This is a genomic window from Aquipseudomonas alcaligenes, assembly GCF_003205495.1.
GTDB classification, from domain to species: Bacteria; Pseudomonadota; Gammaproteobacteria; order Pseudomonadales; family Pseudomonadaceae; genus Aquipseudomonas; species Aquipseudomonas alcaligenes_B.
Map to the genome: position 1 here is coordinate 1 of NZ_QJRX01000012.1, position 46,227 is coordinate 46,227.

Genomic DNA, 46,227 nt, shown 5'->3' on the forward strand with positions numbered 1-46,227 from the left:
CCCAAGCTGTTCCACTGGCAGATTCGAGGCTGCTGCCTCGACCTCTTCCTTGAAAGAGGCTCTCCACTTTTTGCATGGCGCGGATGTTGGGCACTACCTCCTTCTGCTGTGCGTTCGGGGAGCTATCACCCAGCACCGTGGTGATAAACGAAAGTGCTTCTTTGGGCTTGACCTTGCGATCAGCCAGGGCCCGCATGCGGTACATGAATTCGTCCCATTGCGAGACAGCGATACCGAGTTGTTTCTTTACGGCCTGTGGGTCGAAGCGGGTGCTGTGGGGCACCTTGATAGCACGCGTCGTTCCATCCAGGGCGATGGTCAGGGTGTTGTTACACACAACGCGCACTATGGTCGGGGTTGCGGTTGTGGCTAGGGTACCGTCGCAGGAGGTAGCCAGCAGCAGGTAACCGTTGACCTGGTCGTTGCCCTTTAGTGCAGTGCCTTGCCCTGTACGGGCCAGTGCCCAGAATTTGCGGCCACCTTTAAGTACGCCAGCGGTTTCCAGCTCATAGCCGGAGACCTCGGTCAGATCACGATAGAACTCCAGCACCTCGCGCGGCTGCACCGTGTGATAGCGTCTGGAGACCACCGATAGCGGTGCTTTGCTGTCAGACCGGAACAGCACCTTCTGCTCTGGGAAAGAATGGATCGTGCCGAGATGGCCGATCGCATCTGACTTGAAGTGCACTGGGCTTTCCAGGATCTGCCAGTCCATTCCAGCTTCACGCTGCCAGACCTCGATCGGTTGTTTCTGAGTGAGCTGGTTACCAAGACCATGCCAGGGCGCATCGCCGACATAGGCCATTTGTTCGATGAGATGGGCCATTACTGACTCCTTGCCAGAGAGGCTTGCCAATAGATCCACCTGCGCCCGAGATCTCTGGGCGAGTCAGGTGTAATCACTGCGGTGAGAAATGAAGAGGTGATGTGGTGCGGTGAGCAGCTACTGCTCCGGAACCGAGAAGGCGTGACCACAGGCTTGGCATTGGTAATTGTCCAGCACATGCAGGTCGATTTTCTCGCCTACCTGTGCGCCAGCCAGGCCTCCTACCGCACTGCCGGCCAGGCCGCCGAGAATGGCGCCGGCAAGACCGCCAAGTGCGGCACCGATGGGGCCAGCGACCATGCCTAGCGCTGCACCGCCCTGAGCACCAGCCATAGCGCTGGCAGCACCAGTTGCAGCGCCACCTACTGCGCCGACGGTACCGCCCAGCTTGCGGCCGATATTGCGTGTGATGATTTGAGAAGAGTTACATGCGGGGCAAAGGATCGACATCATTCAGACTCCTGTACAACGGGAAGGGGCTGAAGAGGGCGATACGAGCCCGTCTTCCCATTAGTAATACAGGTCTGAAATTTTTTTGTATCCAGAGAGGCTCGAAACCTTCCTGTCGGAGGCATGGAGCAACTGGCTTCTGCAGTTTTGACGCGATAACGTGAGGCCTAATAACACATCGGCTTTGTGTAAGAAGCTGCAAGGAAGATCTTGTGCACGATGCAGATAGACGCTGTCAGGAGTACTTTCAGGATCGGTATGTGCATCACCTAAGGGCTTGGTCACCTGGAAAGGCCCTTAATGAATGCTTGCACGATTTTCTGGATCAGCGACCCAGTGGCAAATACACCTCACGAAACCGTACAGTGGGGCTTATTTCTTCTGAGTTCTGGTGGGAGTTTTCGGTAGTTGCTGAGGCTGACTTAGTAAGTCAGGTGCTTGCGCGTGTACTGCATTTTGATGACGTGATCAGTACTAAGCTGTTGGATCACCTAGCAGTTCACCACCCTGGTCAGCTGCGCTGGGCCATTCGCTACTCCAAGCTTTTCACGCGCAGAGACTCGCCTCTGTGGGTGCATCTGCGGAGCCGCTGCACTGGCGATGAGTGGCAGACGTTCTTCGGAGTTTGCGAGCGCCTGCTGCTGCAGCTGGAACCCTTTGAGGCCATGATTACGAGTGCTGAGCGCCAACTGCAGTCTCTGACGCTTTTAGAACTGCTTTCCTATCTCAGCGTATTGGCCTATGTCCGTCTCGGGGAGGCTGGTGACGATCCTGCAGGCATGGATTGGGTTGCTTATGAGCGGATCATCCTGCGTAAGCTGAAGTTTTGTAGCGAGTCCGACTTTCGGCTCTCTACGGAGGTGTTTGGCCGTTCGTTGAGACAACATTTGTCGCCTATGTTGTTTCCGCAGCCCGGGGAAGGCGCGGGATGCGCTGTGAATCTAGAAGCGGTCGGCGTGATGATTGAGGCAACGCGCGAGCTCATTGACTATGAGGGCTCCATCGACTGGTTTTGCTTCGATGCAGAATGCGATTACCAGCTCGAGCCTGGGCAATCAGTCATTTTCAACAAAACAGACGAGGGTACCCGGCGCTGGCAGCGTACTGAGCGGAAAACCCAGCTGCTGTGGTGCTACTGGATGCGCCGCGCGGTCGATGTCTTTGCGGCTTCTGAGCTGGCTGGGAAGGTCATCGGTAGCGCTGAAAGCCATGAAGCCAACCAGCTTGCCTACATCAAAGCGATTCGTAGTCAGCTCTATCTGCAGGTGGTTTTTGGGTTGGGCGAAAGCATCAGGCTTAACAATGGAGCGGAGGTCTCGCTGCATCACGCCATGCTGGCCAGTGAGCTGACTAACGCCTTTTTCGAGCAGGCCTATCTGCGACCTTATAGGGGATACCTGGCTGACTCCGGTGATCCAATAGTGGCAATGGGGCGTTTGGCGTTTGAGGGGCTGCTGCAGGGCGAGAATCGCTTTCCCATGACCTGGTCGGAGTTGCCGGAGAAAGTGGCGCGGATCCGCGCGTGGACGGTCAGTGATGAGCATCCCGCGGGGGATCCAGAGGCCGCCAAAGCCATTCTGCAGTTTTGGACCAGTGATCTTCAGGCGCTGTCCGAGCAGATCAAGCAAGCGCCTAATCAACCGACGCCAAGGCTATACGAGCGGCCGTTCTACAAAATCGGCCGCTTCAGCTTTAAGTTTCCCTGGATAGCAGGAAGACAGAACAGCCTCACAGCCGCAGTAAACAATTTGCGTCGCGTAGATCCGCGCAGATCCGAGCTTCGTAACGAAACTGAACGTGTCGAACACGAACTGGCTGCGTCTCTTCGGCAGCGAGGTTTCCGGGTGGTGGTGGGCTACCAGCCGCCTCGCATGGATGAGGGGGATGCAGGAGAGATCGATGTACTGGCGTGCCTCGAAGGCGTGTTGCTATTGCTCGAGGTCAAGTCAGGATTTATCCGGTCCAACGGCCACGAAGTCTGGCTTCATCGCACGAATACGTTGCGTAAGGCTGCTAGGCAGCTGAAGCGTAAAAGCCCTGCGGTGCTCACAGCATTGCTGGCGGACTCTGACTTGCGTAACGCGCTGGGGCTGGCGATTTCCGATCCGTCGCCGGCCTTGCACACGTGGGTTGTAGACACCTCGATTGAGCTGGATGGGGAGGTTGTTGATGACGCTCTAGTGATATCTCGAGAAGTCCTGGAGGTCGCGCTACGTGATGAGCAGCATCACCTGAGGGCGTTCGATCAGGAAGAGGAGACGATATCTACACTTTATCCGGACGGATTCAGCGCTCAGGCATTTGTTCGAGTCATTGAGCGCAATGAGGTTTGGCGGGGCTTACTTTAAGCGGCGAGGTGATCGTCGCATTTGCTGTCGGCAAGCTCGAGCACGGGGCTGCTTACCAATTTGCTAAGGGCCGTTAGTGACCTCAGGTTCGGATGTGTCCGAAAGCTTTACGGGCGGAAAGTTTACGCGTCGCGACACGTGAGGAGCGAGGTTATGGTCATCTCGTCACTACCGAGGAGGCCTTTCATGATCATTCTGAGCTCACTGAGTGAATACCTCATGCTGCTGGGGTCGACGCTGCTGATGATTGGGTTGGCACGGCTCGCGTACGGCGGTTGTGTCATCTGATTGAGTTTGGCCGGGGCAGGTGATGGGGATGGTCAGATGCCGTCTATCTGCGTGATAACGGTCCGTCCACTCTCATGATGAGGATCCGTCCAAATTGATGGTGCGAGGCTGTTCTTGTCGGGGCAGTCACTCTGAAGGGGAAGCGCAGCTTCTAGCCAGCTTCTCCTCAGATGTGCTGCGTCTCTTTGCCAAATTGCTCAGCCCCAGAAGTTGTTGCAGATCCGCTGTACTGCCGCATTGGCTGCTCGCTGATCAAACAGCTCGGGATTGAAGCTGCCTCCTGCCCACACCAGGGCGCTGTGGCCTTCTTTGCTTTCTGATTGCTGGAGCGAAGCCAGAAAGTCCAGATAGCCCGGCACACCGCCAACATCCTCTGGTGGGCAGGCGCGGGCGCCGTCGAGTACTTCGCACCAGGTGCCGCTGACGTCACTAGGCTCTACGGTTTCGATCGCGATCACATGCTGCCAGCTGTCGCCGAAGTCGTAGAGGTAGCGCAGTCGATCAATGTCCTTCAGCAGGCGACGCAGTTTAGTTTTTCGGTCATCCAGCGCGTCATCGAACATGTGCATCAGTTCGGCGTCCAGAGGTAGGTAGCGATTCATACCGTCGCTGAACTCATGCATGTGGCTGCTGTGCCAGCCAAAGGCAGCTTGGATGAAGTGATGCAGCTTGCGTAATGTACAGTCGCCGCTCACGCGAATGCGTCGCCAGATCGGCGGATTGAAGTGCAGCGGCTCCAGCTGAATATGCAGGGTGTAGAGCAGGGGATACGTGGCCATTCAGGCTCCGTTGGTCAGTGGTACAGCCAAGGCTGCAGTTCATCCAGGTTGGCAACCACGATCTGCTGAGCTGTCGCCTTGGCATGTACCTTGGTCGGGTCGATCTGGTAGCGCTGCAACACGTACTGCACCAGAGCACCGCGGGTTTCGATCAGCAGTTGGCCGTCCTGCATGCCGTAGTCGGCCTCGATGATTGTGCGTTGCTCGGGCTTCAGGCGCGAGTCGGGCACAATCATGACTGCGAGCTCGGTATTCCATCCGCTATCCAAGTCCCGGGTGTGTTCTGACAAATCGTCCATTAGTCCGGGCTCGCCACGGAAGCGGCTTAGCACAAAGTCCCGGTAGTCCCGGTTCTTCTCGCAGTAAGCGCGTACATGCCAACGCATACCTGTGTAGATCAGGGTGTGTGGAGCAATCAACCTGGTCTCAACGTCCGGGGTGCTGAAAGACACATACTCGCATTCCAGTCGCAGCCCCTCTCGGCAGGCTTTGAGCAGGGGACGTAACACCTCTGGGCGAACAGATCGATCTGGTACGCCCAGTACTTCGGTGTGGGCATAGGCTAGGGCCAGCCCATCGATATGAGGCGCCCGCTCGTAGTTTTGATTGAGCAGATGCAGGTAAGCGCTGGCGCTGTCGTCAATGAACAGTGGCTTGAAGTGGCGGCTTGGCACATACCCCTTCAAATGTTTGTCGTATTCCAGATTCTTCGGCGCGTAGTCAGCGATGTAGGAGTTGATGTCCTTCGACGCCTGCTGGCGGCTGATGCCGAAGCTCTGCATCAGGTGGCCTGTAGTCAAACGGCCTTCCCACCAGGCGACTGTCTCGATCAGTCGGTAGCGCAGCGCCAGATCCCAGCGCACGGATTCGATTGCTTGCTTGCGTTTCATGGCCTCTCCATCTGCTCGAAAACTTTACCTGTACGAGTAAACACTGTGGATGCGTCGTCTTAAGCTACATATTCTGATGGCGTCATTCAAGTTGGCGCAGTGACCGCCACGAAAAGGAGAGGCATCGTGAACGGTATTGGAATGTCTTGGGGAGTAGCGGGTATCGCTCTGCTGTCGGTATGCGTGATGGCACTGGCATTGTTCTGGCAAATCATGCGCCGTCGAGAGGCTGTGGCCACTCTGCAGCATTACCAGCTACAGCTGGGGCAGTTGCAGCAGCAGAATCAGCAGCAAGAGACTGATCTGCGTGAGCAGACGGCTGCCGCACGAGCAGAAAAAGCTCATGCCGAACAGCTACAGCGACAGCTGGACTTTGCCCAAGAGGAGCTCGCTGGCCTGCGCGATGAGCAGAAACAACTGCTCGCCCAGTTGGCCGATGCGCAAAGCCAGGCCAGCGCGGCGCGTGCTCAGCACGGCCAATTGCTACAGCAACATGCTGAGCTCAAGCAGTCTCATGAGCGCCTGCAGAGCAGCCATGAGGTGATGCAGGATAAGTTCGCCAATCTGTCCAAGGAGCACGCCACCCTCAGTAGCAGCCTGGAGCAGAAGCAGCAGCACTTTGCCGAGCAACAAAAACTGCTCAAGGAAAGCCGCGATCAGCTCAAGCTGGAATTCGAGCAGCTTGCTGGGCAAATCTTCGAGGCCAAAGGCCAAGCCTTCTCGCAACATAGCCAGCAGTCTCTAGATGCGTTGCTCAAACCCTTCCGTGAACAGATCGAAGGCTTCCGTACCAAGGTCGAAGACATTCACCACAAGGATGTCCAGCAGCAGGCCGCGCTGACCCAGGAGTTGCTGCACCTCAAGGAGCTCAACCAGCAGATCACCCAGGAGGCGCACGACCTGGCCACCGCACTTAAGGGCCAGAAGAAAGCTCAGGGCAACTGGGGCGAGCTGGTGCTGGAGAACGTCCTGGAGCGCTCCGGCCTGGTCAACGGGCGCGACTTTAAACGTGAGGTCAGCATCAATGGCGAGGAGAATCGCCAGCGCCCGGACGTGATCGTCTACCTGCCGCAGGGCAAGCACTTGATCATCGATGCCAAGGTCTCGCTCAATGCCTACACCCGCTACATCAATGCCGAGGATGATGCTGAGCGGCGGCTGGCCCTCAACGAGCACGTTATGGCAATTGGGCAGCGCATCAAGGAGCTGGCCAACCGGCATTACTTCGATCTACCGGGGCTGAATGCGCCGGAGATGGTGTTCATGTTTGTGCCCATCGAATCGGCCTTCGTCGAGGCGCTCAAGGCGGACGAGACTCTGTTCCAGAAAGCCATCGAGCAGAACGTCCTGGTCGCCACCCCGACCACCTTGCTCACCAGCCTCAACATCGTGCGTCAGCTCTGGCGTTTCGAGGACCAGAACAAGCACACCGCTGAGCTGGCCGAGCGCGCTGGTAAGGTCTACGACAAGCTGCGCACCTTCCTCGGCAGCATGGATGCCATCGGTAACAGCCTGGACAAGGCCCAGGACGCCTACCGTAAGGCGCGTGATCAACTGGTCAGTGGTAAGGCTAATCTCGTTAAGCAGGTCAATGACTTCCGCCAACTGGGTGTGGCAGTTAAAGGTGAGCTGGACGAAACCTGGGTGGACCGAGCAGATCTTGAACTGGCCTTGGTTGAGCATGAGCCCAGCGAGTCGGCACAGTAAGCGCACTGGGGCATAGGAGGTGGTGTATGCAGGAGTCGTACGACTTTGCGTTCGAGAGTTTTCGGTTGGTGCAACTGTGCGACCAATTTCTAAAGGGAGCGGCTGTCGACGGGGAAATCGTGTTCCATAGCGTGGGCACTGAAAGTCGACTCGACGCAGCCTCCTTCTTTTTTTCGGATGCTGATCTTGAAGCATTGAAAACGTCGGGTTTTAAAAACTCTGTGCTCTCGCTCCTGGATGACCTGATCATCTATCGCGCGCGATGCCAGGAGCAGAATTGCCGCGACGGTATTTTGCGGTTGGAGCAGCCCAAGCCATCTGTTGTCTGGCTGGAGAGTGGGGGTGGCGACGTCATTATTCGGGCCCGTCGAGGTTGGTAGCCAGGGAGCAGTGTCAATGCAGTCGGTAGATTTAAAACAGCGTCTTTGGGATGCCTACCAAGCGGTGCTTAGCCAAGAGATGCTGGCCAAGTTTGATGGCTGTAGCGATGGGTTGACCGGAGTGTTCTTGCCCTCGGCAGCAGAAAAACCGATGAGGCTTATGATCGTTGGTATGGAGACTCGCGCCTGGAATGGCTCTTTCAAGCAGATCCATGACGGAGATCTGAGAGGCTACATTGAGGATTCCATGTGCAAGCACCAGGCGTATCTAGATATGCCGCCTGCTCGATCCTGCTTTGGTCGTTTTCACCAATACGCTGCGGCAAAGCTTGGCTGTTCTCGTAAGGAGGTCGGCTGGGGCAATTTATTTGCGGTGGCCTATAAGAAGGGCTCACCTAAGAAGGACTCCAAATCATTTGCTGCTGTGCAGGAGCTGTCTATGCAGTTGCTGCGTGAGCAGTTGAGGGTCATACAGCCTCAGTCGATCATATTTGTCACGGGCTGGCGTTATGACTCGGACCTAAAACGATCTTTGGATGGGCTGATCGACCGCAGCGAGGTACTGATAAAGAAGGCGCTGTGGGAGTTTTATCTTGGCGATACCTTGTGTTACCGCACAAGTCATCCTCGCCACGTCACTGCTGCACAGCACCGGGACTCTGCCCTCAGCAAAATCTCTGCGTATCTGAGCGCCAGCCAAGGGGACGTGGCCTGCTAAGTCGCGGACACTTGTTAATCCCCAACGACATTAGCCAAATATCGATGTGTCGGTGCCATCTGAAAGGAATCAACGATGTCTCAGTTACTCAAGATCGTTCTTATCGACTCCCTGTGCGCAGGGGCCAAAGCTGAGATAGCGATCTGCGGGAACACCAGTGTCAACGGCACAAATGGCATCGGTAAGTCGTCGTTTCTGAAGCTCATACCTGTTTTCTATGGGGCTGCTCCTGGACAGTTGGTCAAAGCGGGGAGTAACCGGGAAAGCTTCGCTAACTGGTACCTGCCCAACGCCTCCAGCTACATCGTCTTCGAGTACACCAACTCAATGAATGCGCCGCGGTGCGCGATCATGCACCGCAGTGGTGACAGCTACGCATACCGCCTGGTTGCTCACGCCTGGGAGCCAGATCTGCTTTACCGGGACTATGAGGCCGGCGAGCTGGTCAGGGCAGGGGAACTGATACGCCATCTGGCAGTGAAAGGTATCGACTGCAGTCCAGAGCTTCAGCCCATTCACTACCGGCACATCATCCAGTTCAACAGCGGCTACTCCCACATGGAGAAGCTGACGGATCCCCAGAAGCGAAAGCTGGTACTGGCCCTCCGTCCCTCGTTCTCGCTGGCGCCGAAGCGGACTGACTTCAACGGTATCGACAATGTGGCGCTCGCGCTCCTGGCCAGCGCCGGTACGTTCGACACCATGAAGACCACTATGGCCGAGATCCTCGAGCAGGATAACTCCGACCTAGGCCGCACCCTGGAAACCCTGAACGCTGCTCCTTTCAACAAGGTGCTGGAGAACCGGGCCGGTTATCTCCTCATGGACGAGTTGAGACCTAAGGTGGTGTCACTGTCCCAGCTACGGATTGACCACCAGGCAACCACGCGTCAGCTGGGTATCCAAAAGGCCCGTGCAAACAGCATCGTGACGCGGCTGGGCGAGCGCGAAGCTGCTCGGATGGTAGCCCTGGGTGGGCTCAATGCGCGCGAGGCGAGCATAAACGATGATGCCCACGCTCGGCGCCAGGAGCTGGCAGTAAAACGCGGCCACCTACAGGCAAACCTCACTGAGGCCACTGACTCGGTAAGCAAAATTGAGTCGGCCAAGGAGAAGCACGAGCAGGCGGGAATGGCAGACCTGTTGGCGAGAGCGGACAACATTGGCGAGGTGATTGCTCAGCGCGATCTGAAGCAGGATCACCTTACCAAGCTCAACGCTAAGGGCCTAGACATACGACAGGTCTACGACCTGCGGGCTCAGAAAGCCAAGGACTCTGCGTCAGCGCAGCGAGAGGAAGTTCACTCACGTCACAATCTTGCGCTGGAGGCTATCCAGGAACGCCAGGATGAGCTTGAGGACGATTTACGCCGTCGTAAGGAAGAGACCGAAAGGGAACAGCGCGCTGAACTCGAGGAGCATGAGCAGCAACGCAATTTGCTGGCCACTGCCGCTGCTCGCGCCTCAGCCGAGCTTGATCACCTGAAGAAAACGAAGGTTCTTCCTAGCTCCCAAGATGCCCTTGACGCAGCTCAGCACGCGATTGATGAGCAAGCTGCTCTGCTGGCCGCTTTCCAGGCCGAATTAGCAGTTGCCCGCGGAGAGGAAAAGGGCCTGCAGGATGAGCAATCCAGGCTGGTGTCTGCGTTCCAGGGGCTTGAAAAGCAGCGTAGCGAAACAGCGAAGCTGCGCGACGCGCTGAAGGAGCAACTGAACGCTGGTGCAGAGACGATGCTTGGGTACCTGCGAAAGAATCACCCAAGCTGGAAAGACAATATCGCTAGGCTGGTTCCGGTAGAGATCCTCCTGCGAACCGATCTGAACCCTGCAATGCTGGAGTCCCCCCAGCAATCTCTCTATGGACTTGAGCTGGCGCTTCAAGGGCTATCAGTCCCAACGTTCGCCAGCGATGAAGCGCTTGAGCAAGAAATTGCGTCGCTGACGCTCCGTCTTGAGGGTATCCAGGCCGAGTTCGAGAGCCTGGATAAGCAGAATCGTGTTCTAGAAGATCGTTCCCGTAAGCATGCTGCTCGGTTGAGCAAGTGCCAGAACGATGAGAGTCAGGCCGCTATTGAGCTGGCATCGCGACGTGAACAACGCAAGGCGCTGTATGAACGAGCACAGGATGAACATAGCTCCTACGTTGAAGAGCAGGGTGCACGCGCTGTTGAGGCGCAACGGGCCCTGGACGAAAAAGACGCAAGTATCGCGCAACTGAGGTCGGTTCACGGGCGGCACATCTTGGAGCTGACTACGAATGAAAAGATTGCACGTGACGACCTTGCTGAAGAGCGTGCGCGACTGACCGAGGGGCACAAGGCTGCATTGCAGCGAATCACCGAAGGGCTAAACGCAGAGCTTCAGACCATCGAGAACGACAAGTCGGTCAAGCTCCGCAGTGAGGACATTGATGACAGGGAAAATCGCCGGCTCGAGCGAGAGATAAACCAGCTTGACTCACAAATTAAGGAGATCACTGATCAGCGATCGATTATCGAGAGCTACCGCCACTGGGTGGAGAACGTGCTACCGCAGCTCCCGATACGAATCGCCGAGATGTCTGACCTGGAAGGTCAGGTAGCCAGGGTAGACAGGCAGATCGCTGACTACAACGAAGAGGTCAAAACCCGGCTGAGAGAGATTGTCGACCAGCGCAAGGCACTAACGCTGGAAGGGCAGCAGGATGAGGCCCATGCCAGGTTGCTCAACGGTGTACTCAACCGCCTTACTCAAGTCGACGCTGTTGATCCCGGTACCTTGTTAGACGGATTTTCAGCGCAGGACATCGACGAGGATGTGACCAGGTTGACGCGCCAGCGTGGAGTGCTCCAGAAGTCCGCCTCTGAAGCCTATCGCCAGATCCTGTCCCAGTTCAGGACACGGCAGCTCCTACACACGCCGCAAGGCGCTGCTATCGAACAGATCGCTAGCCAGGCCAGCAATGCGGCAGCAGAGCCTGACCTAGCCTGGCTGGAGGCGGCGTCAAGCCTGCAGGAATACATCGACGTCTCGCATCCTGACCAGAAGACGAAACTGATCATGCAGGCGAAGAACCTTTCTGATGAGCTGTGCGATCGCCGCACCAAGCTGCTGGAGTTGCATCGGAGTATCCAGCAGCTCGGCCGCGACGCGACGCAGAAGGCTCGGGAGGTGCTTGGCGCATTTGCCCAGATCAAACAGTTTGAGTTCAGGGTTACATCCCGCATCCAAGAAATGTCCTTTTGGTCTGATCTATCCATCTACGATCAGCACTATCGCCGCTGGCAAGCCATGGGCGATGGCGTCATGCCGACCGAGAATTTCGTCGAGGCCCTGGAGAACGTGACCAGGCAGATCAATGAGGGCAAGTTCACCTCTGACCTGGAGCAATGCTTTGACGTGAGTGTGTCGTGCAATGACCAGGGCCGGACGAAGATTGCTACCAACAACTCAGAGCTGATTGAGCTCAGCAGCACCGGCCTGACCAAGATCATCGTTGCAATGATCTACGTCTCCCTGTTCGAGCTGCTGCGTAAAGACGCTGATTTCCTAATGTCGATCCCCATTGATGAGGCCCTGGAGCTCTCGCCGGAGAACTACGTGGCCTTGGTCAACTACTTCAACCAGAGGGGAATCTCCATGCTGGCATGCTTCCCAGGTGGCGCGCCGGAGTTGCTTCGGCAGTTCACCAACCGCTACTTCCTGGAGAGACAGGCTGATACCGGCACGATCGTCGTCAAGGAGTACGGCCTGGACGTGCACGAGGAGCTGGATGAACTGAATGAGGCTTTGGCCGCAGAGGAGTACCTATCGTGAGCGAGATTCGCGATGTCCTCGAAGCCCTGCTCTCTGGTGGCTTCATCTGCCAATACGCCTATCCAGAGCTCCATCGTCAGCTTCGCGCACCTGGTGTTGAGGCAGAGGTCAGAGCGGCGCTGGCGCCTCTCGGCCGGGAGCTGGGTACCATCGGTGAAAAAACTGCCCCGGATACCTACTTTTCGCGGTACGCCGATCTGTCTGACCCCAAGGATAGAGCTGCAGCGGCTGTGCAACTGGTGCAGATGCGCGATCAGCTCAAGCCCTGCCTGGAGTTCATCCGCCTCTTCAATCGCTCTGGGCGCACCGATGCGTGCCTAGCGCCCGGCGACACGGTGTCCTTTTCGGATCTGCTCGAGGCCATCGAGAACAATCCCACCTACAGGGATCAGCTGCGAGACCTGAGTGGCCACGAGTTCTTCAGCAAGTCCAAGAGCGCCAAGGACAACAAAGAGCGATTGGCGCTGGTGCTGCGGCCCCTGGCCGACGCGGGTTACCTGGTGAAGCGCAGTAGTGAGTCCGCGAACTACGTGGCCACTGGCAAGATGGGGTACTTCTACATGATTCTGGCCTGGGTGGCTGAGTTCAGCAGCCTAAGCCTGGATCCGGAGCCGGATCCATCTTCGACTCAGTTGGAGCAAAGAGGCCTCGAACTGTGAAGGCAGAAGACTGGGTAAGGCTAGGCGAGCACCTGAAAGCGAACGCTGATCTGCTGGAAGCTATGGCCTTGGCCGATGAAACAGGCATCACGCCCCCGGAGCGTATGACCAAGGGCCTCTCGTGGCTCATGTCCAAAGGCCTGGTGGAGGAGGACAGCGACCTGTTGCATCTCAGTGGTCTACTGCTCGACGTGGGCGCACAAATTTCTATCCAAGGGTTTGATCGCGTAGCGCCTGACCTCAAGGAGATCCTAATCAGCATTGAGGAGGGGTGCGAGGCCTACCATGGCGCCAAGGCAGCTGGCGATCCGGCCGAGACCGAGCGCCACCTGCGGCGTGTCACCAACACCACCCGCCAGGTGGTGCAGCACCTGAGAAACGAGCAGAACGTCACCAGGGCATTCATTGAGGGAGGATATGGATTCTCCGTCCGGCTCACCGACAGGATCCGCGACATCAAAAATGCGATCGATCGGCTCAAGCGACTGCACGAGAAGTTGGGCCTGTTTACACACACGGGCCTATTGCAGCTGACAAGAAGCGACCGGGCGCTGCGGGGCAAACTTATCGACGGTCTGTTGGGTGCGGTGTCCCGCAACCGCTTCGCTCTCGACGAGATGATTGGTCGGCTTGATCGGCTCAGTCTGACAGTGCGTAAGCGCAACAAGATGCGCCAGGTGGCCCAGGCCGTCGACGCTCACCTGCAGGGCGGCGGCGTGATCGATCTTGAGCCACTTCTTGAACGACTTGATGCTGCGGTTTGGGCTGGTGCTGCTCCACTTTCACTGGGCGGCAATGCGTTCTGCGACGTCCATGCCGGCGAGAACCTTGAGCAACTGGAGTTGCTGATAGCCTCACTGCCGGCACCGAAGGTCAAAGCGGCGTCAGCGGCAGCCGCCCAGGAGCGTGAGTCGAAAATTGTCCCCTCAGGCGCCAATCAGGAAAAGGAGCTGGAAAAACCCTTCGTGCGTGCCCACTTGGAGGCCATGCTTCGGGAGCTGATTGCCACTGGTAAACCTCAATCGGCTACCGCTTACTGGCAAGACTGTGGTGATCCCGACATCCCTGACGGGATATGGCTCTACGCCCTGGATGGCTATGCCCAGTTGCAGGCGGCATTCGCCAAAGCCAAGGGTAAGAAACTGAACTACCGCCTTGTGCCGACGATGGCGCCACATAGTCGGTTTTCGGCGAACCGGCGTGTCCTGGAGTTGACCCTGGATAGGGTGTCGAGGCGATAACGCATGCTGACCAATAAGCGCCACCTGACGGCGATCATGAGCGCGGTGCGGCGCAACCAGGACAAAATCACGCTTACGGATACCTGGCGGCAGATCCACCAGCTTTACGGAGTAGGGACGAAGCTCGGTACATCGGCGTTGCTGCTGACTGCTGCGGATCACCAGACACTGCTTGCGCTGGTGAGAAAGGACATGTCTCTGGATCCGCTGAAGCACAGCACGGCAGCGCTCGAGGGGGACAGGCTGGCTCTGGCTGCGATCTCCAGAAACGAAAAGGTCAGTGGCCGGACGGTAGGCGAGGGTCTGGTGCTGGTCGCTCATCCATCGGGCAGGGTTCTACTGCCATCAGGTGACTACCAGCACCCCCGCGGCGGTACGCTGAACGTCCAGGGCATCGACCTGCATGGGCTAGAGAGAGTGCTGCTGGTAGAGAACCTGAGCGTTATGCTCGCGGCCCACCGCTACCAGCTGCCCACAGAACTCCAAGACGTACCTATGTTGTTTCGGGGCGATCGACAGTGGTCTCCGAGGGCTGTTTCTGCTGCTAGAGAGGGGATTGCCGATTTAATCAGCTTTCCAGACTACGACCCGCAGGGCCTAATGAATTCGCTGACTGCTGGCGCTTCGGCGGTTGTGGTGCCAGCGTCGGCGACGATCGCACGCATTCTTGAGGCACGCCTCAACAAACCCGCTGATTTCGATAGACAGTCTGCCGCGGTGGAGTGGTTAGAGAGGGGAGGGGCAGCCATCGCGGCTGATATGCTCTGCCGTCGTCTGGCGATCTCTCAGGAGTCGATGGCAGGCCAGGTCCTGGAACTCATTGCGTTGAGATGAGTGTGATCAGTTATGCCCATTCCGGCGACTATGCGGCCAAGATCTGAAGTTTTCAGCCCTTCTAAAACCGTCCTGGAAATGGGGGGTAGAACCCGACGGTTACGGGAATACGCTGGATTCGATGCTTGTGGGCCACAATATTCGGATTGTCATCCCTCGTAGATTGGCTCTCTGTATGGCTGCACAGTATCTCCCTGTATTGATAGACTTAAGCCGACTTTAAACGACTGTAGCTGCGTAAGCTGGAGCGTAGCCGTAATGAGCACAGAACCTTGGGTTACTGCTGAGCAGGTCTCCCTTCATCTGGGGGTGGCCAAAGACACTGTGTATCGCTGGCGCGAGCGTAAGGCTTTGCCTGCGCACAGAGTTGGTCGTCTATGGAAGTTTCAGTTGTCTGAGGTCGATGAGTGGGTGCGTGCGGGTGGCGCTGATGAGCACCAAGATCCAGGGCATGAGCAATGACTACGCTACGCCTCAATGAGGCGCAAACAAGAGCTCAGATCATTGACTCTCAGCTTGCCCATGCTGGCTGGTCTCAAAGTCGAAGGACTCTTGTAGAAGAGTTTTTACTCAAGACAGCAGAGTCCATCGGTGACTACGGTTGCGAGCAATTTGCTGACTACATCCTTCTTGGTTCAGATAGCAAACCGATTGCTGTAGTAGAGGCTAAGCGGTCATCTCGTGATGAGCTTGCTGGAAAGCGTCAGGCCGCAGATTACGCGGATGCGATCAAAGCCAAATTTGGCAGCGATCCGTTTATCTTCCTCACCAATGGTAAAGAAATTCAATTCTGGGATCGCACACGTTATGCCCCTCGCAAGATCTCCGGATTTTACACTCGAGATGATTTGGAACGGCTGCGACACCAGCATCAGTTCGCCGAGCCGCTTGGCAAGGTAACCATCAACGCCGACATAGCTGGCCGCGACTATCAAAACGAAGCCATTCGCCGCGTCACTGAAGGCGTAGATGCAGCCAAGCGCAAGTTTCTATTGGTGATGGCCACAGGCACGGGCAAGACGCGAACCACCATCGCCCTTGTTGACACTTTGCTGCGTTCCAAGCGCGTACAGCGAGTGCTGTTCCTGGCAGATCGACGTGAATTGGTGCGCCAGGCAATGTCGGAGTTCAAATCCCATCTACCCAACGAAAGCCTGGCCCGCATCGAATCTGGGGAAACCTCAGGGGCGCGTATCCAGTTTTCCACTTACCCCAGCATGATGCAGGTGTATTCGCGCTTGTCAGTCGGCTACTACGATCTGATCGTGGCCGATGAAAGCCATCGCTCCATCTATCAGCGCTACAAAGCCATTTTTGATCATTTTGATGCCATTCAGCTCGGACTGACCGCAACCCCAACTGACTACATCGACCACAACACGTTTGAACTATTCGACTGTGGCGACGGCGCCCCCAGTTATTACTACAGCTATGAGCAGGCCATCGCTGATCAGAACCTAGTGAATTACCGCGTGCTCGATGCACAAACCAACTTTCAGCTTCAAGGCATTCAGGGGGAAGCTTTGCCCGAACCTTTGAGGCAAATGGCGCGTGATCAAGGCGTAGATCTTGATGAGCTCAATTTTGATGGCAGTGACATCGAAAAAGGCATCATCAACCAAGGTACTAACGATGCCATGGTGCGAGAGTTCATGGACAAAAGTCGCAAAGATGTTCGCGGCCTGCCACACAAGTCCATCATCTTCGCCGTCAGTCATGCTCATGCTAAGCGACTCTACGAAAGCTTCAACCGCTTGTACCCGGAGCTACAGCGCCAAGGTATGGCCGAAATCATCGATAGCCACATGGAGCGTGCTGACACCACGCTGGATGATTTCAAATACCGCACTATGCCACGTGTGGCCATTTCCGTAGATATGCTCGATACCGGCGTGGATGTTCCCGCCATTCAGAACCTGGTTTTCGCCAAGCCTGTGTTCAGCAAGGTCAAGTTCTGGCAGATGATCGGGCGCGGCACGCGACTACACACCGACAAGGCAACCGGCGAGATCAAGAAAGACTTTCTGATCATTGATCACTGGAAGAATTTCGCTTACTTCAAGCTCAAACCCGACGGCGAAGTGGATCATCCCAGTGAGCCACTGCCGGTGCGTCTGTTCCGCTTACGGTTGGAAAAATGGCAGCTACTACACGCCCAGCAGCAAGACACGAAGACGGCTATTGCCGATTTGCTGGCCATGTTGAGCGCCTTGCCCCGGCACAGCATCAACGTGCGGCCACACTGGGATGTGCTCGACGCGCTGGCGCGGCAATGGCCGGCGCCCAGCCAAAGCGCGCTGGACCATCTATCCAAGACCATCGCGCCTTTGATGCGCTTTGCGCCGTTGGCGGGCTTGGACGAGATGCAGTTCCACATCTGGTGTGAACGCCTCGCGGTGGCCTGGCTTAAGGGCGATACCACTGAACAAGCCAAGGTCCGCGAACGCGTTGAGGAGGCTGTTGCAAGTTTAGCTGACAACATCCCCGAGGTGCAGCGCGTGGCGGAGCAACGGGCCTGGGTGCAGTCCTCAGGCTTTTGGCAGCACCTTGATGCGACTCGTCTGAGCACGCTGCAATCTGTGTTCGCCCCCTTGATGCGCTATCGCACCTCCACGCCCAGTCGTCCGGTAGAAATCAATCTACCGGACAGCATTACCCAGCGCAGTTGGATAATCTACGGCCCCACCGGCGAAGGCGCTTTTGCTGAAAGCTATCGCGAGCAGGTGGAGGCGCTCGTGCGCCGGCTGGCTGACCAGCTTCCTGAGCTGGCGAAACTCAAGCAAGGCGAGCATCTAGGGGACGACGAATTAGAACGGATCAGCGACACATTGAACCAGGCTGATCTGTTCGTCACCGAAGACACCTTGCGCAAAGCCTTTGAAGCTCCCGCAGCGTCGTTGGCTGACTTTTTGCGCCACATACTTTGCGAGGGCGCGCACCTGCCTAACCGCGAGCAACGCATCAATGCCGCATTCGACGCATTCATTGCCGCTCACGGATATTTGCGCGCCAACCAGCTCAACTTTCTGCGAGCCGTAAAGGCGGCCGTGCTGCGCCACGGGCGCATTACACGTGCGGCACTCAGCGAGCCACCGCTTTCGCGCGTGGGTCGAGTGGAAACGCTATTTCCACCGCAGGACATCGACGAACTTATCAACCTCGCCAACCAATTGTTGGACGAGGCCGCCTGATCGATCAAGGACACCACTGAATGCTTGCTCCTCATATCAAGAAAAAAGTCGACGAACTTTGGAACCGCTTTTGGGCTGCCGGCCTCACCAACCCCTTGGTGGCGGTTGAGCAAATCACCTATCTGCTTTTCCTCAAGCGATTGGAAGATATCGACCTCAAGCGCCAGCAACGTGGCTTCTCATCGATCTACGCGGGATACGAATCTTGCAAGTGGAGCTACATACGTCGAGAGAAGACCAATCCTGCTCATTTAATTGACGTGGTTTTCCCCTGGCTACGTGAGCTGGACAAACATTTCAGCAGCGCCAGCGCTGATGGCACAGAATTGGCCAGCCTCAATAACCGCATGGCTGACGCCTACTTCCAGCTTGACCCTAACAAGGGCAAGGTGTTGTCGGATGCCATCGACGCTATCGACCAGCTCTTTGCTCGTGCCGGCGAAGGCTCTGCTGCCCAAGACATAATGGGCGACACCTTTGAATATCTGCTCAGTGAAGTGGCCACTGCAGGTAAGAATGGCCAGTTCCGCACCCCGCGCCATTTGATCCGCTTCATGGTTGAGCTACTCGACCCTGAGCCCGGCCAGCGGGTTATTGACCCTGCCGCCGGCACGGGCGGTTTTTTGTTTAGCACCCAGCAGCACCTGATGCGCAAATACTCGGCGCAAGAAAACCTCGTGCTGGAATGGGATGGCACCCCGCATCGCACCGATGGTGCTGCCGCTACACCGGAGCAATATGAGGCCATCCACAACGGTGCAAATTTTGTCGGTCTCGATAACGACCGCACTATGGCGCGCATCGGCTGGATGAACCTGGTGCTGCACGATGTGACCGATCCGCATTTGTTACAGGGCGACTCGCTCAGCAAACGCGAAGGGAAAGCCAGGCTTAAAGAACTACTGGAGCCAGGCAGCTATCAGTTCGTACTGGCCAATCCGCCCTTTACCGGAACGGTCGACAGCGGCGATCTGGATCCCGACACCTTGCTTTTCCCGCGCGTCGGGGGTGGTGGCAAGAAAAAGCACGAATCGATCACCAACAAGAGCGAGCTGCTCTTCCTGTGGCTGATGCTCGATTTGCTCGATATTGGCGGTCGTTGTGCGGTGATCATTCCCGAGGGTGTCTTGTTCGGCAATACCGAAGCCCACGTGCGTTTGCGCCGGGAACTGCTTGTCGAGCACGTTGTGGAAGGGGTGATCTCCCTTCCTAGCGGTGTATTTCAACCCTACACAGGCGTCAAGACTTCCATTCTGATCTTTAGAAAGGTCACCCGCCGCGACAGCAAGCAAAGCCTGCCCAGCAACGCCTCGCCACTCAGTGAATACGTTTGGTTCTATGAGGTGGAGGAAGATGGTTACTCAAAGGATGCCAGACGCAATGCGCGTCCTGGTCAACAAAACGACTTATGGGATGCGCTCGTCAAGTTCAAGGAGTGGGTCGAGCACGGGCGCAACGCTGCTCAGCTCAATGAAAAAACCTTGCTGCAACCCAGCTTTCATACAGAGCGCTGGCGCCAAGCCTTGCTGCGTGACACTGCCGACGAACTCACGCCTGCTGGTATGGCGTTTTCCAGTCTGCCCGATACCAGCATGTGGGATGGGCAAGTGTGGGGTATTCATGAGCTTTTCCCGGAGCTTCCTTCTAACCCGAAAGAGGCTGAAGAAAACATCCGCTCTACTGCCGCGAATGTGTTGACCGAGTTGGCCGTTCAGGCGCTGCAACCAGCGGCAAAAAAAGCCTGGGATGCAACGCTCATGGCACGGCTCGCCGAGAAGGCCACCGATATCGAACTCATAGATGCTTGGAAAAAGGCTGCCAAGCCAGCCGAAGCGGAGTTCAAAAAACTGGCCCGAGAAAAAGAGGCCTTTTTCGAAAAAGATGATTCTCCTGCGCTGCCCATATGGAAAGACTTGGTGAAAACAGCGTTGGCGGAAGCTCAGGCCGATATGCACGTGCTTGGTCTATTGCGAGGCAATCAGCCGCCCAAGGCCATGACGACGCACGATATCGGACAGAAACTGGCAGAGGTAGCTCGTGAAGTCGCCAAACTTGATGGTTTCGACGTCACACTGCGCAGCTTGGCGATTGATCAGTGCACGCCGCTAAAGGCGGCCAAGCACTGGGTAGTGCCGGTGCGCGACTGGGCGCGTAACGATGAGTGGCAAAGTGCGGATGGCGAGCTTAGGGGCTCTCACGACGCCGATGGTTTAGTGCGGTCGGCTTATGTCGAGGCGATGCTGGCCGATGGGTTGTATGACGACAAGAGCGCACTTAAGGATGGTCTGCTCGACCCGGATTGCATCGAAGCGCGTGAATGGAACCTGTCCGCCGGACAGTACAAGCCATTCGATTTCACCCAGCTCAAAAGTGACAAGAGCGTGGCTGAGTTGATCGGTGTTCTTAAGAGCACCGAGCAGGACATTATCAAAGGCTTGGACACGTTGCTGGCGATGGTGGAGGGGCGCGAATGAGCTTGCCAGAATCTTGGGTACAAGCACGCCTCACTGATGTTTGCGAGCTCAACCCGCGGTTACTTGCAGAGAGCAGACCAGCTAGCGATGCAACCGTAACTTTTGTGCCCATGTCCGCTGTCGATGAGCATGGTGGTGTCATAGACAAAGCAGAAACACGTACGTTCGTTGAGGTTGCGAAGGGCTATACAAGTTTTCGCGAGCAAGACGTGCTATTCGCAAAAGTCACACCTTGTATGGAGAACGGAAAGGCTGCCATAGCACGGAACCTAGAAAACGGTTTTGGCTTTGGCTCCACAGAATTCCATGTGTTGCGTCCGACCAAGGTCGTTCTTCCGGAATACGTGTTCAGTTTTATTCGGCAGAAAGCCTTTCGGGATCGGGCAGCGTCTGCATTTGTGGGCACGGGAGGCCTGCAACGGGTACCGCCTGATTTTCTTTCACGGGTAAAGATCCCACTCCCTACTCTTCTTGAGCAACAGCGCATCGTTGATGTGCTGCGGCAGGTGGAGGCGGTGACTAAGGCCAAGAAATCAATTAGTGATCAAGTTGACCACCTGATACGTACAGCGTACTGGGAATACTTTGGCGCCTGGTTTACCGCAGATGGTTTGATTGATCCCGTTCGAATTAGTGACTGCGTGGCGGACTCTCAGTACGGGTTATCCGAAGCTATGGGGGAAACCGGAACGCATGCTGTATTGCGAATGAACAGCATGACAACTAGCGGCTGGTTGGATTTGACAGATCTGAAATACGCCCACCTGTCGAAAAAAGATATCGAATCTACTGAGTTGCGCGATGGTGACCTGCTGTTTAACCGGACGAACTCAAAGGAGTTAGTTGGTAAATGCGCGATCTGGCGTCCCGTTGAGGGCGCATTTAGCTTTGCATCTTATCTAGTGCGCCTTCGCTTAAAGCCCGACATGTTGCCTGAGTTTCTCTGGGCCACGTTGAACAGTGCTTATGGAAAATATCGCCTCCTTAATTCAGCCAAACAGGCCGTTAGTATGGCGAATGTCAGCCCGACGGATCTGGGGCGAATCACCGTTCCACTGCCACCTCTATCATTGCAACAGAAGTTCGCAAGATTGGTGCGTGAAATCGAGACGTTGCGGGCGCAGATGCTCGGCAAAATCGAAATGTACTCCGACTTGCAGGAGATTATTTGCCAGCAGGCCCTAGTCGGGCAGTTGACTACGCAATGGCGCGAGTCTCATGCGGATGAAATCGTAGATGCGGCAAAAGCCCGTGATGCGTTGCTACTAAAAAACGGAACAAAAATTTCTCTGGTGGGTGAGGCCAAAGTCAGCTTCAAGGTGCAGGCTGATCTCTCTGTTCGTCCTGCTCGCCGTTGGCTGTCTGGTGAGCTCAGTGAGTTCCAGCGCCAGGTGCTAGAAGCTTTCAAGGAGTATTGCCAGCAAAGTGGCCAACCCTTGTTGGTAGAGGACCCAGAACTATTTTCCCGCTTCTGCGACGATTCAATCGTGGCTGATCGTCTGCAATCATTTGGCCTGCTCCATGGGAATCGTATCCGCCGTGCTTTGAGCCAATTATCGGCATTGGGTCTGATTGCCAAAATCACTTTACCCAAGCAGGATCTGGCGAGCGGCGAGTTGGACTATCTGAAAGCCTTCCGTCTTCTACGCCCTGAAGAGTTCTCGCGCATGGCTGATGTGGAAGCTTTGCGGAAAGCCTGTTCGTCAAATGTTGCTCCGGAGTATTACTTCACCATGCATCTGGACTACGAAACTTCCGAGCACAGTGGTGCCGGCGGTATGTTCCAGGTGATTTCAGTTCAAGATGACGACGGCAAGGATTTCACTCACCTGGTGGATCGGAGCCGGCATTACGCCTCGCTCGACGATGTCAAAGAAGACATCGCCCGCGCTCTCAATGTAGAAGCGGGTCAAGTCAATCTGGAGGCCGTGTAATGCGTCTGCGCTACCTACGCCTAAAAAATTATCCTCCTATCTCGGACATTAAGGTTTGCTTCGCCAGCGAATCGCCACTGGCACGTGAATGCTCAATCCGCTTTGTGGTGGGGGTGAATGGCAGCGGAAAATCCAACCTGCTGCGCGCCGTAGCTGAGGTTTTTTTAGCCTTGGCAGATGGTCAGAAAACCCTTTTTCCTGTGCAACTTGTTTATGAGTTGGGTAGTCGTGGCTCGTCAAACGCCCGAACTCTGGTGCTTGATTGGTTTGGGGATCGACAATCGGCGAGCTTGTGGATTGCCGACAAATTCGCCTTTCCGAATAGCTTCACTGAGGATCAGTTCCAACACGTTTTATCAAGTTTTTCAACTGAGTCCACCGATATTCCTTCGGAATTTCGCCCGCTTGTTCGCAAGGGGGAATGGCCCGCAGGCTCAGTGACACCGCACGGTATTGCGTTGCCTTCTGCTGTGCTGGCTTACACCACCGGCGATCTGCGCCCATGGCGATCTGTGTGGAGCCGCAATCAGAATTCGGTCGGTTTATTGGACAGCAACGATGAAGACCAAAGCAATGAGCGCCCCGCAGGCTGGACGATCAGCCAGGAACTCGCCCTCCAAGCTGTGCGCCAGGCTGGGAGTGATATCCCCAAGCAGCCCGTAGATGCAAAGAGTGTCGAAACGGATCAATATCGAAGGCCAGTGTTGCTCGATGCGACGCTGCTGAAATGCGCGTTGCTGGCAGTGGCCCTGCCGCAGGCATTTATTGAAACCACTGACAACTCACTGCCGGCAGAGATAGACGCTCGGATAGCTAGGCAGCGTCAGCGGGAAAACATTACTCCGCTTCAAGAGCTATTGGAGCGAGGGGGCTGGCATCATTTGGTTTCTGTAGCGTTCCGCTCGCGCCTGCAAACAGCACAATGGGATCAGAAACTGTGCGAAACCGCACACGATTGGTGGCTGTGTGCTAGCGAAGTGATCGCGGAACCTCATCCCATCGAGCACCGTCGCACGCTTTGGTTTGATCTGAAAAGTCCCTTTGATGCACAAGGGTTATCTTTCTTGTCTGCCGATCACGAAGAGCTAAGCACCTGCTCCACCCAAGGCGAAGCCTTATGGGCGTTGTTAGGCGGCGCCAAGGATGTCAGCAGTTTTGATCTGTTTACTCGTCTTCTGGAGCTGAACCAACAGGGGCTATTCGATGACGTGCAGCTGAGATTACGTCGGCACGCTATGTCTGGCGCAAAGCCCGATGCTATCAAGCACGATATTGGCGTAATGCGTTATGAAGAACTATCCGATGGAGAACAGATGTTTATGGGAAGAATGGCTCTACTGCATCTGCTAAGCGGACGTCAGGACTCCCTGTTGCTTTTGGATGAACCTGAAACCCACTTTAATGATCTGTGGAAGCGCGACATTGTTTCTGTAGTTGATGATGCATTGGCAAGTACCTCAGCAGATGTACTAATTGCCACCCATGCCGCCTTGATGCTCACGGACGCACTGAAAGACGAATTGGTGGTGTTGGAGCGAAAATCGCTCGTAGACGCTACAGGGCCGAGTACATCTGGTGTCCGAATCCTGGATGCTCAAACTCATACTTTCGGAGCGACAGGCGACCATCCATTGCGGGATATTTTTGGGGCTCCTGATACGGTCGGAAGACGAGCAAGTCGTTTACTAGAGGTCCTTGTCGCGGCAACGCAGTTTGCGGAGGAAATCGAGGAATGCTGGAGACTAGGAACACCGTTGAGTAAGGGGCTTGTTGATCAGATATTGAAAGCTGCTGCTTTAACTGAGAGCGGGCTAACTGAGTATCAGGTAGTCGATAGTCTCCTCAGCGCTGAGCGCTTTGCAGTGCACTTTGGAGTTTCTAAACCTTTAACCATGAAGGCGGTTGTTGAGGCTTTTATTCGCCAAACCGGTCCTGGTTACTTTCAGGTCGATCTAAAGCGAGCTTGGCGAGGTTTGGTAGGGAGCACGGTCAATGCTTCATGAGCGTTGCTTGCCTGATGAAATAGCTCAAGATCTGAATCGTGTCTTTATCATTAAGTTGCAGTTTCTAAATTGGCTACTTTGTAGCCCGCCACAACTCCTGGAAGACAACAAGTTGTTGACCCAGCAATTCGGGCAACCGCTTGGTGAGTGGCTTTGGCAAAGGATTTATTGGCATCAGGCACGCACTGCTTTTGGAGATGCTGTTACTGCGTTAGCAACCAAAGCCCGGGCAAACCCAGCTGAAGCGCTCTTGGTAGCGGCCGCAATTACCCACGACGCGCAGTTTCATAGCCAGTGGGACGCTGCTGGAAATGAACTTCAGTTCCCACGTCTGTATCCCGATTGGTTAGAAACCGTCAGGAAGGTAGCAGAGCCTTTCTATGGCTGGCTTGCAGGAATGGGCTTCGAGTCCGAACCGTTCACCTTGACTGGGGGCAAGCTTGACCGCGCAACAGTGATGAAAGCGTTTCGTCCACAATTGCACGGTGTGTGCGGGTATTGCGACGGGCCATTGGGTGAGTTGGGTACTAACACTGAAGCCAATGACTGCGACCACTTCTTTCCCAAATCGCAATGGCCTCACCTCGCAATTCACCCGGCGAATCTTTTTTCTGCATGCCAAGGGTGCAATTCGCGTTGGAAACTTGCCAATACTCCTATGGGTAATGCTGACGCAGCGGGATTAAATGAAACATACCACCCAATGCTAAGGCCTGGTGTCTCATCGGTTTTGGTGGCTGCAGCTATCTCGCCTACCAATGCGCGTCAGGTTGAAATCAAAATCACAGATCCTACTGTGCCTCGTCGAGCCGAAACACTTGTTGAAACACTCGATTTGGAAAGTCGATGGACTAATTCAGTTAATGAGGTTTTGGACAGAGGTGTCTCTGTGCTTGTTGCAAAATCAGCGCGCGATAAAAGCTATGGTCAGCAGCCGGATTCTGATTCGATTAGATTGCTGATTGAGGACGATATCGAATGGAAGCGAGAGCAGCTAGGCAAAGAAGAACGCTGCATGCGTCATATTGCGGTTTTGGAGTGCATGCGTGACGATCTTCTTCACGAGGTAATCGCTGATCTAGCGTAATGAGCTTTCTCGTTGCGCTGTCTTGGTGAGATATTTTTCGCTGGAGTTATGTGATATCAACTAAAGAGACAAAGAAGTCTCTGAGTTTTTGGCTAGGATTGATTCCAGATTCTCACCGAGCAAGCGCCAAGCCTCGGTTTTCTCCTTGGCATAATCGTGGTGCAGGTAATGCCGACGTACCTTGGAGCCGCCTAATAGATGATTCTGGCAGCGATCAATTATCTCCAGTGTGACGCCAAGCTTCTGCATCATGGTGGCGCCTGTACGTCTCAGATCGTGCGGTGTCCATTCACCCTTGGTGCCCTTGCTTAGTACTAGTGAATCGTCGTGATGCCGGCCTGCAAGGGGCTTGCTGCGATTTTTGAAGCGGCACTGTCGATCGCCGATCAGTTTACTGATCGTCTTGGTATCGACGTGGCTATCGCCATTCTTGCTAGGGAAGCAAAACGGGGTGTGGCAGGTCTCTTTGTGCAGTCGCTTGAATTGCTCAAGAGCAAAGGCGGAAAGAAAGACGTGGTGATCCTGTCGCTTGCCTTTGTGGCCCTTGGTTGCTTCGGCTGGGATGAACCAGGTGCCTTTTTCTAGATCAACATGCCGCCATTCAGATTTGAGTAGCTCGCCGATACGGCAAAGGGTGCTCAAGCAGATCCAAACTGCGCTCTGAACGCGCGTGTTGACAGGCCGAATGCCTGAATATTTTTGGCCTGCAGGCAAGGCTTCGTAGTCACGCTCAAGGCGCTCGAAGATATCGCGCAGCTCGCGAATTTCATCTGGCGAAAGCAGCCTGTCGCGCTGTTCTTCATAGTCGTGGTCGAGCAGCTTGTTTACGTCGATCAGGTCGGCAGGATTACCGTCAGCCATTAGGCTTCGCCAGGGCTTTCGCTTTTCTCCCCAGCGCAGCATTTGGCCAATGTCCTTGCTGCGAATTACGACAGTGCGGTTCAGTCCGCGAGATTTGACTGAGCGCAGGACTGCGAGCAGATCCTTTTCGGTCAGGTTGCGTAGAGGCTTCTTTCCAATGAATGGCAGGACGTCCTTTTTGAAGCTGCGGATCAGCTCGGCATTGCCGTCCTGTCGGGAGACGCCGTCGCGTATCCATTCGTCAAACAGGTCAGCGACTGTTTTGTTTTCCGCGGCTTCACGCTCTGCTTTAGCGATCGTGGTGGCAATCGCTGTTTGTGCTTCGATTCGTGCTGCTTTGGCGGCAAGGGTAGGGTGAAGACCTTTCGTGACAAGTGTCCGGGCTTCGTCACGCTCAGATCGAATTTGTGCCAGGCTTTTCTTCGGCCAACTGCCCAGCCGCTTTCGTGTTCTGGAGCCATCCAGTTTGAATTCGTAGCTGAATTGAACCGTGACCCCACGCACTCCAGCTCGCACCTCGGCAACCAGTCCTCCATCCTCTCGGAAGACCTTTCCATGATCTTCAGCTGTGAAAGCCTCCAGTTGCTTGATCGTCAGCTTGGCCACTCTCTACCCCTAGTAAAATTCTTCGCGCCCGAATTTTGTGCCACTTTTGTGCCACCGAAATGCTTGGCTGCTGGTGGACGGTAGTGAACGCTATGGGAAGGTAAAATAGCCTGAAAGCCCCGTAATTACTAGGCTTAACGTTGTTTGTAGATGTCCCTGATGATCTATGGAAATCCAGTAATTAAGCGCATGGGGTGCAAGGGGTCGAGTGTTCGAATCACTCCGTCCCGACCAAATAACCCTAACAAAAAGGCCAGTCAGCAATGACTGGCCTTTTTGTTTGTGTCGCACTTGCTCCCCATGCAAGTGCGTTTTGAATCAAAGCTCTTCGTCGAAGTAGTCACTATCGAGGCGTGGCAGTTTGAGCAGGCGCGAGGTCACGCCGACTTCGTGGTCCATCATCAGATTGACCAGGCGTTGGCCGTCGACCAACACCATGCCCTCTACCGAGCGGGAGAAGTCGACGGCCTGGGCGGAGAAGCCGGAGGTAGTGATGAACACGCCGCGCTTGGCCTTCTGGCCGGCGAGGGCGCCGTAGAAGGCTTGCAGCTCCGGGCGGCCGACGGTGTTCTGCCAGCGCTTGGCTTGCACATAGACCTTCTCCAGGCCCAGCGCGTCCAGTGAGATGACTCCATCGATACCGCCGTCGCCGCTGCCGCCGACCTGTTGCAGGTCTTCGCGGTTGGCGCCGTAGCCGAGGCGGTGCAGCACATCGAGCACTATGACCTCGAAGCGCGCCGGGCTGACCTGCAGCAGGCTGTCGAGCAGGTCGCCGGCGACGCTGGCACGCAGTTCCTTCAGGGCTTGCTCCAGGCGCTCTTCGGGACTGGCGGTAGCGGCGCTGGTGGCGAGCGGAGCGTCTGGTTCCGCGTCCAAAGCTACCGCGTCGCTGGCTGTTTTCAATTTCACATCCATGAAGTCTACGGCCAGATGCTCGACCCGATCGGGTGAGAGCGGGGCGGGATGCGCTTGGGCAAATGCCAGGCCTGCTTCGGTGAGCTTCCAGACGCCGCGCTTGGCGCTGCTGGAGAGCCCTGAGCGCTTGAGGCGGTCGTGGGCCCAGCCGGCGCGGTTCTTGTAAGTGGCCTGGCCGCTGGCAATGGTTTCCTGGCGCTGGGTGTTGCTCAGCTGCAGTGCATGGGCAGCGGCCTCATGTGCCTCGCGGGCTGGAGCGCCGTCCGGGCGGCTGGCGAGAAAACGCAGGATGGGTTCGATGAACTGGTCGTAGGTGGGTAGGGACATCCGTGCTACCTGCTGTAAGTGTGGAAATCAGGCCAAGGGTTGCATGGTGCGGCATTTAGGGAAGGCGCTGCAGCCCCAGAAGCGCTGGCCGGCCTTGGGGCCGCTCTTGACGGTGCGTATCAGCAAGGCGCTACCACACCTGGGGCATTGGCGCTCGGCGTTTGGGTCGCTGCGTTGCTTGAGGCGCTGCACATGCTCGCGTTGGGTGGCCAGGGTCGGGGCGAGGCGGCCGCTTTGCAGGGCTGCCTGCATGGCTTCGATCTGCTCCTCGCTGAATACCGGTTGGTCGAATGACTTGATGTAGCGGATAAAGCCGCCGCCCTGGGTGACGTTGGCCGGCATCGGCGTTTTCAGGGTGGCGCCGCCGACGAAGGCGATCACCGAATGCAGATGCTCCGGCGCCACGCCCAAGGCCGACTCCAGGGCCTTGAGGTGCTTGTAGTTCTGGCGTAGCGGGTTCTGGAACTTGAAGCGCTGCTTGTAGATCTGCTGAGTCCACTGTGCCTGCTGTTCGCTGCCGAAGATCCAGCCGCGCATGTTCTTGGTCTCCAGCACGAAGATGCCGAAGGGCGAGAGGAACACATGGTCGATCTGTGTGGTGCCGTCCGGCGAGGGCAGCGTCACGTCATGCAGGCGACGGTAGATCTGACGATCCAGCTGATAGTGAGCAAAGACCCTGACCAGCCGTTCACCGAACCAGCCCTTGAACCAAGGCGTTTTCAGCAGGCCGATCAGCAGCATGGCCGGGATCAGCCATTTCAGGGTATCCAGCAGAGGCTGGAGAATGACGAAATAGTTCATGGCAGTCCTTTGCGGTTTGTGATCCTAAGACTCTGGCCCGATCTGCAGCCCTAGAGCCTTGCTGGCTGCACTAAGCCAACTATCGATCATGTCGTTGACCGATGACTGATCAGCCAGCGCTGCTAGGGGGATAGCTTTCACGTAGCACCTGTAGCCAGGTACTTCACTGGCAGTGCCGACGGTGCCGTCGGCCGGGTACGGAATACCGCACCAGACCTTGCTGTACCAGTTGTACGGCGCTTTGGCCGGGGTATCGCAGACCACAACGGACAAAACAAGCTCACTGTGCGTTTTCTCAACGGACTCTTGGCTGAATGTCTTGCTGTACTTGTCAAAACCCGTATCGCTGCGAATCCAGGCGCCGAACATCTGGTCACCTTTACGGTGGTTGTCCCATGGGGCGTCCTGTCCCGCATGCTTCAACCAGAGCAGCGACAGGTCGTAGCAAGGCAAATATCGCCACCCGGAGAACTCGTCGCTTTCAAGGCCAGCCGCGTCGCCGGGACGTTTGAAAACATGCTCCTGGTAATAAGCGTTCGCGCCAAGACGCTCGCGGATGTAGCCGAGCAGTTCAAACAGGTGCTGTTGATAGTCCGCAAGCAGGCGGTAGGCGCGACGTACGTCCAACAGTGCATCATCAAGTGACGAGGTCATTTGCGGCTCCATGCGCGAAATACTCCGGGAGAGATCTTTATGCCCGCGGGGCTGAGTTGTCCGAGCCAGCGCATCGGGTGCGTGCGTAGCCCGTGCCAGGCGAAGCAACGGGCCAAATCATTCACCAGACGCTCCTCTCCGGCGGATGCTCCGACAGTAACTGTTTGCACTGCCTCGAATAGCTGTTGCCAGCTGCGGCAGATAAGCCTGAACGGGCGAAGCTGAGGGGCGGGAATGGCGCACTTGATCTCTTGCTGCAATCTGGAGCGAGCCGACTCGCGAAGATCGTCCAGACCGCCCAGCGCCAACAGCAGGCAATGGTCAGGCAGCGCCCCGTCACCCCAGCCGGCCAGCAACTCCCTGGCCAGTTGTTCAGCGCTTTGCTGACGCTGGTTATCGTGGCGCTTGGCTTCGACCAGCAGGGTAGTCTGGCCATCGCTCAGCACGACATCCGGCTCGACTCGAGTGCCATCCTGCAAGTACCAGGATGGCCAGAACTCCAGTCTATCCAGACGGCCAAAAGGCTCTTGCAGGAGTGCTGACATGATGGCGCTGAACTGCGTGTCGGAAAGGTAAGACAGGCGCTCGAATACAGTGGCAGTCAGCACGTCTTCGGCTCCGCGCGCTTCTTCCAGCTGGATTTGCGAGTTTTCCAGCCCGGTGCCGATTCGTTTACCGACCAAGACGGCGTTCAGCATGTTGCCCCCTGTTCTTAATGATTTTGAGCCTGCATCCAGGTGTGTGGATGATGATTAACCAGGCAGTCGACTCGCAGCATCAGGCGCTTTTCCTGCCGCGTTTGGCTTTTGGGGCGGCGGCGCGTTGGGCCTGGATGCGTTCGAGAAGCAGGCTGGCGGGTTCGTCGTTCGAGTCTTGGGGCACCAGTTCGCCGCGGAAGGCCTTGGCCAGGATGCTTTGGGTCAGGCGGTCGATACGGGCCTTGGCCGTGGCGACCTTGGCTTCCAGTTGATCGGCGAAGGCGAACAGTTGCTCGACACGACGGACAATCTCGGCTTGCTCTTCGAGTGGTGCAAATGGAATCGCCAGAACTTTCATGTCAGTTAGATGAAGATTTTTAATGGCGCTTCCGACAATTCGACTCGAAATATCGATTTCACCCACCCACTTCATCAGGGCGATATCAATGAACCTCATATTCACGAGTTTTGAGGCTGGCTTTATAAGAGCGACACTAACAAACAAAGAAAACTCGGCTTGAGTGTTGACCATAGCCGTTCTGCCGATTGTTCCACTCTTTGTGATTAGCAAGTCGCCCTTTTGAGGGTAGCAGCGCTTACAAAGCTCCTCATGCTCTCTATTAGTAATAAATTTCGTACTAGAAAAATCAATAACGCCATCACGGATATCCTTGACCGAGATGAACGGAACTCCACTTTCAACATAGGTAGGAGTGTGATGCGTCCCGTCAACGATTTTGGCTGACAGGGAATCAAGCGAAACCCATCGCCATGTTTGGGGGATTTCATATTCTTCATTTTTGAGATGGGTTGACGGGGCCTTCTTCGACTTCGAGAGGAGCAGGCGATCACGCAAAATTGCATTTATCTGCTCTGCCACATCACATCTCGTATTACCGGCTCGCCACTCCTCCGTCAATCGCCCGGAAACCGCTGCGGCAAGGACGGATTGGCGGAAGCGTTTGAGCAGGGCGGGGATGGTGTCGATGCGAGATTTGAGAGTGTCTACTTGGGCCAGCAGTTCATCGAGTTTTTGGGCGATGCGGGTTTGTTCGGCGAGTGGCGGAAAGGAAATTTCTGTTTTCTCGAAAGTTCCCTTGGTTACATGACGTAGGCCTACCCCGCCTTGAGCTGAGCTGATTAGCTCATCCAGCTTCTGATTAATCGCGTAACGAAGAAATCCACGGTTAGTCTCTCGCTCCGAAAACTCAATCTTGAAGATGTGCTGATTCAGAACGGCATCGCCGCCATGCCAAATATGCGCGCCAAAAGAGGTGCCTGGCGTGCCGGACCAAGCAAAGAGTAGATCGCCATTTTTAACATGGTGCTTTGCGTCAAACTCTCCTGAGAAATGATTGAACTTTGAAGTCGGATTGTTCAGGTTTTGAATTCTGATGATCGGTAAACCGGACTCTGACCACTCTTGAGGTTTGAATGCGCGGCCATTGATCAGGTTGCACAGATCGCCAATCTCAGCGCGTCCCCATCCACTCGGCAACTCACTCATCCCCAACCTCCTGAGCCACCGCCAACCCCATCACCTCGGCCAGCATCCTTTTCTGCTGCTCCGCCTCATCCCCGGCCCCCAGTGCCTGCATCAGCTGATCCAGCTCACGCAGGGCTTCGGTCAGCTCAGCCATGGCCTCACCGGCCAGTACCTCGGGCGCCGGCAGTTCGCTGGCATCCAGGCTGTCGGCGTCCTTGAGCCAGCTGATATCCAGGGAGTCGCCACGCTCACGGATCTGCTCGCGGGTAAAGACGCGGAAGCGGCTCTGCTCGCCGATGCCTTCGACATTCTCGGCGCGCGGGCTGGTGCCGTTGGCATCGGCGCCGTAGGCGTCCTCGAAGGCTTTGAGGTGCTGGGCGCCGAAGGGGGTGCGCTTGCCGAAGCTGGGCATATTGGTGCGCAGGTCGTAGATCCACACGCTGCGGGTGCAGCCTTCGCTCTGGTAGGCGTCGTCGGGCGAGCCTTTCTGGAAGAACAGCACGTTGGTCTTCACGCCCTGGGCGTAGAAGATGCCGGTGGGCAGGCGCAGGATGGTGTGCAGGTTGCACTTGTCCATCAGGTCGCGGCGCACGTCGGTGCCGACGCCGGCCTCGAATAGCACGTTGTCCGGCAATACGACGGCGGCGCGGCCGCCAGGCTTGAGGCCACGGTAGATGTGCTGGAGGAAGGCCAGCTGCTTGTTGCTGGTCTTGTAGGTGAGGTCGTCGCGGGTGGGGCCGCCGCCGCCCTTGGCGGTGCCGAAGGGCGGGTTGGAGAGGATGACATCGGCCTTGGGCAGGTTCATGCCGGCCTGACCGAGGGCGTTGCCCAGGTGCACCACGCCCTCGGCGTCGCCTTCCATGCCGTGCAGCAGGCAGTTCATCAGGGCCAGGCGGCGGGTGCCGGGCACCAGCTCGATGCCGACGAAGGCCTGGTTGCGCTGGAAGGCGCGCTCGCGGTCGTTGAGGTCGTAGTGATCGTCGCTGTGCTGTTTGATGTAGGCATCGGCGGCAATGAGGAAGCCGGCGGTGCCGGCGGCCGGGTCCTGGATCACTTCGCCGGGTTGCGGCTGGATGACGCGGATGATGCTGTCGATCAGCGGGCGCGGGGTGAAGTACTGGCCAGCGCCGGACTTGGTTTCGCTGGCGTTCTTTTCCAGCAGGCCTTCGTAGAGGTCACCGAGGCCGTCCTGGCGGGCGCTGAACCAGTCGATGCCGTCCAGGCTCTGGATCAGCTGGTCGAGGTGGCGCGGCTCCTTGAGGCGGGTCTGGGCGTCGGCGTAGATGGCGGCGATCAGCGGGTCGCTGCTCTTGCCCAGGTCCAGCAGCATCTGCCGGTAGTGGTTGAGCAGGGTGAGGCCGGATTTGCCGGTGAGGTCCGGCCAGCGGGCGCCTGCGGGCAGCTTGTGCTCGAAGCCGCTGCCGTTCTGCACCTGCTCGTATTCCATCTTGATGAACAGCAGCAGGACCAGCTCGGTGACGTAGTCGCTGTAGTTGATGCCGTCGTCGCGGAGGACGTCGCAGAGGCTCCAGAGTTTCTGGACGATATCGGTGTTGGTCATGGCTTACTCGGTGGTGGGGCCGGGCAGGGCGCTGCCGGGCCGGTTGATCTGGTAACGGGTGCTGCGGCCGCCGCCGGGCAGGCGGGTGAGGCAGCCTTTTTCCAGCAGATCGCTCAGGTGGCGGGTGGCGGTGGCTTTGGAGACCTGGGCCACGGCCTGGTACTGGGCGGCGCTGATGCCGGCCTCGAAGCCCTTGTCGCCGCCATCGAACAGGCGGTTGAGCACCTTGACCTGCTCGGCGGACAGCGCCGCCGCGCGGTACTGCTGCCAGAAGCGCGCCTTGGCCAGCAGGCGGTCGATACGGGCCAGTGCCTGTTCCAGGCTGCGCAGCAGGGTGGCGAGGAACCACTGCAGCCAGGCGGTGAGGTCCGGCGTGCCGCGCTGGCTGGTTTCGAGGATGCGGTAGTAGCCGGCACGGTCGTCGAGGATGCTCGCCGACATGGCGTAGAAGCGGATGGCCTGGCGCTCGCTCTGGGCCAGGGCAAGGTCGGTGAGGGCGCGGGTGAGACGGCCGTTGCCATCGTCGAAGGGGTGCAGGGTGACGAACCAGAAATGGGCAATGCCGGCGCGCAGCAGCGGGTCGAGGCTGGCGTCCGCGCGGCTGTGCTCGAACCAGGCGAGGAAGGCGTCCAGCTGCGGCTCCAGCACTTCGCGGGGCGGAGCCTCGAAGTGCACGGTGGGGTTGTCCAGCCGGCCGGAGACCACCTGCATGGGCTCCTCGCCGCGCAGCGCGCCGACGCGGATGCGGCTGGCCAGCGGGAAGTCGTCGGCCGGGAACAGCCAGCGGTGCCAGCAGAGCAGGCGCTCACGGGTGAGGGGCTGCTGGTGGTTGCCGGTGGCGTCGAGCAGCAGTTCGGCCAGGCCTTCGCTGCGGGCGCTGGGTTTGCCTTCGGCGGCCAGGCCCAGGCGGCGCGCCAGGGAGGAGCGCACCGAACCGACGTTGAGCTGCTCACCCTCGATGGCTGAGGAGGTAAGGATGTTCTGCAGCAGGGCGTCCAGGCTGTTCTGCGCCTCGGCCTCGGCGCCGACCGCGCCGGCCATGCCGAGCAACTTGCCCTGCGCCTGGGCGCAGGCCCGCAGCGGCGCGGCGAGGGCGTCGGCCTGCCAGGTGAAGTGCGGCCAGTCAGGGTGCTGCCAGATCCAGCGGGTGTCGTGCATGGGTGTTCTCAGCGGAGGTGAGCCGAATAGAGAATTTATTCGGCTCATTGAGTGAGCCGATTATGCGGGCTATTCGGCTCACCGGCTAGCTGACTTGTGGCCAGAGGTTGTCGTTCAGCGCCTGCAGCACGCTGGCGAGGTTGCCATCCAGATGCTTGTCGAGCAGCCGCAGGCCGCCGTGCTCGCGGAAGGCATCGTTGAGCTGGGTGCTGTCGAGCACCACTTCGTGCACCAGTTGCTTGGCCAGGCGGTCGAGCCATTTGCGCTGTTGTGGCGTCCAGCCGTGCAGGCCGTAGATGTGCTGCATGGCCTGCTGTACGCGCTGCTCGAAGGGCAATAGCGCTTCGCCGATGGCGGCCTGGCGGATGTAACCGATGATGCTGGCGGCGATTTCCTGGTTGGTGGCGTTGCGCCAGGCGCTTTTCAGGCTGGCTTCGCTGAAGCCGGCGTTGTCCAGCAGCAGGCGCACTTCGCGCAGCTGTTCGCGGGTGAGGTCGCGCGGGCGGTTGACCACCACGGCCAGTGCGGCGGACTGGTTGAGCTGGTTGTGGATGAAGTCGTGGAAGCTCTCCAAGTAGTCGGCGGGCTTCTGGTTCTGCCCGTAGTTCTGTTCGCGCACCTTGAGTTCGTCGCTGTGGGTGGCGATCACCGGGTAGTTTTCCGAGGCGAGCAGGGCTTTGACGCTGTCGAGCTGCTGCAGCAGGCGGCTGTGGCTGCGGACGAAGTGCGCGGCCTGCTGCGGGCCGAGCTCATGCAGGTGCTTGTGCAGTTCGGCCGGCGGCACGCCCCAGGCGTCCTGCAGTTCGTCGAGTTTCTGCTTGAGCGTGGGCTTGCTCTCGGCCTTGTGCTGGGCCTTGCGCAGGATACGCATGACGCGCTGGCCGAGCTGGTCGAGCACGTCGTCGGCGTGGCTGGCGCCCTCGCGGCTGCCGGGTGCTTCGAGGCTGGCGGGGTTGGCCAGTTCGCTGAGCAGCTGCTCCAGCGGCACATTGGGGTTCTTCACCAGCGGTTGCATGGTGTCGACCGCTTCCAGCGCGGCATAGAGATCGACGGGGTCGTAGATGCGGAACACGGTCTTGCCGATGTCGTCGCAGCGGCGGGTGGCGCGGCCCTTCATCTGTTCGTAGAGGATGCGCGAGCGTACCCGGCGCATGAACACCAGGTTGCAGATGCGTGGCACGTCGATGCCGGTGGTGAGCAGGTCGACGGTGATGGCGATGTTGGGGAAGCGCTCGTTCTTGTAGAGGCGGATGAGCTGGTCAACCTTGTCGCTCTGCCCGGTGATGATGCGCACGGCGGCTTCGTTGTACTGCTCTTCGTAGTGGGCGGCGAAGGCATCGTCGAGCAGGCGCTTGATGCGTTCGGCGTGCTTCTGGTTGACGCAGAAGATCATGGTCTTCTCTTCGCCGAAGGGGTCGAGCTCCTTGGCCAGCTCGGTGCAGATCACCTGGTCGAAGGCCTCGGTGATCACGCTGCGGTTGAACGATTCGATGTTGAAGTCGAGTTCGTCTTCCAGCTCGGCGCTTTCCACTTCGCCGGTCTGGGTGTCGAGCACGCTGACCGTCTCGCCCTTGGCGAAGTGGATGCCTTCAGCGGCCAGGCGGGTGACGTAGCGGATCGGCGGTTCGTGGTCGATCAGCCAGTCGTCGGCCACGGCCTCGCGGTAGCTGTAGGTGAACACCGGCTTGCCGAAGATTTCGCTGGTGTGCCGCGCCGGGGTGGCGGTGAGGCCGATCTTGCAGGCGTCGAAGTAGTCCAGCACGCGGCGGTATTGCGAGAGGTACTGGGCGGTGTCGCGCAGGGCCAGTTCGCCTTCGCTCATGTCCTGGTCGAGGGTGTAACCGCGGTGCGCTTCGTCGACGATGATGCAGTCGAACTCGTCGATGGGCAGTGGGTTGTCGGACTGGAACACGCGGCGAACCATGGACTGCACGGTGGCCACCTGCACGCGGGTGGCGGCCTCGGCGGCCATGTCGCCGAGCTCCTTAATGTCGTAGATCTGCGCCAGGGTCTGGTTCTGTTCCAGCGTCATGTCGTGGAAGGCTTCCACGGCCTGTTGGCCGAGGGCGCTGCGGTCGACCAGGAAGAGAATGCGCTTGAAGCGCTCGGCCTTCAGGAAGCGGTAGAGCAGGCCGATGATGGTGCGGGTCTTGCCGGTGCCGGTGGCCATGGCCAGCAGGCAGTCACGCTGGTTGTTGGCCAGGGCCTGTTCGACGGCCTGGATGGCCTTTTCCTGGTAGGGGCGCAGCTTGAGGTAGGCGAAGCCTTCGCTTTTGAGTTTGGCTTCGGCGTCTTCGCGGCTGCGCCTGAGCAGGTCGAGCAGGCCGTCCGGGGTGTGGAAGCTGGGCAGCGGGCGGCCGGTGTTGGCCGGGCTGCGCAGGTCGCGGAACCAGGTGCCGGACTGTTCGGCCAGCTGTTTGATAAAGGGGCGGCCGTTGCAGGCGAAGGCGAAGGGCACGTGGAAGTGGCCGCCCTGGCCATCGGCCCAGGGCAGGCTGAGCCCGGCCAGTTCCCAGGCGGGCTGCTGTTCGCCGCCCAGGGGGTAGTCGCGGGCATAGCGCTCGGCCTGGGGGATGCAGGCGCTGATGTTGATGCGCTTGCGCTTAGCTTCGACGATGGCGATGGGCGTGAGGCCGGCGAACAGTACGTAGTCGGCACAGGCCTTGGGGCTGCTGGTGGGCCATTCGGCGATGGCTTTGTTCTTGCCCTTTTCCGGGCGCGCGCCCTTGGCGTGGGTGAGGTCGAGGGAGTCGGCCTCCCAGCCGGCTTCGAGCAGCTGCTGGTCGATGATGATGCGGGTGAGGTCTTCCGACAGGTCGAAGTGGCTGCTGGCCTGTTGGGTCTTGTGCAGTACCTGCTGAGTGGCCTGGGGTTTGGCCTCCAGCTCCTGCTGCAGGGCTTTGAGGCTGCGCTCGTGTTCGGCGCGCAACTGGGCGAGCGCGGCTTCATGGGCGGCGGCCTGTTCCTTGTAACGGCGCGACTCGGCATCCATCTGCTCGGCGAGCACGGCGTATTCCTCGGCCTCGCGTTTGAGCAGCGCCGTGAGCTGCTGATTGCTTTCCACCTGCTGGCTGGACTCGTGGAGTTGCGCTTTGAGCTGTTCGATCTCGCCCTGCAGCTCGCGCAGCGGCGCGCTGGGGTCGCTGGGCATCACGAATGGCCCGGGCTTGAAGTTGCTGCCGGCCTTGCCGAGAGCCTGGTGATACCAGACGCAGAGGGCGCGGGCGACCTTGAGGCCGTCGAGGGCTTCGCGGTGCTGGGTGCGGAACTGGTGGGTGGCCTTGTTGCCTTCGATGCGCAGGGTGTGGAACAGGCTGCTGATGCTGCGGTCCAGCTGGATTTCACGACCGAGCTTGTAGAGCAGGTCGGCCTGGGAGGTCTGCTGGTCGAACTCGATGCCAGCGCGACTGGCCAGATCCTGGGCCAGGGCTTCGCCAAGCTGGCGCAGTTTGATCAGGGTGGTGTTGGGGTCGGCGGCGAAGACCTGCTCGGCGGTGCTGGCGAGCTGCAGGAACAGGGGATCGTGTTCCTTGAGGAAGCTGAAGTTACTGCTGGCGGTCATTGGTCGTCCCTGAACAGCCTGGTCGTGAGGTGAACTCTACCTGTTGCCTGGCGAGCGTGGCCAGGTGATCGCTGGCAGTTTGCCGGAAAGCAAAGCTGTTTGCCCGGCCAGCTTTGCCTCCGCTAGAGTGCGCCCCTCGTTTTCCTCTTCGGGGCTTGCGCTGTGTCCGCCGAACATTCTGTTTATCGTCAGCCGGGCTTCCTGCCTTTTCTCACCGCGCGGGTGCTGGCGATGTTCGCCGTGCAGATCATGGCCGTTGTGGTGGCGTGGCAGGTGTACGAGCTGACGCGTGATCCGATGTCGCTGGCTTATGTGGGGCTGGCGCAGTTCCTGCCGATGCTGTTTCTGCTGTTGCCGGCCGGTGATCTGATCGATCGCTTCGACCGCAAGTGGATTCTGGGGCTGAGCTGGGGCGTGGAGGCATTGTGCGCGGCGGCGCTGCTTGGGCTTTCGGCGAAGCAGGGGCCGGTCGGTGCTTTCTATATGGTCCTGGTGTTCTATGGCTGTGCGCGGGCCTTCACCGGCCCTGCGCTGTCCAGTCTGCTACCGCAGATCGTGCCGCGCGAGCGGCTGGCAGCGGCCATCGCGGCCAACAGCATGATAGTGCGCGCCTCGACCATTTCCGGTCCGGTGTTGGGCGGCGGTCTCTATGCGCTGGGCGGTGGTGAGCTGACCTATGCGGTGTGCCTGCTGTGCTTCGCCGCCGGCGTGCTGATGCTGGCAGCCGTGCAGGTGCGCTACCGCGAGGACAGTCGACCGCTGGAGGCTACGGCCTGGCAGCGCTTCACCGCGGGCATCCGGTTTATCCGTTCGCGGCCGATCATCCTCGGCACCATTTCGCTGGATCTGTTCGCCGTTTTGCTCGGCGGGGTGGTGGCGCTGTTGCCGATCTATGCCCATGAGGTGCTGCAGGTGGGGCCGACCGGGCTGGGTATCCTGCGTAGCGCCATGGCCATCGGCGAGGTGCTGGTGGGCTTCTACCTCAGCCTGCGGCCGTTCAACCGGCATGTGGGGCTGAGCATGTTCGTCGCGGTGGCGGTGTTCGGCGTGGCCAACCTGGTGTTCTCGCTGTCCAGCCTGTTCTGGCTGTCGTTTGCCGCATTGCTGGTGGCGGGCGGCGCGGACATGGTGAGCATGTACATTCGCTCCTCGCTGATCCAGTTCTCTACCCCGGACGCCATGCGCGGCCGGGTGAACGCGGTGAACATGCTGTTCATCGGCTCCTCCAACGAGCTCGGCGAATTCCGTGCCGGCAGCAGCGCCGCCTGGTTCGGCGCGGTGCCGGCGGCGGTGCTGGGCAGCCTGTGCACGCTGGGTGTAGTGGGCGCCTGGATGGCGGGTTTCCGTAGCCTGCGCCGGGTCGATCGCTTCGAGGATGCGGCCGTGGAGCGCGCGGCGGCATAGATCGATTCAGCCCAAGCCTGGGCGGGCTTGGGTCCTTTCGTTGCTGGCGTGCGCCGGAATCCGGCTATACCTGCATTGACTCCCCCTTTGCTCATCTCTCTATGGATGCCATAGAGAGGAAGGGGGTTGTTTGATTATGGGTGTCATATAATATGTCGGTCGTCATCCAACTCGTTTCGGGAGAATCACCATGAGCAAACAAGGCAAGGCGCTGATTACCGGCGCATCCGCGGGTATCGGCGCCACCTATGCCGAACGTCTGGCTCGGCGCGGCCATGATCTGCTGCTGGTGGCACGTGATCTGGCGCGCCTGGAGGAGATGGCCGGGCGTCTGGCACAGCAGCATGGGGTCAAGGTCGAGGTGCTCAAGGCCGACTTGACGCAAAAGGCCGACGTGCTGGCCGTCGAGGACAGGCTGCGCGCCGATGCTGAGATCAGCCTGCTGGTGAACAATGCCGGTATCGCCACCCATGGCACCCTGGCCGAGGCGGATCTGGACCTGGCGGAGAGCCTGATCCAGCTCAATGTGGTGGCGCTGACCCGTCTGGCCTCGGTGGCTGCCGCCCAATTCACCGCCCGTGGTCGCGGCGCCATCATCAATATTGCCTCGGTGGTTGCGCTGGCGCCTGAGATGTTCAACGCCGTGTACAGCGCGTCCAAGGCTTACGTACTGAGCCTGACCCAGACCCTCGGCAGCGAGCTGGCCGGCAAGGGGGTACAGGTGCAGGCCGTGCTGCCGGGCGTGACCCGCACCGAGATCTGGGAGCGCAGCGGCATGGACGGCAGCAAGCTGCCGCCGGAGATGATCATGGAGGTGAGCGAGATGGTCGATGCGGCGCTGGCCGGCTTCGACCAGGGCGAGCTGGTCACTATCCCGTCGCTGCCGGATGCCGCCGATTGGAAGGCTTTCGTCGCCGCCCGCGGCGCGCTGGGCCCGAACCTGTCGCGCAATCACGCGGCGCCGCGCTACAAGCGCTGAGGCCGGAAAGAAAAAGCCCCCGAGACCTCGGGGGCTTTTTTATGCGTCGGTGCAGCCGCTATGGTAACGAGCTCAGCCCGCCGTCTGCTCCAGCAGCAGGTCACGGGTACCGGCGCGCAGCAGTTCCGCCAGCTCGGGGTCGGTGACGCTGCGCGACAGTACCAGGGCGCCGACCATGGCCGAGAGGATCAGTGCGCTCTGCTTCTGCGCGTCGTCGCCAGAGAGATGGCTGGCGATCAGTGCCAGGCGGTCGCGTACGATCTGGTCGGTGACCGGGCTGGGCTGGCCGCGCTGGCCCAGCTCGGCGGACATGGTCGGCAGCGGGCAGCCGGCGCCGGGCGACTTGCAGTGAGCGGCGGAGAGGTAGCGCTTGATCAGCCCCTGCAGTGGCTGCGGGTCCTGCTCAAGCTCCTTGAGGCCTTCGGAGAGCTGGTTGGCGCTCTGCTGCAGGGCCTGCTCGACCAGGTCGTCCTTGGACTTGAAGTGGGCATAGAAGCCGCCGTGGGTCAGGCCCAGGGCCTTCATCAGCGGCTGCAGTCCGGTGGCCAGCACGCCGTCGCGGCGAAAGCGCAGGGCGGCCTCGTCGACGATGCGCTGGTGGGTCTTGGCTTTGTGGTCTTCGGAATAGCGCATGGTGGTCAGTTCCAGGCAGGAATTGAAATGCTGACCTTCATCTTACACCGGGATCGCGCAGCACGGGCGTGGCATGTCAGCGCGCCTGTCGGGCTGTGGAGCGACTCTGGTGTGGGTGAGCCTTATGAAAGAGCGACCCGGGACGTGGCGTCCCGGACCGCCCTCTGCGCCTTATACGGCCTCGAGCAGCGTGGCCACGCCCTGGCCGCCGGCGATGCACTGGGTGGCGATGGCGTAGCGGCCGCCGGTGCGCTTGAGCAGCGCGGCGGCCTTGCCGGTGATGCGTGCGCCGGTGGCGCCCAGCGGGTGGCCGAGGGCGAGGGCGCCGCCGTCCAGGTTGACTCGCGCCATGTCCAGGCCCAGCTCGCGCACGCAGGCGATGGACTGGCTGGCGAAGGCTTCGTTGATCTCCACCAGATCGATATCGGCGATGCTCAGGCCGGCGCGTTCCAACACCTTGCGGGTCGCCACCACCGGGCCCATGCCCATGATCTCGGGGGCGCAGCCACCGACGGCGACGGCCTTGATGCGGGCGAGGATCTCCAGCTGGTGGCGACGGGCGAATTCTTCGCTACATACCAGCACGGCGGCGCTGCCGTCGGTGAGCGGCGAGGAGGTGGCTGCGGTGACGCTGCCGCCGAAGGCCGGCTTGAGCTGGGCCAGCGCCTCGAGGTTGGTGCCGGGGCGGATGCAGCCGTCTTCGCTGACCACGCCGTCCGGGGTCTCCACGGCGAGGATCTCATCCTTGAAGTAGCCGAGTTCGCGGGCGCGCACGGCCTTGGCGTGGGACTCGACGGCCATGGCTTCCTGCTCCTCGCGGCCGATGGCGTAGCGCTTGGCCACTTCTTCGGCGGTATGCCCCATGGCCATGTACACCTGCGGGAAGCTGCTCATCAGGCTGGGGTTGGGGGAGATGTTGAAGCCGCCCATGGGGACGCGGGTCATGGACTCCACGCCGGCGCAGAGGAAGGCCTCGCCGGCGCCGAGCATGATCTGCCCGGCGGCGAAGTGCACCGAGGTCATGGACGAACCACAGAAGCGATTGATCGTGGCGCCGCCCAGGGTCTCGGGGAAGCCGGCGCGGAAACTGGCGATGCGGGCTATGTTCATGCCCTGTTCGGCCTCGGGGTAGGCGCAGCCCATGATCACGTCCTCCAGTTGGCCAGGGTCGAGATCGAGCTTGTTGACCAGCCCTTTCAATACCTGTGCCGCCAGGTCGTCAGGGCGCAGGTTGATCAGGCCGCCTTTCTTGGCGAAGTGGAAGGGGGAGCGGGCGTAGCCGGCGATCACGATGGAGGTCATGGCTGTGGTCCTGTGTCGGTTGGGGAGGCGGGATTCGCCGTCCTTCAAAAAATGATAGATGTAATTCAAACGATCGTATAGATGCTGGTTGTCATCTAATTGGTTGTGGGGCAGTTCGGCGATGAGCGGTGCAGCGAGTCCGCTGGCAAGCCATCGGGCTCGCGCATCGGTCAGCCTTGCAGGTCGAGGATCATGCAGGTGGTGGAGCCGACCGCATACAGGCGGTCGTCCACGTCATAGAGGCGGCCCTCCGCCAGCGCGGTGGAGCGGCCGAGGTGGACGATACGGCCTTCGGCGCGGAGTGGGCCGACCCTGTTGGTGATCGCCCGCACATAGCTGATGCGCAGGTCCATGGTGGTGTAGCCCTGGCCCGGCTGCAGCCGGGTGTGCACGGCGCAGCCCATGCAGGAGTCGAGCAGGGTCGCCGCGTAGCCGCCGTGCACGCTGCCCAGCGGGTTGTAGTGGCGGGCGTCCGGCGTGCCCTGGAACAGGAAGCGACCCGGTTGCCACTCCAGAGGGATGAAGTCGACCAGGTGGCCGAAGGGCGGGCAGGGCAGCTCGCCGCTGCCGATGCGGTCGAAGAATTCCTGGGCGCTCAGTTCGCTGACCTGTTTCAGCGACAGGGTGCCGGGTTCGCCGAGCCGGGCGCGGGCGGCGCGCTCGGCCTCCTGCCAGATGGCCAGGGTCTGTTCGCGGGTCTGGGCTTGCATGGTAGGGGCTCCTCTCGTCTTTTGATGATGGACATAATTCAATATTTCATATTATGGTCGAAATATAAATGGCGGTTTCGCTTCGAAAGCGCCGCGAGCTCGGAGAACGACCATGCCGAAACCGTCCAAGACCCTGCTGCTGATGCTCATGACGCTGACCGCACTGGGCGAGATATCCACCCAGCTGTTGATTCCCGCACTCGGTGAGCTGGAGCAGGGCTTCGCGGCCAAGCCGGGAGCGAGCCTGGCCGCGCTGTCGATCTTCGTCGCGGCTTTCGGTCTAGGGCAGCTGGTAGTGGGGCCGTTGTCGGACCGCCTCGGCCGCCGACCGGTGCTGATCGCCGGCTTGTTGGGCTACCTGCTGGCGACCGGCTCGATGCTGCTGGCCGGTGATATTGCCGAGTTCATCGCCGCCCGCGCGCTGCAGGGGCTGGGCGCGTGCTCGGCACTGGTGCTGGCGCGGGCGGTGGTTCGGGACGTGTGGCAGGCCCAGGCCGGTCCGGCCCTGGCGCTGACCGTGATCGGCATGCTCACCTCCATCGCCCTCGCCCCCATGCTCGGCGGCCTGCTGACCATGGCCTGGGGTTGGCAGGCGCCGGTGCTGGCGGCCATGTCCGTCGGCGCGGTGGTCCTGCTGGCCGTGCTCTTCTTTTATAGAGAGAGCAATGCGCATCCAGACCCGCAGGCCGGGCGCCTGCTGAAGCTGGCCGGTGATTACCGGGACCTGCTGCGCGGGCGCTCGGTCCGCACCTTCGCCCTGACGCTGGCGTTTACCTATGGCGCGATGTTCTGCGTGATCGCCGGTTCATCCAGCGCCTATATAAAGCTGCTCGGCCTGAGCGCGGCGGAGTACGGCCTGACCTTCGGCGCCATCGTCTCCGGCCTGATCGCCGGCGCCCTGTTCACCCAGAGAAAGATTCTCCAGCTCGGCCCGCAGCGCATCGTTGCCATCGGCGTCGCCCTGGTGGCCGGCGGCGCGGCGCTGACGCTGCTGGTACACGGCCTGCTCGGCCTCTCGGTACTGGGTCTGTCGCTACCGCAGGTGCTGGTCACCGTGGGCGGCGGCATGGTGCTGCCGGCTTCGGTGGCCGGGGCGGTAATCCCCAACGCCCACCGCGCCGGGCTGGCGGCAGGCTTCATGGGCTTCGCGCAGATGGCGGGCGCCACCCTGGCCGGCGTCCTGCTCGGCCAGCTGCAGGACGGCACGTCCTGGCCTATGGTTCTTCTTCATGGCCTGTTCGCCACGGCGGCTTTCGCGGCCTTCCATCTGTTGAGCCGCGCGGCGGGTGCATCCCCCGTGCCGGCCAATAGCTGACTCGAAGAGGGGTGCTTCATGAGTGCATACGATGTGGTGGTGATCGGCGGTGGCCCCGGCGGTTACAACGCCGCCATCCGCGCCGGGCAGTTGGGGCTCAAGGTCGCCTGTGTGGAGGGGCGCGAGACGCTCGGCGGCACCTGTCTGAATGTCGGCTGCATGCCATCGAAGGCGTTGCTGCACGCTTCGGAGCTGTATGAGGCGGCGGCTGGCAAGGAGTTCGCCAGTCTCGGCATCGAGGTCAAGCCTGTGCTCAACCTGGCGCAGATGATGAAGCAGAAGGAGGAGAGCGTCGCCGCGCTGACCAAGGGCATCGAGTTCCTCTTCCGCAAGAACAAGGTCGACTGGATCAAGGGCTGGGGCAAGCTGGCCGGGGCAGGGCGGGTGCAGGTCACCATGGCCGATGGAAGCCTCAACGAGCTGCAGGCCAAGGACATAGTGATCGCCACCGGCTCCGAGCCGACACCGCTGCCGGGCGTGACCATCGACAACCGGCGCATCCTCGACTCCACCGGGGCGCTGTCGCTGCCCGAGGTCCCCAGGCACCTGGTGGTGATCGGTGCGGGTGTCATCGGGCTGGAGCTGGGCTCGGTCTGGCGCCGCCTGGGCAGTGAGGTGACGGTGGTCGAGTACCTGGATCGTATCTGCCCCGGCCTGGACGAGGAGACGGCCAAGACCCTGCAGCGCTCGCTGAGCAAGCAAGGCATGAGCTTCCGGCTCGGCAGCAAGGTGGCCGGTGCGGTGGTCAAGGGTGAGAGCGTGGAGCTGAGCGTGGAGCCGGCCACCGGTGGTGCTGCCCAGGTGCTGGAGGCCGACTATGTGCTGGTGGCCATCGGCCGCCGCCCCTACACCCTGGGACTGGGTCTGGAGAGCGTTGGTCTCACCACCGACAAGCGCGGCATGTTGGCCAACGAACAGCACAAGACCTCGGTACCGGGCATCTGGGTGATAGGTGATGTCACTTCCGGTCTGATGCTGGCGCACAAGGCGGAGGACGAGGCGATCGCCTGCGTCGAGAAGATTGCCGGCAAGGCCGCCGAGGTGAACTATGGAGTCATCCCCAACGTCATCTACACCAGGCCCGAAGTGGCCTGCGTTGGCATGACCGAGGAGCAGCTCAAGGCGGAAGGTCGGGCCTACCGGGTCGGCAAGTTTCCCTTTACCGCCAACAGCCGCGCCAAGATCAACCACGAGACCGAGGGCTTCGTGAAGGTGCTGGCGGATGAGCGCACCGACGAGATTCTCGGTGTGCACATGGTGGGGCCGAGCGTGAGCGAGATGATCGGCGAGTACTGTGTGGCCATGGAGTTCGCCGCATCCTCCGAGGACGTGGCGCTGATCTGTCATCCGCACCCGACCCGCTCCGAGGCGCTGCGCCAGGCGGCCATGGGAGTCGAAGGTTGGATCATGCAGGCCTGAGACTGTCGTCTATATAGGTAGGAGACGGAGATTGCAGGATCTTTGCAGAAAGGAGTTGACGGTTAAATTTGGTCCCCTATAATGCGCACCACTTCCGTCGCAGTTCTCTCGGAAAACTCCTTGAAAATCAAAGAGTTGGATGAAAAAAGAGGTTGACCGGATGGCGGATTCGAGTAGAATGCGCCGGGCTGACAGGGTGGTGGTTGAGTCCTGTTGGTGCTTCGGTCGAATG

General features: G+C 59.1%; 34 protein-coding genes. 19 read left to right on the forward strand and 15 right to left on the reverse strand.

Going from position 1 to position 46,227, the window contains the following annotated elements; genetic code table 11:
* Positions 1–826, reverse strand: an 826-nt coding sequence (locus DMO17_RS18870) for a DUF932 domain-containing protein (protein WP_110684024.1), incomplete at its 3' end; no start/stop codon positions are given.
* A 141-nt stretch (positions 827–967) separates the two neighbouring features.
* Here DMO17_RS18870 and DMO17_RS19960 point away from each other — a divergent pair.
* Complete coding sequence (locus tag DMO17_RS19960) at positions 968–1,132, forward strand: hypothetical protein (protein ID WP_181418826.1); 165 nt, start codon at positions 968–970, stop codon at positions 1,130–1,132.
* 452 nt (positions 1,133–1,584) lie between these two features.
* Positions 1,585–3,624, forward strand: coding sequence for an NERD domain-containing protein (locus DMO17_RS18880; RefSeq protein ID WP_258371576.1), 2,040 nt, complete (start codon positions 1,585–1,587; stop codon positions 3,622–3,624).
* Positions 3,625–4,109: 485 nt separating this feature from the next.
* Here DMO17_RS18880 and DMO17_RS18885 read toward each other — a convergent pair whose 3' ends face one another.
* Positions 4,110–4,691: a plasmid pRiA4b ORF-3 family protein gene (locus DMO17_RS18885; RefSeq protein WP_110684026.1), complete on the reverse strand. Its 582-nt coding sequence runs from the start codon at positions 4,689–4,691 to the stop codon at positions 4,110–4,112.
* 14 nt (positions 4,692–4,705) lie between these two features.
* Positions 4,706–5,581, reverse strand: coding sequence for a WYL domain-containing protein (locus DMO17_RS18890; protein ID WP_110684027.1), 876 nt, complete (start codon positions 5,579–5,581; stop codon positions 4,706–4,708).
* Positions 5,582–5,707: 126 nt separating this feature from the next.
* Here DMO17_RS18890 and DMO17_RS18895 point away from each other — a divergent pair, with 126 nt between their 5' ends.
* The 13 genes from DMO17_RS18895 to DMO17_RS19645 all read left to right on the forward strand — a co-directional run bounded on the left by DMO17_RS18895 (position 5,708) and on the right by DMO17_RS19645 (position 25,604).
* Positions 5,708–7,288 (forward strand): DNA recombination protein RmuC, encoded by a 1,581-nt coding sequence (locus DMO17_RS18895; protein ID WP_258371577.1) that lies wholly within the window; start codon positions 5,708–5,710, stop codon positions 7,286–7,288.
* A 26-nt stretch (positions 7,289–7,314) separates the two neighbouring features.
* The gene (locus tag DMO17_RS18900) at positions 7,315–7,668 is read left to right on the forward strand and encodes a hypothetical protein (protein ID WP_110684029.1); all 354 of its coding nucleotides are present in this window, start codon (positions 7,315–7,317) and stop codon (positions 7,666–7,668) included.
* Between the two features lie 16 nt (positions 7,669–7,684).
* Positions 7,685–8,386 carry a hypothetical protein gene (locus tag DMO17_RS18905; protein ID WP_110684030.1) on the forward strand — a complete coding sequence of 234 codons (702 nt, stop codon included), beginning with the start codon at positions 7,685–7,687 and terminating at the stop codon, positions 8,384–8,386.
* 75 nt (positions 8,387–8,461) lie between these two features.
* A complete protein-coding gene (locus tag DMO17_RS18910) occupies positions 8,462–12,181 on the forward strand; it encodes an ATP-binding protein (protein WP_110684031.1) in 3,720 nt (1,239 codons plus the stop codon).
* Positions 12,178–12,840 (forward strand): hypothetical protein, encoded by a 663-nt coding sequence (locus DMO17_RS18915; RefSeq protein ID WP_110684032.1) that lies wholly within the window; start codon positions 12,178–12,180, stop codon positions 12,838–12,840. The genes DMO17_RS18910 and DMO17_RS18915 overlap by 4 nt, the downstream gene beginning before the upstream one ends.
* The gene (locus DMO17_RS18920; protein ID WP_110684033.1) at positions 12,837–14,081 is read left to right on the forward strand and encodes a hypothetical protein; all 1,245 of its coding nucleotides are present in this window, start codon (positions 12,837–12,839) and stop codon (positions 14,079–14,081) included. The genes DMO17_RS18915 and DMO17_RS18920 overlap by 4 nt, the downstream gene beginning before the upstream one ends.
* 3 nt (positions 14,082–14,084) lie before the next feature.
* Positions 14,085–14,915, forward strand: coding sequence for a DUF7281 domain-containing protein (locus DMO17_RS18925; protein ID WP_110684034.1), 831 nt, complete (start codon positions 14,085–14,087; stop codon positions 14,913–14,915).
* Positions 14,916–15,173: 258 nt separating this feature from the next.
* Positions 15,174–15,377, forward strand: a complete 204-nt coding sequence (locus DMO17_RS18930) for a helix-turn-helix domain-containing protein (protein ID WP_071540834.1) — start codon at positions 15,174–15,176, stop codon at positions 15,375–15,377.
* Positions 15,374–18,106, forward strand: coding sequence for a type I restriction endonuclease subunit R (locus DMO17_RS18935; protein WP_110684035.1), 2,733 nt, complete (start codon positions 15,374–15,376; stop codon positions 18,104–18,106). The genes DMO17_RS18930 and DMO17_RS18935 overlap by 4 nt, the downstream gene beginning before the upstream one ends.
* A 20-nt stretch (positions 18,107–18,126) precedes the next feature.
* The gene (locus DMO17_RS18940) at positions 18,127–20,580 is read left to right on the forward strand and encodes a type I restriction-modification system subunit M (protein WP_110684036.1); all 2,454 of its coding nucleotides are present in this window, start codon (positions 18,127–18,129) and stop codon (positions 20,578–20,580) included.
* A complete protein-coding gene (locus DMO17_RS18945; RefSeq protein ID WP_110684037.1) occupies positions 20,577–22,514 on the forward strand; it encodes a restriction endonuclease subunit S in 1,938 nt (645 codons plus the stop codon). The genes DMO17_RS18940 and DMO17_RS18945 overlap by 4 nt, the downstream gene beginning before the upstream one ends.
* A complete protein-coding gene (locus DMO17_RS18950) occupies positions 22,514–24,517 on the forward strand; it encodes an AAA family ATPase (RefSeq protein WP_110684038.1) in 2,004 nt (667 codons plus the stop codon). The genes DMO17_RS18945 and DMO17_RS18950 overlap by 1 nt, the downstream gene beginning before the upstream one ends.
* Positions 24,507–25,604, forward strand: coding sequence for an HNH endonuclease family protein (locus DMO17_RS19645; RefSeq protein WP_146224942.1), 1,098 nt, complete (start codon positions 24,507–24,509; stop codon positions 25,602–25,604). Before DMO17_RS18950 ends, DMO17_RS19645 begins: the two co-directional genes overlap by 11 nt.
* Positions 25,605–25,664: 60 nt before the next feature.
* On the opposite strand, the gene DMO17_RS18955 is transcribed toward DMO17_RS19645, so the two are convergent.
* The 9 genes from DMO17_RS18955 to hsdR all read right to left on the reverse strand — a co-directional run bounded on the left by DMO17_RS18955 (position 25,665) and on the right by hsdR (position 38,233).
* Positions 25,665–27,071 carry a tyrosine-type recombinase/integrase gene (locus DMO17_RS18955; protein ID WP_110684039.1) on the reverse strand — a complete coding sequence of 469 codons (1,407 nt, stop codon included), beginning with the start codon at positions 27,069–27,071 and terminating at the stop codon, positions 25,665–25,667.
* A gap of 318 nt (positions 27,072–27,389) precedes the next feature.
* On the reverse strand, positions 27,390–28,313 hold the full coding sequence (locus DMO17_RS18960; protein WP_110684040.1) for a restriction endonuclease: 924 nt from the start codon (positions 28,311–28,313) through the stop codon (positions 27,390–27,392).
* 27 nt (positions 28,314–28,340) lie between these two features.
* The gene (locus tag DMO17_RS18965; RefSeq protein WP_110684041.1) at positions 28,341–29,114 is read right to left on the reverse strand and encodes a nuclease-related domain-containing protein; all 774 of its coding nucleotides are present in this window, start codon (positions 29,112–29,114) and stop codon (positions 28,341–28,343) included.
* Positions 29,115–29,138: 24 nt separating this feature from the next.
* Entirely contained in the window at positions 29,139–29,768 is a 630-nt protein-coding gene (locus tag DMO17_RS18970; protein WP_110684042.1) for a hypothetical protein, read from the reverse strand.
* Positions 29,765–30,466, reverse strand: coding sequence for an F-box domain-containing protein (locus tag DMO17_RS18975; protein WP_110684043.1), 702 nt, complete (start codon positions 30,464–30,466; stop codon positions 29,765–29,767). The genes DMO17_RS18970 and DMO17_RS18975 overlap by 4 nt, the downstream gene beginning before the upstream one ends.
* A gap of 79 nt (positions 30,467–30,545) precedes the next feature.
* Positions 30,546–31,973 (reverse strand): restriction endonuclease subunit S, encoded by a 1,428-nt coding sequence (locus DMO17_RS18980; protein WP_110684044.1) that lies wholly within the window; start codon positions 31,971–31,973, stop codon positions 30,546–30,548.
* The gene (locus tag DMO17_RS18985; protein WP_110684045.1) at positions 31,966–33,513 is read right to left on the reverse strand and encodes a class I SAM-dependent DNA methyltransferase; all 1,548 of its coding nucleotides are present in this window, start codon (positions 33,511–33,513) and stop codon (positions 31,966–31,968) included. The genes DMO17_RS18980 and DMO17_RS18985 overlap by 8 nt, the downstream gene beginning before the upstream one ends.
* A 3-nt stretch (positions 33,514–33,516) precedes the next feature.
* A complete protein-coding gene (locus DMO17_RS18990; protein WP_110684046.1) occupies positions 33,517–34,671 on the reverse strand; it encodes a Fic family protein in 1,155 nt (384 codons plus the stop codon).
* A gap of 85 nt (positions 34,672–34,756) precedes the next feature.
* The gene (hsdR, locus tag DMO17_RS18995) at positions 34,757–38,233 is read right to left on the reverse strand and encodes a type I restriction-modification system endonuclease (protein WP_110684047.1); all 3,477 of its coding nucleotides are present in this window, start codon (positions 38,231–38,233) and stop codon (positions 34,757–34,759) included.
* Between the two features lie 162 nt (positions 38,234–38,395).
* Here hsdR and DMO17_RS19000 point away from each other — a divergent pair, with 162 nt between their 5' ends.
* Both DMO17_RS19000 and DMO17_RS19005 read left to right on the forward strand, forming a co-directional pair.
* Entirely contained in the window at positions 38,396–39,637 is a 1,242-nt protein-coding gene (locus DMO17_RS19000; RefSeq protein ID WP_110684048.1) for an MFS transporter, read from the forward strand.
* Positions 39,638–39,827: 190 nt separating this feature from the next.
* The gene (locus DMO17_RS19005; RefSeq protein ID WP_110684049.1) at positions 39,828–40,616 is read left to right on the forward strand and encodes an SDR family NAD(P)-dependent oxidoreductase; all 789 of its coding nucleotides are present in this window, start codon (positions 39,828–39,830) and stop codon (positions 40,614–40,616) included.
* Between the two features lie 72 nt (positions 40,617–40,688).
* On the opposite strand, the gene DMO17_RS19010 is transcribed toward DMO17_RS19005, so the two are convergent.
* From DMO17_RS19010 to DMO17_RS19020, 3 genes are all read right to left on the reverse strand, one after another.
* Positions 40,689–41,249 (reverse strand): TetR/AcrR family transcriptional regulator, encoded by a 561-nt coding sequence (locus DMO17_RS19010; protein ID WP_110684050.1) that lies wholly within the window; start codon positions 41,247–41,249, stop codon positions 40,689–40,691.
* A 171-nt stretch (positions 41,250–41,420) separates the two neighbouring features.
* Positions 41,421–42,551 carry a thiolase family protein gene (locus DMO17_RS19015; RefSeq protein WP_110684051.1) on the reverse strand — a complete coding sequence of 377 codons (1,131 nt, stop codon included), beginning with the start codon at positions 42,549–42,551 and terminating at the stop codon, positions 41,421–41,423.
* 170 nt (positions 42,552–42,721) lie between these two features.
* The gene (locus tag DMO17_RS19020; RefSeq protein WP_110684052.1) at positions 42,722–43,261 is read right to left on the reverse strand and encodes a PaaI family thioesterase; all 540 of its coding nucleotides are present in this window, start codon (positions 43,259–43,261) and stop codon (positions 42,722–42,724) included.
* 112 nt (positions 43,262–43,373) lie between these two features.
* Here DMO17_RS19020 and DMO17_RS19025 point away from each other — a divergent pair, with 112 nt between their 5' ends.
* Together DMO17_RS19025 and lpdA are read left to right on the forward strand one after the other, a co-directional pair.
* Positions 43,374–44,576: an MFS transporter gene (locus DMO17_RS19025; protein WP_110684053.1), complete on the forward strand. Its 1,203-nt coding sequence runs from the start codon at positions 43,374–43,376 to the stop codon at positions 44,574–44,576.
* Between the two features lie 18 nt (positions 44,577–44,594).
* Entirely contained in the window at positions 44,595–45,995 is a 1,401-nt protein-coding gene (lpdA, locus tag DMO17_RS19030) for a dihydrolipoyl dehydrogenase (RefSeq protein ID WP_110684054.1), read from the forward strand.
* The last annotated feature ends 232 nt before the right edge of the window (positions 45,996–46,227 follow it).

What these genes read in the sequence shown, in the direction of transcription:
- DMO17_RS18885 (WP_110684026.1), bottom strand. Translation starts at nt 4,691, where the DNA reads ATGGCCACGTATCCCCTGCTCTACACCCTGCATATTCAGCTGGAGCCG.
- DMO17_RS18890 (WP_110684027.1), bottom strand. Translation starts at nt 5,581, where the DNA reads ATGAAACGCAAGCAAGCAATCGAATCCGTGCGCTGGGATCTGGCGCTG.
- DMO17_RS18900 (WP_110684029.1), top strand. Translation starts at nt 7,315, where the DNA reads ATGCAGGAGTCGTACGACTTTGCGTTCGAGAGTTTTCGGTTGGTGCAA.
- DMO17_RS18905 (WP_110684030.1), top strand. Translation starts at nt 7,685, where the DNA reads ATGCAGTCGGTAGATTTAAAACAGCGTCTTTGGGATGCCTACCAAGCG.
- DMO17_RS18910 (WP_110684031.1), top strand. Translation starts at nt 8,462, where the DNA reads ATGTCTCAGTTACTCAAGATCGTTCTTATCGACTCCCTGTGCGCAGGG.
- DMO17_RS18925 (WP_110684034.1), top strand. Translation starts at nt 14,085, where the DNA reads ATGCTGACCAATAAGCGCCACCTGACGGCGATCATGAGCGCGGTGCGG.
- DMO17_RS18930 (WP_071540834.1), top strand. Translation starts at nt 15,174, where the DNA reads ATGAGCACAGAACCTTGGGTTACTGCTGAGCAGGTCTCCCTTCATCTG.
- DMO17_RS18935 (WP_110684035.1), top strand. Translation starts at nt 15,374, where the DNA reads ATGACTACGCTACGCCTCAATGAGGCGCAAACAAGAGCTCAGATCATT.
- DMO17_RS18940 (WP_110684036.1), top strand. Translation starts at nt 18,127, where the DNA reads ATGCTTGCTCCTCATATCAAGAAAAAAGTCGACGAACTTTGGAACCGC.
- DMO17_RS18945 (WP_110684037.1), top strand. Translation starts at nt 20,577, where the DNA reads ATGAGCTTGCCAGAATCTTGGGTACAAGCACGCCTCACTGATGTTTGC.
- DMO17_RS18950 (WP_110684038.1), top strand. Translation starts at nt 22,514, where the DNA reads ATGCGTCTGCGCTACCTACGCCTAAAAAATTATCCTCCTATCTCGGAC.
- DMO17_RS19645 (WP_146224942.1), top strand. Translation starts at nt 24,507, where the DNA reads ATGCTTCATGAGCGTTGCTTGCCTGATGAAATAGCTCAAGATCTGAAT.
- DMO17_RS18960 (WP_110684040.1), bottom strand. Translation starts at nt 28,313, where the DNA reads ATGTCCCTACCCACCTACGACCAGTTCATCGAACCCATCCTGCGTTTT.
- DMO17_RS18965 (WP_110684041.1), bottom strand. Translation starts at nt 29,114, where the DNA reads ATGAACTATTTCGTCATTCTCCAGCCTCTGCTGGATACCCTGAAATGG.
- DMO17_RS18970 (WP_110684042.1), bottom strand. Translation starts at nt 29,768, where the DNA reads ATGACCTCGTCACTTGATGATGCACTGTTGGACGTACGTCGCGCCTAC.
- DMO17_RS18975 (WP_110684043.1), bottom strand. Translation starts at nt 30,466, where the DNA reads ATGCTGAACGCCGTCTTGGTCGGTAAACGAATCGGCACCGGGCTGGAA.
- DMO17_RS18980 (WP_110684044.1), bottom strand. Translation starts at nt 31,973, where the DNA reads ATGAGTGAGTTGCCGAGTGGATGGGGACGCGCTGAGATTGGCGATCTG.
- DMO17_RS18985 (WP_110684045.1), bottom strand. Translation starts at nt 33,513, where the DNA reads ATGACCAACACCGATATCGTCCAGAAACTCTGGAGCCTCTGCGACGTC.
- DMO17_RS18990 (WP_110684046.1), bottom strand. Translation starts at nt 34,671, where the DNA reads ATGCACGACACCCGCTGGATCTGGCAGCACCCTGACTGGCCGCACTTC.
- hsdR (WP_110684047.1), bottom strand. Translation starts at nt 38,233, where the DNA reads ATGACCGCCAGCAGTAACTTCAGCTTCCTCAAGGAACACGATCCCCTG.
- DMO17_RS19005 (WP_110684049.1), top strand. Translation starts at nt 39,828, where the DNA reads ATGAGCAAACAAGGCAAGGCGCTGATTACCGGCGCATCCGCGGGTATC.
- DMO17_RS19010 (WP_110684050.1), bottom strand. Translation starts at nt 41,249, where the DNA reads ATGCGCTATTCCGAAGACCACAAAGCCAAGACCCACCAGCGCATCGTC.
- DMO17_RS19015 (WP_110684051.1), bottom strand. Translation starts at nt 42,551, where the DNA reads ATGACCTCCATCGTGATCGCCGGCTACGCCCGCTCCCCCTTCCACTTC.
- DMO17_RS19020 (WP_110684052.1), bottom strand. Translation starts at nt 43,261, where the DNA reads ATGCAAGCCCAGACCCGCGAACAGACCCTGGCCATCTGGCAGGAGGCC.
- DMO17_RS19025 (WP_110684053.1), top strand. Translation starts at nt 43,374, where the DNA reads ATGCCGAAACCGTCCAAGACCCTGCTGCTGATGCTCATGACGCTGACC.
- lpdA (WP_110684054.1), top strand. Translation starts at nt 44,595, where the DNA reads ATGAGTGCATACGATGTGGTGGTGATCGGCGGTGGCCCCGGCGGTTAC.